The following is a 57,109-nucleotide window of genomic DNA, read 5'->3' on the forward strand; positions in this document are numbered from 1 at the left end:
ACAGCTTGCCGTCGCCATCAATAGCCCATTCGGTGTCCTGGGGTGCTCCGTAGTGCTCCTCGACGCGCTGGCCGAGAACGGCGAGTGCCCTGATTTGGGAGTCGCTGAGGCAAGGTTCTCCGGCCTGCCCGCCGGCGTCCAGCGACGCCGTCGCGCCGTGGGCCCCGGGCGAATCGATCCTTTCCGTACCGCCTCCAGGAAGGGAGTGAATTACGAGCTTCCGATCCCCGATCCTTCGCTCCGTGATCCTGCCCGTGAGCGAGTCCACCACAAAGTGGTCCGGATTCACCGCGCCTGAGACCACGGCCTCGCCAAGTCCGGGGTTGGCGTCGATGACCGCCTCGCGGCGCCGCCCGGTTACCGGATTGGCTGTGAACAGCACCCCGGCAGTCTCAGCGTCCACCATTCGTTGAACGACGACGGCGAGAGTCACCGCAGCCTGGTCAATCCCGTTGCTCGCCCGGTAGCTGACCGCCCGATCAGTCCACAGGGAGGCCCAACACTTACGGACGGCCTGCAGCACGGCGTCGGCCCCTACGACATTCAGGTACGTGTCCTGCTGCCCAGCGAAACTCGCAAAGGGCAGGTCCTCCGCCGTGGCAGAGGACCTGACCGCCACCGCGGATTCCGGGCCCAGCGCGGCGTAGGCCAGGCGGACGGCGTCCTCGACGTCGGCGGGGATCCCGGCGTCGAGCACCGCATCCCTGGCGCGGGCCGCAAGGGATGCGAGCCCCTCAAGGTCGCCAGGATCCGCGGCCACAAGCTTGTGGAGAACATCCGAGAGGGCTGACTCGGCGCTTGCCTCCCGCTGCAATGCACGCCAATAGGCATCCGTGGTCAGGCAAAACCCGGGCGGGACCGGAAGGCCGGCCCAGATCAGCTCCCCGAGGTTGGCGGCCTTGCCGCCGGCCTCTGGAAGCATGGTTGCGCGGATCCGGCGCAGTTCGATGATGAAGCGCGGCGCCTCCCCCGGCCCTGGATTCTCCGCCATCGCGCCTGCCTGCCTCCGCCGGTGTTTGGGTGCTTGCCTCTTGTTTGGCCGATTTACCGTTATGCGGCAAGCATGGGACCGAATTTGACGCGGTCCGCCAGCCTCGGATCCTCGCGGTCAGGAACAACCAGCACGGGACTCTTGGCGTGGTGCAAGACGCCGTCCGACGTTGAACCGAGGAGCATCCCCGCGAAACCTCCCCGCCCGCGCGTGCCGAGCACCACGAGTTCCACACCGCGGCTCACTTCCACGAGAACCTCGACGGGCGAACCATCAAGCAGCTGGGTTTCCACGGGTAGCGTTGGGAAGTGGCTCTTAAGCCATGCCAATCCTGCGTCCAGCTGGACCCTGATGTCCTTGAAGAGGGCCTCCCGGTCCAAGGGCGCCGGAACCCAAGCCAACGAGCCGCTGTACTCAGGTACGGCACAAATGACACGCAGCTTCGCGCCCATGCGTTGGGCCTGCTCAGCGGCTTCCAACACGGCAACTCGGGCCTGTTCCGAGCCGTCCACGCCCACTGCCACCACGTTCTCGATCACGTGGGGGCCAGCCTTGGCACGCTCAGCTTTGATGTGCTTGTCCTCTGTGGTTTCACCCAAGCGGTCCGCGCAAAAAAGCGGGACGGTCACGGTGGGGCACTTGGAGTGCGCGGGAAGGGCACTGCTCACCGATCCCAAAAGCCTGCCCACAAACCCGCCACGTCCCCGGGTGCCGAAGACCAGGAGCTCCGCAGTTTCGGACAGGTCCAGCAGCACGCCGGACGCATCTCCGTTTTCCACCGAGCCATCAACGTCGATGGCGTAGCCGGAAACTTTCTCAAGGGCCTGCTTGACGATCGCCTCGGCGCCGTCCCGGATAACGGAGTCGTCCACGGTTGCATAACCCCCGTCCAAGCCGGAAGCCGCGAAGATGGGCACGGAGTATGCCGTGACTACGTGCAGGGGAAGCTGCCTGCGCTCGGCCTCGCGGGCGGCCCAAATAAGGGCGCATTGGCCGTGTTCGCTGCCGTCAACGCCCACCACGATCCCGCCGGGGGCAATCGATGGTTCCTCTCCGTTGCCTTCGGTCTCTGGGTGATGGCTTTCAGAGTGTTTGCCGTGCTGGTCCATGGGGCCCGCCTCCTCGCACTACTGGCTGATGTTGCGGCTATTCTGCCAGAGGCCGCGCCCACAACGTGTTTCTCGCTTGACTGCCGTGAGTTGCGGTCTCCAATGCTCACTATTCTCGTTTGCAAGGGCCGAATCAAGCGGGATGATGCGTATGTGTAAACCCGCCAGAGCGCCTTGGATTCGGCCGCATCGGATCGTGAAAAATGCGTTGGCGGACATGCCGAAGCCGGGGCTATCCAGCACGCGATTTCTTCTGTAATGTTCGAGGCACTGGTGACCGGGGATCGTGTTTTTCAACACATCAACGGCCATCATTTGCGACCGCTTGGGGACTCGGACGCCATCCAGGTGTTGCCTACGGCAACGCACCTTTGAAGGAGGAGCCAAGCTGTGTCAACCATGCCTGCTGCGAGTACGGAACGCACCACCGCTGTGGTCATCGGTGCCGGCATGTCCGGCCTGGCCGTGGCCAGCGAGCTTAGCCGGTACGGCGTGGATGCAATCGTGGTGGACGGAATGCAAGCCCCCGGAGCCCCGCAGCAGTTCAACACCGGCATCCTGCAGCGATGCGACGCAGCCGACGCCCCAGGTCTCCAGGAACGCAACGAAATCCTGAGGCACCTGCGCAATTACGCGGCCAGCCATGGCCTCGATGTACGAAACACCACCCGGGCCGTCCGCCTGGACCGCGTCGATGATGCTGCCCTGGGCTCCGTGAATTCGGGCGCCATCGTTTCAAGCTCCGCAATTTCCAGTTCACTCGGATTCGACTTGGCCTCGCCCGGCGTGCCGTCGCACCAATGGGCCGTTCACACGGCCAGCGGAGTTCTTCTGGCCGACCATATTGTTGTCACCCGCTGCGGACAGAGTCAGTTGCGGCGGATGCTTGCCGAACTCGGCATCGCCATCGGCCAGAACCTCGTCGCCGCCATGCGTGCGATTGGAATGTACTTGGTGGGCGTCGGCGAACTGGCAACGCCAACACCTAAGGAAGTCCTGCGCCAAGCCAAGGTGGTGGGCCAGGCTATCTCGGCCAAAGTGCACCCCGACAGCGTCCACGCGGCCCTTACCGGCACGTTTGCGGCGGTTCCCGCCCTCGCGTAGCTAGCCCAATCTGAAGAGACGGCTCCCTACGATCCCTCGGGCTCGTTGTCGGAGTCCTCGGAATCACCGGAATCACCCATTGCCAGTCGGCGTTGTGCAGTCACGCCCTGGTACACCAGCAGCGCCACTGCCACGGCCGCGAAGACCACAATGCTCCAAGGGAACGGCTGGGAAGCATCAGGCGCCTTGTCCGGCGGCGTGGTGGAACCCGGCGCGACTGTGCCGGCCGTGGGAACCGGCGCGGAGGGCTGGGTGCTCGAGGAAGCGCCGCCCGACGTCGTACCTCCTGCTTTCGCGGTGAAGGTGAAGGTGCCCTCGATGGGGTGCGAATCCGAGCTGACAACGCGCCAGATGACGGTGAACGCCCCGGCAGGGGCGCCGGGCCGCAGCTTCTGCGACACCACCGCGTCCACAATTTCCACGGAACCGTCTGCCCAGTTCTGGCCGGAAGCGTCGTTGACCCGGATCTGCGAACCGAGCATGAGAGGCCGGTTGTTGAACGTGACCGAAACCGAGTCCGGGACGCCCGCAACTGTTGATCCGTTGGCCGGTGAGGTTGACTCGGCGACGTCGTGCGCGAAGGCCGGTGCCGCTGAGAAGAGGACGGCAGCGAAAAGAACCGCGGTAAGAGCGACGACGACGGCCAGAAGCTGGCGGATGGGGCGCATGAGCGAGTGACTCCCTTGGTGTTGGATTCCTTACAGACTAGGCGAATTTGCGGGAGGGCCGAAGCCGCGGGCATAGGATTTGAGAGCACACTTCCCCGATCCCCGGAGACCTCCATGCTCAAACAGGGCTCAGCCATCGATCGCTACTTCAAGATTTCGGAGCGCGGATCCAACTACTCGCGGGAAATCCGGGGCGGCTTCGCCACGTTCTTTGCCATGAGCTACATCGTGGTCCTCAATCCCTTGATCCTCTCCGGGGCAGACTCCAGCGGCGCGTCCCTCGGTTTCCCCGCGGTCGCCGCTACCACCGCCTTCGTGGCCGGTATCCTGACCATCCTCATGGGGGCGTGGGCCAAACACCCCTTCGCCGTGGCCACCGGGCTGGGCGTCAACGCCTTCGTGGCCGTAACGATTGCCTCTCACCCCGGCCTGACGTGGCCGGACATGATGGGCCTCGTGATGCTGTCGGGCCTGACCATGCTGATCCTGGTTCTGACGGGTTTCCGGACCGCGGTCTTCAAAGCCGTTCCCGAAGCACTGAAGACGGCGATCGTGGTGGGCATCGGGCTTTTCATCGCCTTGATCGGCCTGGTCAATGCCGGCTTCGTGCGCCGTATTCCGGACGCCGCCGGCACCACGGTCCCGCTGGGCCTAGGCGTCGATGGGAAGCTGCTTGGCTGGCCCACTTTGGTGTTCGTCGTGGGCCTGGTGCTGACCATCGCGCTGGTGGTCCGAAAAGTGCGTGGCGCCATCCTGATCGGCATAGTCGCCTCCACGGCCCTCGCGGCCATTCTCGAATTCACCCTGCACATCGGTCCGAGTTTCGACGGGAAGACCTACAATCCCCGCGGCTGGTCCCTCGTTGCGCCCAAGTTCACCGAATGGGCTGCCCCGGACCTGTCGCTCATCGGTAAGGCGAACCCCTTCGGTGCATTCGAGCACCTTGGCTTCATCGCCGCCACGTTGCTGGCGTTCGTGATCCTCCTCAGCATCTTCTTCGACGCCATGGGCACCATGGTGGGCCTTGCCAGGGAAGCAGGAAACATCGACAAGCACGGAAACATCCCCAATGTGGACCGTGTCCTGCAAGTGGACGCCCTTGGCGCGATCATCGGTGGCGGTTCGTCCGTATCCTCCAACCAGATCTTCGTGGAGTCAGGGGCCGGCATCGGCGAGGGTGCCCGGACCGGTTTGGCCTCGATCGTGACTGGCCTGCTGTTCCTGGTGGCCATGTTCTTCACCCCGCTCATCAACCTAGTCCCGTTCGAAGCCGTGGCACCCGCCCTGGTGGTGGTGGGCTTCATGATGGTGTCCCAGGTGGGCAAGATCCATTGGCAGGACTGGGGTGTGGGTATTCCGGCGTTCCTGACCATGGCCCTCATGCCGTTCACCTACTCGATCGCCAACGGCCTGGGCGCCGGATTCATTTCCTTCGCCCTGATCCGCACCTTCCAGGGCCGGGCGCGTGAAGTGCACCCGCTCATGTGGGCTGTGGCCGCGGCATTCCTGCTGTTCTTCGGGATCGGTTCGGTCGAGGAAATCTTGGGCGTCAAGTAGCCTTTCCGGAATACCGGACACCCGCGGCGTGCAAACAGTGTTTCCCGACGCCGCCATGCGGTGAGCTTGAATCATGGAGATTTCCCCTGCTGTTGCCGATGTCCGCCCCACGCCGTGGACCGGCCGCTTCGACGGCGACGGCGATGAGCACCGCCGCTGGTGGCAAGCGGTGACGCCCCACACTCCCGGCGCCGCCACCCCCGGCGCGACAGAAACGGGCTCCCGGCCCGCCGTCGTCGTGGGCTTCCGCAGTGACGAAGGCGTGCGGCGCAACAAGGGTCGCATTGGCGCGGCGGCCGCGCCGGAGGCTATCCGCCAAGCCTTGGGCCCGATGGCTTTCCATCTGGACCGGGACGTGTTCGACGCCGGCGACGTCGTGGTGGAGGACGGCTCCCTTGAGGCGGGCCAGGAGCGCGCAGGACGCGTGATTTCGGAATTGCTCGACGCCGGCAACCTCACTGTGCTGCTTGGCGGCGGGCACGAAACCGCCTTCGCCAGCTACCTGGGCGCGGCTGGCTCGGAGGCCGTAAAAAGCGGCAAACGCCTCGGAGTCCTGAACCTTGATGCGCATTTCGACCTGCGGGACGAGCCGGTGCCGAGCTCGGGCACGCCGTTCCTGCAGATGGCACGCGCGGAAGCCGCCGCCGGCCGCGAACTGAACTACGCCGTCGTCGGAATTTCCGAGCCCAACAACACGCGCACCCTCTTCGACACGGCAGATCGCCTGCGCGTGAAGTACCTCCTGGACGAGGACTGCTCCGCGGAGGCCGTGCAGGAGTTCGTGGCGCGGTTCCTGGACAGCGTGGATGCGCTGTACTTGACGATTGACCTCGACGTGCTGCCGGCGTCGGTGGCCCCTGGTGTGAGCGCTCCCGCGGCGTATGGCGTTCCGCTGCCCATCATCAGCGCGGTGTGCAAGCAGGTGGCCGCCAGCGGCAAGCTCCTGCACCTTGATGTTGCCGAGCTCAACCCCGAGTTCGATATCGACTCGCGGACCGCCAAGGTGGCCGCGCGCCTGGTGAACACCCTGCTGGCGTAGGGGTTTCGTGGTCTTTACCCAACTGGCTGGCAGTAGTTGTCGTTCTGAGCGCTCAAAACGACAACAACTGCGTGGGCCCACGCCGCCCGGGTTCCCTGTCCGTGGGGCCACACCGGCGAGGGCCCCTGCCTGAGCTTGCGAAGGCTGGGAGCCGGTGGGGACTTGCGAGGCGAGGGTGGCGGTGGGGATTGCTTGGGCTTAGCCGACGGCGCGGAGCCTCACGGCGATGAACTGGCGGCCGGGCAGCTCGAGGCGGAACCGTCCCTCCACGGTGTCCGGGAGGGTGTCGATGGTCATGTTCCAGGTGTCGATGATGTCCACCTCGTAGACACGGCCGGCGGGCATCACGAAGTTCCGGTACGCGGGCTGGTTGAAGCCGAAGTAGCTGAGCTCGTACTCGTGCCGGATGCCCGCGGCCGGGACGTCCCAGGCGCCGGGAAGCGGTTCGAGGAATCCTCCCGGGGTTTCCGCCAGGATGCGGCGCAGGAAGGCGATCCGGTCCGGGCTGGACCCGTGCAGTTCCCCGCCCTTGGCCCACCACAGCACGTCCGCCGGGTGCATGTAGGTTTCCCCGTGTCCGACGTAGCCGCCGCGGATGGCCCCCTCCCAGAACCGCCGCGTCATTTCCTCGCCGGTGATGTTGCCCCAGCCCTGATCGATGTTGCCCTCGTAGGCGCACTCGTCGATGACCACCGGCTTCTGCCACCGGTCCCGCCACTCGCGGGTGAACTCGGCCGTCTTGTGCACGTCCTGGCGCTGGATGCTGCTGTGCGTGATCCACGGCCGGGAGTAGTCGTAGAACGCATGGCAATTGTGGATCGACAGCAGGTGCCCGCTGGGATCGTTGGCCTGGACGATGCCGGCGAAACGCTCCCAGTCCCCGGTGGTCTTGCGGAACAGCAGATCGTACTCGTTGGCCAAGGACCACCAGATGTTCCGGTGCGAGGCCAGCCGCGCCACGACGTACTTCAGGTAGCGGTCATCCTGGCCCGGGCTCATGGTGGAGAAGCCCCAACGGTCGTAGGCGTGGAACAGGATCAGGTCCGCTTCGATGCCCAGCCCGTCCAGTTGGCCGATCCTGTGTTCCAGGTGCCGGTAGAACTCCGGGTTGGGCCGCCCGTAATCGAACCCCGCTGACAGGGAACCCTCGAACGGGTACAGCTCCGGTTCGTTCTCGTTGAACAGGTAGGACTTCGGGAAAACGCACATGCGCAGCTTGTTGAACGGCCCGGCCGCCAGGGTGTCCAGGGTCTGCTTCTCCAACGCCTCGCCCTGATGGGTCCAGGCGTAGGACGTGGTGCCGACGGGCAGGTACGGGGTGCCGTCCTCATAGGCGAAGTGGAAGGTCTTCGCCACCCGGACCACGCCCCTGGCCCCGGCAGCGGCCTCGCCGGCCGTGAACGCGCCGGTGACCCCGTCCAGGGACCGGGCGTTGCTCTTGGTGGCGAACAACCACTCCCCCGCCTCCGGCACCAACAACCGCACCCGGTACACGCCATCGCCGTCATAGAACCCGGGGACACTGAGCGTGCCACCGGACGGAGACGTGAACACCGCCCGGAGCTCCACAGCGGTGAACGGGTTCCCATGCGAGGGACCAGCCAGGGTGAGCTCGAAGCGCTCCCCGGCTGCCGCCGTCGTCGGGTATGCCGCACCCGCGCTGCCGCGCTCCACCGAGCCCGGCTCATAGTCTCCGGACGGAGGGGGAACGTCGACGGCGGCTGCCGCGGCGCGCCGGGCAACTAGGTCCTCCGGCTCAAGCGACTCGATCAACCGCAGGATCTCCGCCACTTCCCCGGGCTTTCCACGGAGCCCCGGCTCTGTGCCGAGGATCAAACCCACCTCATGGAAGTAGAGCGCGTGCAGCAGCGGGCTGTTGACAAGCGAGGGGACCCGCTCCTTTACGATGCGGTTCCCTTCGGAATGGCGCATCACGGCAATGAGCGGGGATTTCGCGGTGTAGGTGGTCATCTTTGCCTTCACAGGGTTCTCGTGGAGTAAGGGACGTGGCTGTAGCCGTAGGGCCAGCCTAGGCAGTGACTGCCAAGCGGAGGGCCTGGGGATCTTCGGCGTGGGCGCCGACTCTGAACAGGACGGACGTGGCCGCAGGTGCGTCGATTGACTTCGTGGCCTGGTTCCATGAGCCCAGGGCCGTGAGCGAAACCGGAACGGCGACGTCGATTGTCCCGCCCGACGGGACGAACACGCTCAGGAACCCCGCAAGCAACCATTCGCCGGTATGGATTCCATCGGTGCGCTGCCCATAGACCTGCACCACGTGGTGTCCGTCGCGTTCCCCCATGTTGGCGACCGTGGCACGTACCGTGATTCCGTCGGGGCCCGATATGACGCTTCCCTCCCGGATGCCGAAGGTGGTGTAGGACAGCCCAAATCCATGGGGGAAGGCCGCTTCCACGCCAAGTTTGTTGAGCAGCCGCTGGCCGTGCCACCGGTCATAGGTCATCTCATGTGCATCGCGGTCAAAGGCCGGAAGGTGCTCCTCCGAGGTGGGAATGGAGTACGGAAGACGGCCTGATGGGTTGTGGGCACCGGTGAGGACATCGGCCAAGGCATGGCCGCCTTCCATTCCCGGGTACCACATCATGACGATCGCAGGCACGTTGTGGCGCCAGTTTTCGGAGATGACGGCGCCAGCGGCCACGACATTCACTACAGTGCGCGGATTCGCGGCTCCCACGGCACGGATGATCTCCTCGTCGATGGGACGCAGCCGGAGGGAAGTCCTGTCCCCGCCATAGCCTTCGCCCGCGGTCATCCCCGCGCCCTTCTTGGGCTTCGGCATTTCGACGCCGGCGGGCCGGGGCGGGAAGAGCCCCAGAAGTTCAGGGTCGGTCAGTGTGCCGGCTCCGATGAATTCGCCCTCATCCCGCTCGTCAAAGCCGACGACGACGATCGCGACGTCGGCCTCCCGGGCCGCCCTCCCGGCGGCCTCCGGATCGTCCTGGGCAACAACGATGATTCTTGCTCCGGGGAATGCGGCGTGGATCCCTTCGAGCGGCGTCGTCGAGCTCGGCGGGTGGACGTTGGATGACCCGAGGTCCCCCATGTTCGGCCGGACAGCCAGGCGCCCGATCACTGCGATGCTGCGGACCGAGTCCGCATCCAGGGGCAGGACTGCCGCTCCTCCGACCTTGTCATTTTTCAGCAGCACCATGGCACGGGCCGCTACCTCTCGTGCCAAAGCCCGGTGCTCCCCGTTGGCCATGACGGCAACGGGCGGATCCTGTTCCACGCGAGCGGCGTAGGATCTGAGCTGGACCGTCAGCAGGCGCAATCCGGCACGCTCCACGTACTCCCAGGAGGTGTGCCCCTCCTCCAACGCCTTGCGCAGGTGCATCCCGCGAACTTGGGAGAAGGGTTCTTCGACATCCAGCCCCGCATTGAGGGAGGCAGCCGCGTCGCGCAGGCCGAAGATGAAATCACTCCCCGTGATTCCATCCCAAGCCCACTGATCGCGCAAGACCTCGGTGAGGAGGTAGGTGTTCTGGCCACACCAATCACCGTTCACTGAGTTGTACGCAGTCATGATCGCCGCCGCACCCTCATTGATCGAGCGCTTGAAATGCGGCAAGTACATCTCGTGGAGCGTTGCCTCGTCGAGGGTTACATCCACATGGAACCGCGCGTTCTCCATAGAGTTCACGGCATAGTGCTTCACGCATGCCATGGCATATTTCTGGACTCCCCGCGTCAGGGCCGCCCCGAACTCGCCCAAGTGGTGGGAATCGTCGCCGTAAGTCTCTTGCGCCCGCCCCCACGCGGGATGCCGCGGCAAGTTGATGCACACACCGCCAAAAAGATTCCCGCCCTGTGCGCGGACTTCCCGGCCGATGGCCTCCCCCACCCTTTCCTCCAAGGACGGATCCCAAGTGGCTCCCCGCGCCATGGAAACGGGGAACGCAGTGCCTTGTCCAGGTACGCAACCGCGGGGACCGTCGACGAAGCGAATGCCAGGAACACCCAAGCGGGCTACTTCTCCGTGGACATAGGGCCGCTGGTTGTATCCACGCGCAATCTCGGCCATGCCCTCCCAAAAGGGCGTGTCGCCGTCGAGCAGTCCAAGTCTTTCATCGCCGCTCAACTCTTGGTACAGCGCCTTGGCTTCAGCGTGCGGATGGGATCCTGCCCTGATTCGCGCCACGGCGGCTTCAAAGGCGGTGACTTCCTGGTTCATGATCCTCACTTCGTCGTCGATCATTGCTGGCTACCTACTGGGTTTACGCAGCTTTTGGGTGGAAACAAAATTCGATTTCGGATTTGACTGCCACTATGACTTGAATCTCAGCCTTAGAGCGTCACACCTTGCGCTGAATGCTTAATTCAATTTAGCATGTGACGAGCGGCACATGCTTGTTCGGTGCCGAACCTAACCACAACGGAGTCTTAGGAAGAGGAATGATGGGCATCAAGAGCCGGCTTCTACCGACGGTGGTGACCGCCGTCGTCTCGGCCCTGGCGTTCACCGCCTGCGGCGGCACGTCAACGCAAACACAGCAGGCGCAGGCTGGACCTGCCACCGCGCCCCTGCTTCGAATCGGCTCCCTGCAGGAGCCGACCAGCTACGATCCGGCACAGGCCAACGAAGGCCACTTGGCCCCGGTCTACCAAGCCGCCTACGATCCCCTGATCAAGCTCAACCCGGACGGCACCTTGAGTCCGATGCTTGCCACCTCGTGGGAGGCGAGCGCAGACAAACTCAGCTACACCCTGAAGCTGCGCACAGGCGTCAAGTTCAGCGACGGCGAGGTCTTTGACTCCGCTGCAGTGAAAGCCAACGTGGAGCACTTCAAAAAGGCCAACGGCCCACTGGCCAGCTCTTTGAAGTCCGTCGCGTCCGTGACAACACCCGACGCGACCACCGCGGTACTGAAGCTGTCAGCGGCGGATCCCGGACTTCCGTATTCCCTAACGAATGCCGCTGGCTACATGGGCGCCCCCAACGCACTGGAGACACCGGGAATCAAGACCAACCCTGTGGGCACGGGCCCCTACGTCCTGGATACCGCCAACACTGTGGCGGGATCCAAGATCTCGTACAAGCGGAACGATTCCTACTGGGGTGACAAGCTCCCGTATGACAAAGTCGAGTTCCAGATCTTGACAGACGAGACCGCACGCCTGAACGCCCTGAAGTCAGGCCAGATTGACGCCGCAATACTCGCCCGGGCAGCGTCTGCAACCGACGCCGAAACGGCCGGGCTTTTGCACCAGCCGTATTCGACGAACTGGGAGGGCATCTTCTTCTTCGACCGTAACGGGACCATGACACCCGAGCTCAAGGATCCCCGCGTCCGCGAAGCCCTTACCCTGGCTATCGACCGTGACGCCCTCCTGCAGGCTGTCGCACTGGGCAAGGGCCAGCTGACCAGCCAGACCTTCCGCCCTAATGTCGCGGCTTACGACGCAAGCCTCGACGGCGCCTACAAGTACGATCCCGCACGCGCAAAGCAGCTCCTCAAGGATGCCGGCGCCGAGAACATGACCGTGACACTGCCGATCAGCCCGGTCTTCGACCCCGCCATCTACGACTCCATCGAGCAGAACTGGAAGGCGATCGGCGTCAAGGTGGTCCGGCACCAATGGGGTCCCGGCCAAGCAATCCCGTCAATGCTGCGGGGCGACTTCGCAGTCTCCTACATGAGCCTCGTGCAGCGTGACGACTGGCGGAACATCCAGCTGCTCATTGCGCCCAATGCTCCGTACAACCCGCTGAAGTCCCAGACCCCTGAGCTGAACGCCCTGATCCAAAAGGTTCAGACCGGCGACGAAAAGACCGCAGGCGACGCAGCCAAGCAACTCAACCAGTACCTCGTTGACCAGCACTGGTTCAGCCCCCTGTACCGCCTTGAGCAGTTCTTTTACCACGACGACAAGGTCGCCGTAGAGAACCAGGCGGAGCAAGCGGTTCCGTCCATCTACAACTACAAGCCCACGGGCAAGTAGCAACGAGGGTGCCGGGGCTGAAGCCCCGGCACCCCTTCCCCGCACCAGACCTGACCTGCACCCTGACCAAGGAGTCCAAGGTGACCAACTTCTTACTACGGCGGCTATTGTCCGCAGTGGTCCTTCTCTTGGCTGTGTCCTTCCTGGCCTATGTCCTGCTCTTCCCGGCGGCCGGCGACATCGCCCGCAACATCCTCGGGGAGAACGCATCAGAGGCCCAGGTAGCCCTCAAGAACCACGAACTCGGACTGGATCAGCCCCTGCTCGTCCAGTACTTCACCTGGCTGATGAAGGCCCTCGGCGGCGACCTCGGCGCCTCCTACTTCGGCAGCGCCTCGGTGTGGAGCACCCTCATGGTCAGGCTGCCGGTGACGCTCAGCCTGGTGATCGTCGTGACCTTGTTGACCGGCGTGTTGGCCTTCGCTTCGGGCATCTACGCCGCAGTCCGCAAGGGATGGGTGGACCGCACGCTGCAAATCCTCGCCACGCTCGGGGACGCACTGCCATCCTTCATCGTGGCGCTGTTCCTGGTCACGTACTTCGCCATCCAACTGAAATGGTTCCCGGCCACGGGTTTCATCCCACTGACGGAATCGCCTGGCGGTTGGGTCCGGGCCATCACTTTGCCGGTGATCGCCCTCACCATTGGGGGCGTCGCCGGAGTCGCCACGCAGGTCCGAAGCGCCACGCTGGAGGTTCTTCGCCACGACTACATCCGCACGGTGCGCAGCCGCGGGCTCTCCGAACGGCGGATCATCCTCACCAGCGTCCTACGCAACGCTTCCACCAACGGCCTCACTACCCTCGCGGTACAGGTAGTCGGCATCCTGGGCGGCGCCGTTGTCATCGAGTCCGTCTTCGCCCTCCCGGGGCTGGGCTCCCTGGCCGTCGAATCGACCAGCCGCACGGACCTGCCCCTCATCATCGGAGTGGTCCTCGCCGTGGTGCTCATCATCGTCATCGTCAATCTCCTCGTCGACGTCCTCGTCGCTTGGCTCAACCCGAAAGTGCGCCTGTCATGACCCTCGCGACAGAAGTCCCCACCGGCGTCGAACCCGTGGTTGCCCGCCCGGGGCTGGTCCGACGCTTCCTAGGGAACCCCCTCGGCCTGGCGTCCTGCATCGTCTTGGCGGTGATCATCGTCGTCGCAATCGTTGTGCCCCTGCTCGGCGTCCCCGATCCGAACGCGGTCAACCTCAGGGAAGCCATGCAGCCGCCGAGCGGACGGCACCTCCTGGGCACAGACGGCTCCGGCCGGGACACCATGAGCCGCCTCCTCTGGGGCAGCCGCGTGAACCTGATCGGTGCCGCCATCGCCCTCGTCGTGGCACTGGTCATCGGCGTCTCCGCCGGACTCGTGGCCGGCTACTACGGGGGCTGGTTCGACACCGCCTCGTCGTGGTTCAACAACCTCAACATGGCACTCCCCGGCATCGTCATCCTGCTGGCCGTGCGCGCCGTCGTCGGCCCCTCCGTGTGGATCGCAATGACCATCTTCGGCGTGCACCTAGCCCCCAGCTTCTACCGGGTGGTGCGCGGCGCCGTGCAGGCAGTGAAGAACGAACTCTACGTGGACGCCGCACGCGTCTCAGGGCTGAGCGACGCACGGATTATCGCCAGGCACATCCTCACCGTTGTCCGGGCTCCGGTCATCATCCAAGCCGCGCGGGTGGCCAGCATCGCCGTCGCCATCCAGGCCGGTCTCGAGTTCCTCGGCGTCAGCGACAACTCCGTCCCGTCCTGGGGCAACATGCTCAACGAGGGCTTCCGCAAGATCGTCCTCAACCCATCGCTGATCTTCTGGCCGAGCCTGGCCATCGGCCTCATGTGCATGGCGCTGGTCCTCTTCGGCAACGCCCTCCGCGACGCCCTCGAGGAACGCGGCCACTCCGGCACGAGTGCGCGCGCGGTGAAGGCTTCGAAAGCCGCCGCACCGACCGCCGCACCCGCGGCAGGCACCTCGACGACGGCGGCACCGGCTTCCGTCGCCGCGCACCCGGAAGAGGCACTCCTGTCCGTCCGGGACCTCAAAGTGGCTTACGGCACCGGTGCCACCCGGAAGGAAGTGGTCCATGGCGTCAGCTTCCACGTGGGTCCCGGCGAAGTGCTGGGCCTGGTGGGCGAATCCGGCTCCGGCAAGACCCAGACGGCCTTCGCGGTCCTTGGCCTGCTGCCCGACGGCGGACGCGTGTCCGGCGGCTCGATCACGTTTGAGGGCAAGGAACTCACCGCGCTTGGGAAGGCGGAACGCGGGGCGCTCCGAGGCACCGATATCGCCTACGTCCCGCAGGAGCCCATGAGCAACCTGGATCCGTCCTTCCGGATCGGCTACCAGCTCACGGTCCCCATGCGGACACGGCTCGGCCTGTCCAAGCAAGACGCCGAGAAGCGCGCCCTTGCCCTGCTGGCACGCGTGGGCATCGCCGACCCGGAGAAGACGTTCAAGTCCTACCCGCATGAGATTTCCGGCGGCATGGCGCAGCGCGTCCTCATTGCCGGTGCCGTGTCCTGCAATCCGCGCCTGCTCATCGCCGACGAGCCGACCACGGCACTGGACGTCACCGTCCAGGCAGAAGTCCTTGACTTGCTCCGCGACCTGCAGCGCGAAACCGGCATGGCGGTAGTCCTTGTGACCCACAACTTCGGCGTCGTTGCCGATATCTGCAACAAGGTGGCGGTCATGCAGGCTGGCCGCATTGTGGAGATGGACGACGTCGAGAAGATCCTCACCGAACCGGACCATGAGTACACCCGCAAGCTGCTCAACTCCATGCTGGAGGACGGCGCGGCCCGCCCGTATCCGTTCGATGACGACGTACTCTTCCCCAACGGCGTAATGACGTCCCCGACCCAAGGCAGGGAGTAAGCGATGCCGAACAACACACGGCTCCTCGAGGTGGATGGCCTGGCCGTGGAGTACCCCGGCCAGGGCCGGAAGCCGGCCTTCCGGGCCCTCGAAGACATCTCCTTCTCCCTCCGCCCCGGCGAGACCCTGGGCCTCGTGGGCGAATCCGGCTCGGGCAAGACGACAATCGGGCGGTCCATCCTTGGCCTGGTCAAGCCCACCGCCGGCCGGATCACCTTCGATGGCAAGGACATCACACAGGCCGGCCGTAACGAACGGCGGGCACTCAGCAGGGATATCCAAGTTGTCTTCCAGGATCCGTACACTTCGCTGAACCCGTCCATGACGGTGGAGGACATCCTCGCCGAGCCACTCACCATCCTGGGCAGGAGCGGGAAAGGCACGGCCCGGAAAGACGCCATCCAAAAGATCAGGGGCCTCCTGGACAGCGTCCATTTGCCCTCGGATGCAGGGAGCCGCCTGCCGCGGGAATTCTCCGGCGGCCAACGCCAGCGGATCGCAATCGCCCGCGCCATCGCCGTCGAGCCCCGGCTCATTGTCTGCGACGAGCCCGTGTCCGCGCTGGACCTCACCACGCAGGCACGGGTCCTGGACCTCCTCGTCGAAATCCAGGAGAGCACCGGCGTGTCCTACCTGTTTGTGTCCCACGACCTCAGCGTCATTCGCCACATCAGCCACAATGTGATCGTTCTCTACAAGGGGAGGATCGTTGAACACGGCCGGGCGGAGCAGGTAACGTCCGATCCCGTGCACCCCTACACCCGAAAGCTCTTCATGTCCGCGCCAGTACCCCATCCCACCCAGCAGCGCGAGCGGCGGGAAGCCCGGCGCCAGTTGGTGGCGGCCGCTGCGGAGCCGGCAGCATGAGTGTGGCAGCGCGGGAAGAGTTCAAGCAGAGCCCGGACGGGGTATTGTTCCGCGACCTCAACGGCAACGGCGTCATGGATCCATACGAGGATCCGCGGCGGCCTGTGCAGGAGCGGGTTGAGGACCTCTTAGGCCGGCTGTCGCTCGAGGAGAAGGCCGGCCTCATGTTCCACACAATGGCCAGCGCCACCGAGAGCGGCTCGCTTGACGATGACGCGCCACGCGCGGGCCGTTCCGGCCTCGCCGAGCTGGTTGGGGACAAACTCATCAACCACATCAACGTCCACTTCCTCCCCGAGCCCAGGCTTGCAGCCAAGTGGGTGAACGAGGTGCAGAGGCGTGCAGCGGACACTCCGCACGGTATCCCCGTGACCCTCTCCACTGATCCCCGGCATTCCTTTGCCGAAAACTGGGGAGCGTCGTTCACGGCGATCCACTTCTCCGCGTGGCCCGAGCCGCTCGGCATGGCGGCGATCGGAGACGAAGAGCTGGTCCGCGAATTCGCGGGGATCGCGCGCAAGGAGTACACGGCCGTCGGAATTCGCACTGCGCTGCACCCGACCATCGACCTAGCCACGGAACCCCGCTGGGCCCGCCAATACGGCACCTTTGGCCAAGACGCCGGCCTGGTGTCCCGGCTGGCTTTGGCGTACCTGGACGGTTTTGAGGGTGAAGCGCTCGACGACGGCAGCGTCGCCTGTATGGCCAAGCACTTCCCCGGTGGCGGTCCCCAGCTGGACGGCGAGGACGCCCACTTCCCGTATGGCCGGGAGCAGGTCTACCCGGGCGGCATGTTCGATTACCACTTGGAGCCGTTCCGCCGGGTCATCTCCCGGGGGGTGTCCGCGATCATGCCTTACTACGGCTTGCCCGTGGGCCTGGAGCTCGACGGCGAGCCGGTTGAGGAGGTCGGCTTCGGCTATAACCGGCAGATCATCCAGGGCCTCCTCCGCGACAAACTCGGGTACACCGGCGTCGTGTGCACCGACTGGGGACTGGTGACCGAATCCCGCCTTCACGGACGGCAGTTGCCGCCGCGCGCATGGGGCGTCGAGCACCTTTCCGTTGAGGACCGGGTGCTGAAGATCATCGACGCCGGCTGCGACCAGTTGGGCGGCGAAGAGTGCCCTGAAGTTGTGGTGGACCTTGTCCGCCAGGGGCGGGTCAGCGAAGAACGGATCGACGAGTCCGTGCGGAGGCTGCTCAGCGTGAAGTTCCAGCTCGGCCTGTTCGATGACCCCTACGTGGACGAATCCCTGGCAGCGCAACGGACGGGACTTCCTGAATTTGTCGATGCGGGCACGCGTGCTCAGGCCCGCTCGGTGACGCTGCTGAAGAATTCCGCGGTCCACGACGGCGGTGCTGTTTCCGCCCCGCGGCCGATCCTGCCGCTTCGTCCCGGCACGCGGGTGTTCTCCCAGGAAGTCTCCGCGGAGGCGCTGGCACTGGCCGGCCTGGAACACGCAGTCAACGCCGAGGACGCCGACGTCGCCATCGTACGGGTCAACGCTCCCTTCGATTTCCGTGACCAGTACATGCTTGAGTCAAGCTTCCATGCCGGGAGCCTGGAATTCGACGCCGGGACTATCGAGCGGGTGGGCCGGCTCGCCGAGGCGGTTCCCGTCGTCGTGGTTGCCCATTTGGACAGGCCAGCGGTCCTGACACCGCTGGAGCCACAGTGCGCCGCCATCGCCGCGGTTTATGGCGCTTCGGACGCGGCTGTCCTGCAAGCGCTGACGGGTGCGGTGCCTCCGGAGGGACGCTTGCCGTTCCAGCTTCCTCGCTCGGAAGCGTCGGTGATAGCATCACGACCTGACGTCCCTGGAGACCTGGAGGATGCCCTGTACGAGTGTGGATTTGGGATGGAGCTATGACGGTGAAGAGTCCCGAAGTCCGGCCCCGGAGGGGTTCCTATGCGCGCGGACGGGCCACCAAGGAAAATATCCTCCGCAGTGCCCTGGACGTCATTGGCCGGAACGGCTACACCGCCACGATCTTGCGGGACATTGCTGACGAGGTCGGCATGACGCAGGCTGGCCTCCTCCACCACTTCGACACCAAGGAAAAGCTGCTCGCGGAAGTCCTCCGGAAGCGTGACGAGGTCAACCGAGAGGAGCTGGCTCCTTCCTCGGACCTCAATGAGCTCCCGCTCATCATCCGGCTGGCGCACCACAACGTGGAAGTGCCCGGCTTGGTACAGCTCTACGTCAGCCTCCAGGCCCAGGCCGTGGATCCGGAGCACCCCTGCCATGAGTATTTCCTGGACCGCGACGTTGTGACCCACAGCAGGGTGACCCGGGACATTGAACGCCGCCAGAAGGCGGGGCTGTTCGATCCGGATGCGGACGCCGCAGTGGTGGCCCGCATGCTTCTGGCCCTCTCCGACGGCCTCCAGTCCCAATGGGCGATCGATCCAGCCATCGACCTGCCCGGGACCGTGGACGCCCTGTGGAACAAGTACGCGCGTCACAGCGCCGTCAGTCCGCCGTCCACAGTGAACAGCCCGCCAGTGGCGTAAGCGGAATCGTCGCTGGCGAGGAACACCATGATGCCCTCGACGTCGGCCGCCATTCCGGGGCGGCCGAGCATAGTGGAGTTGACCAGCCCGGCGCGGCTCACTGGATCGTCGGCGATGGTCTGCACAAGCGGGGTCTCGGTGTAGCCCGGGACCACGGTGTTGACGCGGATTCCTGCGGCAGCGTAGTCGGCGGCGACTACCCGCGCAAGGCCATGCACCCCTGCTTTTGAGCTTGTGTAGGCGGTGAACGTCTGCCCGCAGGCCACTACGGCGGTAGGGCTGCCGGTGCAGATGATGGACCCGCCATGACCTTCCATGGCACGGACTGCGTGCTTGAGGGTCAGGAATGCGCCGCGCTGGTTGATGGACACGGTCTTCTCCCAGACGGCCAGATCCAGGTCTCCCACGCGGGCGTCCTGGCCGAACAGCTGCACGCCAGCGTTGGCCACAACCACGTCCAGCGGGCCACCCTCGGCAACGGCGGCGTAGCCCGCAACCACGCTGGCTTCGTCGGAGATATCCATGTGTATAGCCCGCGCCAGGGCCGATCCCGTGCCGGCAGCCGCCTTCTCGGCAGCTTCCAGGTTGACGTCGGCGAAGTACACGCGAGCGCCTTCGGCGACGAAGCGCTGGGCAACGGCAAGTCCAATACCCGAGCCGGCGCCTGTGACCAGCGCGGTCTTGCCATCTAGCCGATTACTCATAGTCATTCCTCTTTCGGTTCAGTCGAAGCGGCGAACAACGGCGGTCCACGGCTCAAGTTCAATATTGGTACTGTCTCCGCCCGGCAGCCGGACGACGGCGGTCAGCGGTTTGGCTGTGAGGTTGGAGGCGAACAGGACCGTCTTGCCGCCGTCGCGCACGGGATACAGCACGACGCCGGGCACCTCGCCAGCCACGTCAAGAACCTCGCAGCCGCGCAAGGCGGCGAGGGCGGCCAGCAGCTCGCCCGCAGGCGTTAGGCCGCCGGGTCCGCGGATCCCGCGCGGTCCTGTTGCTTCGAAGTAGCTGACGGATTCGACGCCGGGAACGCTAAGGGCCGCGATGCTGCCCAGCATCCAGGCGGCCGTGAACGGCTCGGGCTGCAGCGGATCTGTGGCCATGGCTTCGGCGTCCGAATCGTCGCCGACCGTCGCTACAGCGTTGAACCTAGCCTTCAGGGTGACTGGCCCGAGGTGCAGCGGCCGTCCTAAGCCGATCCGAAGGGCATTGAGCGCCGTGAGCCGCTGCATCGGCAGGGTTTCGACGACGTGCGGCACCTCGGTGGCGTGCATCTGCGGAGTGATGCTGAACGTGACGGCGTCCGCGTCCGAGGGGAGGCGTTCCGCATTGCGGTTCAGCTCCGTGAAGTGGGACCGTGCTCCGGCAAGCAGAGTGCCGGTATAGCCGCGCCGGCCAGCGTCGAGACTGAGCCCATCCCACAGATCAGGCTCCGTGACGTGGCTGAAAGCGTCGAACACCGCGAGCCGCACCACGTTGTCGAGCGGCAGGAGGTCGAGGAGTTCTCCGATGCGATCCGGCGAATCCACTGACAGGCGTACATCCAGCGGAACGTCCAGCGCTGCGGCTTCTTCCTTGGCGCGCCGGATTGAGCGCTCCGTGTCCGGGCCGGGCGTCAGTTCGAGAAGCAGCGCATCCAAGCCGGAGATGGGTTCGGAATGCGGCCGGGACGCCGCCGCCGAAGCCGATGAAGCCGAAACCGAAAGCGCCGGCACGCGGGCCGTCACGCCGCCGAGCACTGTGAGGACAGCTTCCGGGACCGGCAGCGGTCCCGGCTCCGTCGCAGGCCCAGGCAGTGCCGTCAGGAGCACCGACTGGTGGACGCGGTCGCCGGCGGAAACTTCTACGGGGAAGGGCTTGGAAAGAGGCGTGCCGTAGGTCTTGAAGGAGGCGTCCGTCCAGTTCCGCTGGTCCTCGGTCTCGAAGACGTCGCCGTGGAAGTCGAGCCTGAAGCCGGTCCCGTCGCGCTCCCATTCCATCGACGAGATGTCCAGGAAAGGCTGGTGCGGACTGATATCCGTGGGGAAGAACGACGGCGTGCTAGCGCCGCCTGGACTGCCGATGGTCACCGCACTGCCGGCGTCGTCGGGGCGATGCAGGACCACCAGCCCGATCCGGTTGCTGCGGAAGGCATCGGGAGCGACGCCGTCGAACGTTACCTTGACGCTGTCCTTCAGGAGGTGAATGGCGAGCTCGCCTGTGTAGCTGGAGCCGAAACCGGCGAAGCCGATGTCTAGCAAGAGCGTGACACCGCCGTCGCGGGTGTGTTGCGCCACCCGGCTGACGGTGGGCAGGAGGGTGCGCCAGTCGTGGTCGCGGACCACTGCTCGGATGGCGCGGAGTACCGGAATGCCGTTGAACGTGATGTCCGAGAGTTCATCGTTGCGTAGCTCGGCACACCATCCTGCCGCCTCCACCGCTTCCGATGGAGCAAACAGCCTGGCGTGGTTTTCGTCATTGATCACAGCAGGCCTTTGCAGCGAGGACGGAAGTAGGCGTAACCAGAGTCAATTGTGATGGGCACCACGCCACAAGTCAACCGGTTGACCAATATTTGATCCACGCGGCGCGACCAGCGTCGCCAACAGCCAGGCCCGAACGGCCGCAGGAGCGGAGCTATTGGGCTGCGTCGTAGCCCGCCAGCAGGCGACGCGACGCCGTATCCATATGCGAGACCATGGCGTCCGTCACCAGGGTGATGTCGCGGGATTCGAGGGCCTTGAAGATCGCGCGATGCTCGGCGAGCGCCGCGGCGGCGTGACCCTCATCGGTCAGCGCCCTGTCCACCCAGATCCGCAGGAGAGATCGAATGCTCTGCAGGAGTTCCTGCAGGACCTGGTTCCCGGAAGCAGACGCGATTTCCTTGTGGAATGCGGCGTCGGCTTCGACGAAGACCACGAGATTATCCAGGCCGGCCTCCATCGAGTCGAGGTTGGCGCGCATGCGATCCAGCGCCTCATCGCTAATGCGGGCTGCGGCCAGCTGAACCGCTTGGACCTCCAAGCCGCTGCGCAGCTCGACAAGTTCGCGCGTGCGCGGCTCGCCCAGCATGAGCCCCCAACTCAAGGTACGGGGCAAGAGCTCGGAGGCGCCGTCGCGCAGGTACGTTCCGGATCCGGGCCGCACGATCACAATGCCGAGGATTTCCAAAGCAGCTAACGCTTCGCGCACCGCTGAACGCCCGACGCCGAGTGATGCCGCCAGTTGCCGCTCCGCAGGGAGGCGCGTCCCCGCCGCAATGTCGCCGCTGGTGAAGTACGCGAGCAGCCTCTCCGCGACCTCGGAGACGACGGAGCCGTGCTCCATGGGGGCAAGAGCTGCCGTCATATGGGCCGCTGCTGCGGCGGGATTCGCTGACATCTTCACAGCGTAGCAACCGGATGACCAATTTCTGACGCTCCCTGACGCCCCTCGATCGCTTGCCAGCGGAGAGCGATCAATAAAATAAGATCAGTCAACCGGTTGACCAATTTGCCTTCGGAGGCTTATGGTTTTTATCACACGCTTAGCTCGGTCCTGAGGCATGGAAGTCCACGGATCGGCACTAAGAAAACCCGAGAGCCGTCCAGTCCACCGAAGGACAACGCGCTCCGGCAACCTCTAGGAGTCAATGTGGACACCACACAACCGGTGGTCGAACGATCAGCCATCAGGAAGGTCGCGATCCGGCTGGTGCCGTTCGTTGCCTTGATGTTCTTCATCAATTACCTGGACCGGACGGCCATTTCGTTCGCCGGCCCGAACGGCATGAATAAGGATCTGGCGCTCTCCGCAGCGCAGTTCGGCTTCGCGTCGGGCGTCTTCTTCATCGGTTACATCCTGCTGGAGATCCCCAGCAACCTGGCCCTGCACAAGTTCGGTGCGCGCCGTTGGCTGGCCCGCATCATGGTCAGCTGGGGCATTGTGTCCCTCCTGTTCACCTGGGTGGGCAACGTGGACCAGCTCTACATCCTGCGCTTCATCCTGGGTGTGGCCGAGGCCGGGTTCTTCCCCGGCGCCATCCTCTTCCTGAGCCTCTGGGTTCCAGCAAAGCACCGCAGTAAGATCCTTGCCCTCTTCTACTTGGCACAGCCGCTGACCACGGTGATCGGCGCTCCGCTGGCCGGCGCGTTGATCCAGCAGCACGGCGTGTTCTTCGGGCTTGAAGGCTGGCGCTTCATGTTCTTCGGCGTCGCCATCCCGGCAATCGCGATCGGGATCATTTCCTGGTTCTTCCTGGCCGATTCCCCAGCCAAGGCCAAGTGGCTGACGTCTGAGGAAAAGACCTGGCTGACCGGCGCTCTCGCAAAGGAAAAGGAAACAACCGCTGCCAGCAACAAGCACGTCAGCGTCCGTACCGTGTTCGGCAACGGCCGCGTTTGGATGCTCTCCCTCATCTACTTCGGCTTTATCTACGGCCTGTACGCACTCGGCTTCTTCCTGCCGACCATCATCAAGGGTTTCGAGACCCAGTTCGGCACGAAGTTCGACGTCTTCCAGCAAGGGCTCATCACCGCGATCCCGTACTTGCCGGCCGCCATTGCCTTGTATTTCTGGTCCAGGGACGCCACCAAGCGCGGCGTCAAGACGTGGCACATCGCCCTCCCGGCACTGACCGGCGCCGTCAGTATTCCGTTGGCGCTGTTCGCTGGCTCCCCGGCCGCCACGATCGCCGTCATCACCATCACCGCCATGTCCATCTTCGCGGCCCTTCCGAACTTCTGGACCGTGCCCACGCAGTTCCTTACCGGCGCGGCAGCGGCAGCGGGCATCGCCCTGATCAACACGGTCGGCAACCTGGCAGGCTTCAGCGCCGGCTACGTCACGGGCTGGCTCAAGGACTGGACAGGCAGCTACACGGTGCCCATGTTCGTGGTGGGTGGCTTCATGCTCCTGTCCTCGATCCTGATGGTTACCCTCAGCCGCCAGGGCAAAGCCAGCGAAGGCGTCCCCGCTGAAGCACTGGACCCCGCAGGCGCCGGCCACCACGCCGAGCCTTAACTGCGGGCTCACCCTCCCAACTGACTCGCAGTTGTTGTCGTTTTGAGCGTCATAACGACAACAACTGCCAGTCAGTTGGGGCGCTCCACCCACGAAGCCCGCCCGCCGTCCGGCACCACCCAATCCTCGCTATTAGGTCCAGGAGTTCCGTATGACCCGCTTGTTCAATGAGCCTTCAGCCTTCGCTGACGAAATGATCGAAGGTTTCGTCGCATCGCACGGCCGCTGGGTACGGCGCGTCTCCGGCGGCGTCGCCCGCAGCACTCGCAGCACTCCCGGATCGGTCGCGCTGGTGATCGGCGGCGGTTCGGGCCACTACCCGGCCTTCGGGGGGCTCGTCGGCCAAGGGCTGGCCCACGGCGCCGCGATGGGCAACCTGTTTGCCTCACCTTCCGCGCAGCAGGTCTACAACGTGGCCAAGGCTGCGGACAACGGCGGCGGCGTGCTTCTGGGCTACGGCAACTACGCCGGCGATGTCCTGCATTTCACGCAGGCCCAGGAGAAGCTCCGCAAGGAGGGAATCGACTGCCGCAGCATCGCCGTCACGGACGATATCTCCAGCGCCCCGCCGTCCGAGCGTGCCAAGCGCCGCGGCATCGCCGGGGACCTGACCGTCTTCAAGGTCGCCGCCGCCGCGTCCGAAGCCGGCTATACGATGGACCAGACTGTGCAGATCGCGGAACGCGCCAACCACCGCACCCGTTCCTTCGGGGTCGCTTTCAGCGGGTGCACGCTTCCCGGCTCGGAGCAGCCGCTCTTCACCGTCCCCGAAGGCCGCATGGCAGTCGGAATGGGAATCCACGGCGAACCCGGCATCGGCGAAACCGACATCCCGACGGCGGATGAGCTCGCTGAGCTGATGGTCGCCAAGCTCCTCGCCGAGATCCCTGAAGGCATCGAGGCCAATCGTGCGCGCGTTGTCCCCATCCTCAACGGCTTGGGCAGCGTGAAGTACGAGGAACTTTTCGTGGTGTACCGCCGCGTGGCGCGGCTGCTCGCCGAGACGGGGCTCGACGTCGTCGATCCCCAGGTGGGCGAGCTCGTCACGAGCTTCGACATGGCAGGCACGTCCCTGACCCTCTTCTGGCTGGACGAGGAACTCGAACAACTCTGGCTCGCACCGGCCGACGCACCGGCCTTCCGCCGCGGGGCGGTCACCTCGCAAGCGCTGGCGTCCGACGACGCCGAGCTGGCCGACGTCGAACTTTCCATCCCTGACGCTACGGCTGAGTCCCGCGAGGCTGCCGTCCGCGTCCTCGCAGCCCTTGGAGCCGCCAAAGACGTCGTAGATGCAAACGCTGGCGAACTCGGCCGCATCGATGCGATCGCCGGAGACGGCGACCACGGCATCGGCATGGAACGCGGAGTCCGCGCCGCAGTGGAAGCCGCGGCAGACGCCGTCGTACGTGGTGCCGGCGCGGCCACCACCTTGCACCTCGCCGGGGACGCCTGGGCTGATAAGGCCGGCGGAACCTCGGGCGCCCTATGGGGCATGGCGCTGCGGGCCGTCGGCGACGCCTTGGGAGACGCCAACGCGCCCGACGGCGGTGCTGTCGCCGCCGGTGTGAGCGACGCCGCCGCGGCGATCATGAACTTCGGCAAGGCCAAGGTGGGCGACAAGACCATGGTGGATGTCCTGGTCCCGTTCCGCGACACCCTCGAAGCCGGCGTGCAGGACGGCCAGTCCCTGACCGAAGCGTGGGGCGCCGCCGTCGCCGTAGCCGAGTCCGCGGCCGAAGCCACCGCCCAACTGCTGCCTCTCATGGGCCGCGCCCGCCCGCATGCCGAGAAGAGCCTGGGCACCCCGGACGCCGGAGCCGTTTCGATGGCCCTGATTGTCAAGGCAATCCACGAGTCCCTCCTCAAGGAGAACACCGTCGAAAACAGCATTAAGGAGACAGCATGAGCACCAAACTGCGCCTGGTCATAGGATCGGACGACGCCGGATTCGAGTACAAGGAAGCCCTGAAGGCCGACCTCGAGGCCAGCGAACTGGTCGAATCCGTCCACGACGTCGGAGTGGACGCCATCAGCCACACCCCTTACCCGTCCGTGGCCATCGCTGCTGCCGAGCTCATCGCCGCAGGCAAGGCCGACCGAGCCCTGCTGGTATGCGGCACGGGACTGGGGGTGGCTATCGCCGCCAACAAGGTCCCCGGCATCCGCGCCGTCACCGCTCATGACTCCTTCTCCGTGGAACGGGCCATCCTGAGCAACAATGCCCAGGTCCTCACCTTCGGCCAGCGCGTCGTCGGCCTGGAATTGGCCCGCCGCCTCGCCAAGGAGTGGCTCACATACACCTTCGACGAGTCCTCGGCGTCCGCCGAGAAGGTCACACTCATTAAGGACTACGAGAGTGTCACGTCCTGCTAAACCCGCTGTGAGCGCCGGCGCGGTCATAGGCGTCAGCCTGAAGATGTACTTCGGCTACGAACGCACACTCGAATACTGCCGGGAAGTGGCCACCATCGCGGCGGCGCATCCGGCGGTCCTGAGCGGCGAGATCGAGTTGTTCGTCCTACCTGGGTTCCCGACGATGCCGGAAGCAGCGCGGATCCTCGGTGCTGCCGGCGTTGGCACCGGAGCCCAGGACATCTTCTGGGAAGACGAAGGGGCTTTCACTGGTGAAGTCAGCGGAAAGATGGTGGCAGAACTTGGCGGACGCTATGCCGAAGTCGGCCACGCAGAACGCCGCCGGATCTTCGGCGAGGACGGAGCAATCATCGGGCTCAAGGCTGCAGCGGCCTACCGCAATGGCCTCACCCCGGTTCTCTGCGTCGGCGAGTTGAACTCCGGCTCACCCGAAGAGGCCGTCGCCCACTGCACCGCCGAGATCGACGCCGCCCTCAATCGGGCCGAATCTCTCGGACCAGCCAGCCGCACCATCGTGGCCTACGAACCACAGTGGGCCATCGGCGCCCCGGAACCGGCCACCCCGGAATACATCAGCGCCGTGGTCCGCGGCCTGGACGAGCACCTCCGGAACCTGCGGGGCCAGGCCCAGAGCAGGGTCATCTACGGCGGCAGCGCAGGACCCGGACTGATCAGCCAGTTGGACATGTCCGTCGCTGGCTTGTTCCTAGGCCGCTTCGCACACGATCCGAAAGCGCTCAAGACCATCCTCGATGAGGCTGCAGCCCGCCTCGCGGCAACCGCTGCAGTATCGGCGAACGGGGTGCGGGCATGAGCACGATCGGCCTCAGCAGCTACGCGTTCTTCTGGCAACTCTCGGACAAGGTCACCGAGCCCCTCAGCATCCACGACGCGCTGCGGCGCACTGCGGAACTGGGCGTGAAGCTGTTCCAGATCTGCGACTACGCTCCCCTGGAGCATATGACCGACGACGAACTGGCAGCCGTCCGCGCCACCGCGGATTCCCTCGGCATCACGCTGGAACTGGGCACGAAGGGCATCCGCCCGGACCACTTGCGGAAGTTCCTGCAGATCGCCGGGATCCTCGGCTCGGAGCTGTTGCGCACCATGTTCAACGCCCCGGGCCACACCCCCGACGCCGACGAAGCCACCGCAATCTTCACCGAGATCCTGCCCGAGTTTGAGGCAGCAGGCGTGCGGATCGCCGTCGAGACCTATGAACAGGTTCCCACCGCACGGATCCTGGACGTGATCCGCCGGGTGGACAGCCCATACCTGGGAATCTGCAGCGACCCCGCCAACACCGTCGCGGCGCTGGAGATGCCCCGCGAGGTGATTGACGCCGTCGCGCCCTATGTCTTGAACATGCACATCAAAGACTTTGCGTTCAGCCGCAAAGAGGGGTGGGTCGGGTTCACGTACTCGGGCGCACCGCTCGGCGAGGGTCTTCTGGACTATGACTACATGGCCGGAAAGATTCAGCCCGCGCAAAGAAACATCAACCAGATCGTCGAACACTGGCTGCCCTGGCAGGACTCAGAGGCGGAAACCATCCGTCTCGAAAATCAGTGGACCCAACAAAGCCTCGAATTCCTAAGGAGCAAGTGAAATGTCAGCAGAACAATTGACCGTCGCCGTTGTCGGAGCCGGTGGCAAGATGGGGATGCGCGTTTCCGCCAACCTCCAGAAGAGCAACCACACCGTCACGTACAGCGAGAACTCCCCCGCCGGCCAGGACCGCGTCCGCGCCGAGGGCCGCGAGATCACCGCAACCGACGACGCCGTCAAGGGCGCCGACGTCGTGATCCTCGCCGTGCCGGACACCGTCCTGGGCATCGTCTCCGAAGGCGTCGTCCCGCAGATGAAGCCCGGCTCGATCCTGCTCACCTTGGACCCCGCCGCCGCCTACGCCGGACTGCTGGCCAAGCGCGACGACGTCGTCCAGGCCGTCGCCCACCCGTGCCACCCGTCCGTGTTCCTTGAGCGCACTACCAAGGAAGAATGGGCCGACACCTTCGGCGGCCAGGGCGCCCCGCAGAACGTCGTCGCTGCCATCGACGAAGACGCTCCCGCAGCCACCCGCGATGCCGCCGAAGCGACCATCCGCACTATCTACGCGCCGGTTATCGACGTTCACTGGGTCACCGTGAAGCAGCTCGCCATCCTGGAACCCACCCTTGTGGAGACCGTGGCCTGCATGATCGGCACGCTCCTCAACGAAGCGCTCCACGAAACTGTGCACACCGCCGGCGTCCCGGAGGAAGCGGCCAAGGCCATGCTGTTCGGCCACGTGCAGATCGCCCTGACCAACGCCCTGCGTGGCTCCAACCCGTTCTCCGAGGCCTGCGAAATCGCCATCCAGTACGGCAAGGACACCATCATCAAGGACGACTGGAAGAAAATCTTCGACGACTCCGAGCTGGACGGCGTCATCGCCAAGATGCTCAAGCTGGACGCCGTCAAGCGCTAGGCGGCACGGACACGTCCGGAGAAAGAGAAGCTGTGGCTGTCTCTCCTCACGAACACACCGTTCATCGAAGACTGGCTGCCGCGTGGCAGCCAGTCGATGATTGATCCTGGACCAAAGAATCGCAGGGTTGATGCGCTGTTCTAGAGCCCTGTTACGGAGTATCGACGCTCTATCCCGGCGCTGGCGCGGCCCCATTCACTTCTAGTGACGCGGTCCTGGTGGGCCCTGAAGGCCGCCTCATCGCTGAACCTCTCGTCAACCTGCCACACCACCGGGTCGTCCGTGGCGGTCACGTGAAATGAGATACAGCCGGCCTCGGCGCGCGTCAGGGCGACGTGGCGAGCAAGGTGGAGGACGACGACGGCGACCTCGTCAGCGTTGCGGCACACGAGTTGTCCGCTGAGATGAACCAGTGTCATGGAATAATCCTCGCGCATCCCGCGCCTAGACGTAGACCGCGTTATCGGCCGCGTGGATCCCCAAGCCTTTACTGCCCGCCCCGCGCCAGCCATCATGAAATGAGGCGCAGGGACTTCGCCGACCGCCACAGCACGGCCGCTCCTTGCCCGGCGGAGGCACAGCGACATGTCACCCAGGATCGAGCCTGCGGACCACGCCCCGGCAGGCACTCCCCCTGCGGCCCCGGACCGATTCCTTGCCGACTACTACGAACACGTGGCCGATGACGATGTTGGAAACTACACCGCGGACACGCTCCTGGAGCGTGCACGGTACCACCGCTCGTTGGCCGAAAGGCGGGCCCCCGGCCAAGCTGTGATCGGCGTCCTGAACGAAGCCGATGCCAGCCTCGTGGCGATTGTCACCGACGACATGCCCTGCCTGGTCCCCTCGGTCACCGCCGAAATCGCCAGGGACAGCGCCCCCATCCGGCTCCTGGTCCACGCCACTTTTACGGTCACCCGGGACGCAGCCACCCATCGCCTGACCGACGTCCGTCGCGGACCCGTGCGGACGGGCCTTCGGTCCGGCGTCGAACCTTCCGCGTCGGTCACCGCCATTAACCACGACGACGGCGGGCCCCTCACCGAGGCGTGGATCGCCGTTGAGATTTCCCGGCTTCCGGATGACGCGAGTGCCGAGCGCCTCGTTGAGCGGCTGCAGAACGTCCTTGGCGACGTCCGGGCAGCCGCAGAAGATACCGCCGCGATCCATCAGGAGCTTGCCGACGAAGTCCGCCGTTTGGACGGATTGTCCCAGACCGTTCCCGCAGCGCGGGAGGTCCAAGAGTTGCTGCGCTGGCTGGAGGACGGGAATTTCGTGTTCCTCGGCTACCGGGGCCGCCGGGGCCTGGGGCTGCTTAGGAATGCGGAAGTGGCCGTCTCGGGAGGTGCGCCGTCCGCAAAACCCGGCGCAGCTCCCGTCCTCAGCCTTACGAAGTCCACCCGCCGTTCAACGGTCCTCCGGCGCGCCTACCTCGACGAAATCAGCCTGACCGCGGATGACACAAGCGACGAACGCACTTTCGTTGGCCTTTTCGCTCCCAGCTCGGCTTCCCGCTCGCCGCTCCAGATTCCCGTCATCCGGGACACTGTGGACGAGGTGCTGCGCACGTTCGGCTACTCGCCCACATCACGTCGCGGCAAGGAGCTCCTGGCAGTGGTGGAGGCCTATCCCCGCGACGAGCTCTTCCACATCGATGCCCAACGGCTGGCCGAGCACGCGCGCGAAATCCTGCGCCTCCAAGAACGGCACAGCACACGGTTGTTCCTCCGCCCGGACTCGCGCAACCGGTTCATGACGGCACTCGTCTTCCTGCCGCGCCAGCGCTTCAGCACGGCCGTCCGGCTCAACATCGAACGCGAGCTTCGCGAGGCCTTCGGCTCCGAAGAAATCGAGTTCGAGCTCCGGCTGGGTGAATCCGCCATGGCCCGCGTGTTCTTCCGGGTCCTGTTGCCACACGAGGGGGCGCCCGGCGTCGTAGATCCTGCGGTACTGGAGCAACGGATCATCGCTGCCACCCGGTCCTGGGCCGAAGGCCTGGACGAGGCCCTGCACGCAAGGTTCCCCGCGGCCGAGGCCGCCCGGCTGTCCAGGCAATGGGCCACCGCCTTTCCAGCCAGCTACAAGGCCGACTACGAAGTGGAAGACGCGATTCAGGACATCGTACGGTTCGAGAGTTTCGCGCCCCGGGACGGGGACATACCAGATGCCGACGCCGCAGACCCTCTGCTGACCGTGTACAAGCGCCCGGGGACTGCCGTCCTTGCGGAGGATGCGCGGATTCGGCTCTATTTGACCCGCCCGCAGAGCCTCACGCAGATTCTGCCCATCTTCCACAACCTAGGCTTGCGCGTCCTGGACCAGCGGCCGTTCGACGTGCAACGTGCCGACGGACGGTCCTTCTTCCTATACGACCTAGGGCTTGTGTACCCGCGCGGAGTTGATCCGGTGGGAACGGGCGAACTGCTGGCCGGTTCGTTCTGCGCCGCGATGCGGGGAGATGCGGAGTCCGATGCTTTCGATGCCCTGGTCATCCGGGAGGGGATTGACTGGCGGCGGACAGCCATCCTGCGTGCGTATGCGAAATACCTTCGGCAGTTGGGGAGCACCAATTCCTACGGGTTCATCGCGGACACGCTCCGCGAGAATGCCCGCGCAACCCGCGCTTTGCTTTCACTTTTCGAGGCGAAGTTCGATCCGGACCGGTTCGAACCTGACCTGTTCGATCCTGAACTGCTCCAGCCGAAACCCGCTGACCCGGTGCCGGCTGGAAGTGACGTGTTCGAAGTGGACGGCAGCAAGTACACCTCCAGGACACGGGCCACCTACGCCGCCCGCAAGGAACTGGCGGAAGCCATCGACGCCGTACCGGTCCTCGACGCCGACCGCCTGCTGCGTTCGCTGGCGAGCCTGGTGGAGGCCACACTGCGTACCAACTTCTACTTGGACAAGCCGTACATGAGTTTCAAGCTCAACCCCTCCAACATCCCGGCTGCGCCGGCGCCCCGGCCCCTGTACGAAATTTGGGTCTACTCGCCGCGGGTAGAAGGCGTCCACTTGCGTTTCGGCGCCATTGCCCGCGGTGGCTTGCGCTGGTCCGACCGCCGTGAAGACTTCCGCACGGAAGTCCTGGGACTCGTGAAGGCCCAGACGGTCAAGAACGCCGTGATCGTTCCCACCGGGGCCAAGGGCGGTTTCTACCCCAAACAGCTTCCCGATCCCGCCGAAAACCGGGCGGCCTGGCTGGCCGAGGGCCAGGAAAGCTACCGGATCTTCATTCGTGGACTGCTGGACATCACGGACAACCTGGTTGCCGGACCCGACGGCGGGACGAACGGTCGCGTCGTCCCGCCCCAGCGCGTCGTCCGGCACGACGGCGACGACTACTACCTCGTAGTGGCTGCGGACAAAGGCACGGCCACGTTCTCCGACATCGCCAACGCCCTGGCCGAAGAGTACGGATTCTGGCTTGGCGATGCGTTCGCGTCCGGCGGTTCGGTGGGCTATGACCACAAGCAGATGGGCATCACCGCGCGCGGCGCCTGGGAGTCCGTGCGGCAACATTTCAGCGAGCTGCTGATCGACTCCAGCACTGAGGATTTCACGGTGGTGGGCATCGGCGACATGAGCGGCGATGTGTTCGGAAACGGCATGCTGCTTTCAAAACACATCAAACTGGTGGCGGCCTTCGATCACCGGCACATTTTCCTGGATCCCATGCCTGACCCGGCCGTTTCCTTCGCCGAGCGGAAGCGGCTCTTCAAGCTCCCCCGCTCGTCCTGGGCCGACTACAACCCTGCCAAGCTCAGCCCCGGAGGAGGAGTGTTCTCCCGGCTCGAGAAATCAATCAACCTCGCCGAACCGGTCCGCCTCGCCTTGGGATTGGATGAAAGTGCGACGGCGATGACCCCGCCTGAGCTGCTCAAGGCAATCCTCAGGGCCCCGGTCGACCTGCTGTACAACGGCGGAATCGGCACCTACGTCAAGGCCTCCACGGAGACGCATGCCGACGTCGGAGACAAATCGAACGATGCCATCCGGGTCAACGCCGCCCAACTGCGGACCCACATCATTGCCGAGGGTGGAAATCTGGGCATCACCCAACGGGGCAGGATCGAAGCCGCGCTGGCCGGGATCCTCGTGAACACCGATGCCATCGACAATTCCGCAGGCGTTGACTGCTCGGACCACGAGGTCAACATCAAGATCTTCCTTGACCAGATGATCGCGGCAGGCAAGATGTCGCCAAACGAAAGGACGGTCTTCCTGCACTCCCTCCAGGACGAAGTAGGACGGCTTGTCCTGAAAACCAACGTTGACCAGAACGTCCTCCTACTCAATGACAAGCAGTTGGTCCTCCAATGGAGCCCCAGCTTCGAACGGACCATGGACTGGCTCGACTTGGCTACGGACCTGGACCGGAAGCTTGAATGCCTGCCGAGCACCGAGGAGCTTCGCGAACGCGTAGAGACCGGGGCGGGACTGACTGCGCCTGAACTCGCTGTACTGGCTGCCTATGCCAAGATCGAGCTGGCCAGGGAACTGACCGAAGGTGGGCTCGCGGACGATCCATGGTTCTCGCAAACGCTGCGGGAATATTTCCCCCGCCAACTCTCGGAACGGTTCGGTGATGACCTTTCTATGCATCCCTTGCGCCGCCAAATCGTGGCCACGGTGGTCGCCAACGACATGATCAACCTCGGCGGCATAGCCTTCGCGTTCCGTGCCATGGAAGAAACGACCGTTTCGGCGGCCGCGGTGGCACGCGGATTCGTAGTGATGCGCCATATCTGGGACTTGGATTCCGTCGCTGAAGCCCTGGCCCGAGTGCCGGCAAGCATTCCCAAGGAGCACGTATGCGCTGTGGCCTTGGACATGCGGCGCCTCCTCGACCGATCCACCCGCTGGTACGTCACACACGATTTCCGGGACAAACCCATTGCGGATGCCTTTGCGCGGCTCGGACGGCCCATGTCCCTGATGCGGGCCAATTTCACGAGCTTCCTGCACGGCATCAACCTGGACCACTCGTTGAACCGCCTTGCCCACACTGATTCGGTGGGCCTGCCACACGACTTGGGCCTCCGGGCCTCCGAACTCCTGGTCAGCTACGGCCTCTTGGACATTTCCGCGATCGCTGAAGAACTGCAGGAGCCGGTCGCGGGTGTGGCGGAGGTCTACTTTGCCGTGTTCGAAAGGATCTCGGCCATTCCCCTGCTGGAACACATCACGCTGTTGCCGCGGGACACTCACTGGGAAGCGTTGGCGCGCGCAGCCCTCCGTGACGACATGTACCTGGTTCTTGCCGACATGACCAAGGCGGTAGTCCGGCACACTCCACGCTCCTCGGAGGCAACTTCCGACCCCGTAGAGCGGATCATGGATTGGGAACGCGGAAACACCGAACAACTCGCGCGCGTCCAAGACACTATCAAGGCGGCCATCAAGCCGGGTCCGGTGGACATCGCGGCACTCTCGGTGGCCGTGAAGCTCCTCCGGGCGATGGTCCGCCGGTGACCCAAATCCCAGAATGACAGACATCCCATGACACTTTGCTATCTTTTATGCAGGAATTGCCGCTCCCCCTCCCCCCGCGGCATCCCGCAGAAGGAGGCCCCCAATGAGCACAGCCACAATAGAACACAACGAGATCCATTTGTCCTTTTCATCCGTCGATGAGGTCCACGCAGGACTTGACCGTGCTGTCGGCACGCTCATCGAAGCCGCAGCCGAAAACGGCCGTTGCGGGATCCTTGTGACCCGCCGCGAGCCCGGAAGCTACACGGTTGCCCTGGACGAGTCGGTCCCGTTCGGCCAGACGCGCGAGGTCCTCGCCGCCTAGGAACAGGTACAGACAACAAAACCGGGGCTTGTTTTCCAGACCACGCTAAGAAGGCGCGGAATGGAAACAAGCCCCGGTTTCTCTGGTCTAAAGTGCTTCTCTATGGTTAGTCGGCGACTCTGCCGGCTACACCCGACGCAACTCCACGCCGTCGGACTTCATGAAAAGCTGCTTGGCGGCTTCGTCGGCGCCGGGTCCTGCAGGTTCAAGCCACACAACGTTGCCGCTGCCCGAGACTTCCTGCACCTCCCCCGCCGCGACCACATGTGCGTGCCTTACGACTTCGATCCGCTCCCCCACCTTCAACGTTCCCCAATTGGAAACGACGGCGGACTGTGCGATTCGCCTGGACAGGACTGTCCCGCGTGCCTTCATTGAACTTCTACCCCTTTGTGGATGTTCGTTGTTTTCAGTTGTAAACGGAATTTCCCCGGCAGGCCCACGACATCGTCGGCGTGGACATGCCGTACCCCATAAGTTCTACTACACAGAAAAGCGCCCCGGGGCACGTATTGCCAAACATTTCCGGGGCGCTTCCTAATATTCACTCGAACGGTATTTTGTTCGGCGTCAGGCGAGAATTCCGATGGCGGATTCGGCGGCCGCACGGACCTCTCCGGCGCCTACAAGACGGTCCGCTGCTTCCAGCTCAGGTGAGAGGAAACGGTCAGTTCCAGGGCCGTCGACGACGCCGCGCAGCACCTCGATCACGGCGGCGCCAGCAGGCCCCGGAGTGAGTTCCCCACCGGACAGTTGGGTGCGGATGTCGAGGGCACGGGTGCTCGCCACGAGTTCCACGGCCAGGACGCGGCGCAGGTTCTCGATGGCCTTGCGGAGCTTGCGTGCCGCGTGCCAGCCCATGGAGACGTGGTCCTCCTGCATGGCGGAGCTCGGGATGGAGTCCACCGACGCCGGAACGGCCAGGCGCTTGTTGTCCGAGACGAGGCCGGCTTGGGTGTACTGGGCGATCATGAGGCCCGAGTCCACGCCGGGATCGTCGGCAAGGAACGCCGGGAGTCCGTGCGAGCGGGCCGGGTCCAGCATGCGGTCCGTGCGGCGCTCGGCGATGGAGGACAAGTCCGCGACAGCGATCGCAAGGAAGTCCAGCACATAGGCCACCGGGGCGCCATGGAAGTTTCCGTTGGAAGACACTCGGCCGTCCGGGAGGACCACGGGGTTGTCGATGGCAGCTGCCAACTCGCGGGAAGCAACCAGCTCAGCGTGCGTCACGGTGTCACGGACCGCGCCGGCCACCTGGGGTGCGCAGCGGAGCGAGTATGCGTCCTGGACCTTGGTGTCATTGACGCGGTGCGAAGCAACGATCGGCGAGTTGGAAAGCACCCGCAGCATGTTGTCTGCGCTGGCAGCCTGGCCCGGGTGGGGACGCAGGGCAGCGTGCAGCTCCGGCAGGAACACCTGGTCCGTGCCGAGCAGTGCCTCGACGCTGAGCGCGGCGGTGATGTCCGCCGTCGTGAGCAGCAAGTGCAGGTCAGCGATGGCCATCAGGAGCATGCCGAGCATGCCCTCGGTGCCGTTGACCAGCGCGAGGCCTTCCTTTTCCGCCAGGACTACCGGCTCGATACCGTGCGCGGCGAGGAGCTCGGCAACCGGCTTCTTTCCGGCGGCGCCATAGAGCTCGCCGTCGGGGCCAGTGGCTTCGCCTTCGCCCATCAGGACCAGGGCGCAGTGGGACAGCGGAGCAAGGTCGCCGGAGCAACCGAGGGATCCGAATTCACGGACCACGGGGGTGATGCCCGCATTGAGGACGTCCACCATGGTCTGCAGAACCACGGGACGGACGCCCGTACGGCCCGATGCCAGGGTCTTGGCGCGCAGGAACATGATCCCGCGGACCACTTCGCGCTCCACGGCGGGGCCCATGCCGGCGGCGTGGCTGCGGATCAGCGACTTCTGCAGCTGGGTACGGAGCTCGTTGGGGATGTGGCGGTTGGCCAGGGCACCGAAGCCCGTGGAGACGCCGTACGCCGGAACCTCGCTGTGGGCGAGGCCGTCGATGTGGGCGCGGACTTTGGCGACCGTGTCTAGGGCTTCCTGGGAGATGGTCACCTTGGCGTCGTGGCGTGCGACGGCGACGACGTCCTCCGGCGTGACTCCGCTGGAGCCGAGGATGACCGTCTGGCGGCCAAGGGATGTTGCTGTGATGGTCATGTTTCCTACTTGCTTTCTGTCATGGGGATGCGGACGCCGCGTTCTTTGGCGACCTCGACGGCGCGTTCGTAGCCGGCGTCGACGTGGCGGATGACGCCCATGCCGGGGTCGTTGGTGAGGAGGCGTTCGAGCTTCTCGGCGGCGAGGTCGGTGCCGTCGGCGACCGAAACCTGGCCGGCGTGCAGGGACCGGCCGATGCCGACGCCGCCGCCGTGGTGGATGGAGACCCAGGTGGCGCCGGAGGAGGTGTTGATCAGGGCGTTCAGCAAGGGCCAGTCGGCAATCGCGTCGGAGCCGTCGGCCATGGACTCGGTTTCCCGGTACGGGGAGGCGACCGAGCCGGAGTCCAGGTGGTCGCGGCCGATCACGATGGGGGCCTTGACCTTGCCTTCCTTCACGAGCTGGTTGAAGAGCAGGCCGGCCTTGGCGCGTTCGCCGTAGCCGAGCCAGCAGATGCGGGCCGGGAGGCCTTCGAACTCAACGCGTTCCTGGGCGGCGTCGATCCACTTGTGCAGGTGCTTGTTCTCGGGGAAGAGCTCCTTGATGGCTTCATCGGTGACGCGGATATCCTCCGGGTCACCGGACAGTGCCACCCAGCGGAACGGGCCCAGGCCCTCGCAGAAAAGCGGGCGGATGTAGGCCGGGACGAAGCCGGGGAATTCGAAGGCGCGGTCGTAGCCGCCCTTGCGGGCCTCGTCACGGATGGAGTTGCCGTAGTCGAAGACTTCGGCGCCGGCGTCCTGGAACTCGACCATGGCCTGTACGTGCCGGGCCATGGAAGCCTGGGCCTTCTTGGTGAACCCTTCCGGGTCCGCCTCGGCCTCGGCGTGCCACTCGGCCACGGTGATGCCCTCGGGCAGGTAGGAGAGCGGGTCGTGGGCGGAGGTCTGGTCGGTCACGACATCGATGCTCAGCTCGCCGGCCTGGTGGCGGCGGAGCAGTTCGGGGAAGACTTCGGCGGCGTTGCCGACGTAGCCCACGGACCAGCCGCGGCGCTCTTCCTTGGCCTTGAGGACCTTGGCGATCGCGGCGTCCAGGTCGGTTTCGACCTCGTCCAGGTAGCGCTTGCCGGCGCGGCGGCGCAGCCGGGTCTCGTCCACGTCCACGATCAGGCAGGCCCCGTCGTTCAGGGTCACGGCCAGCGGCTGGGCCCCGCCCATGCCACCACAGCCGCCGGTCAGGGTCAGGGTGCCTGCCAGCGGGCCTTCGGTGGAGCCCTCGGCGGCCGGCGCCGGGTGGCGTCCCTCGGCGGCAAGCTTATTCCCGACAGCGGCGAAGGTTTCGTAGGTGCCCTGCAGGATGCCCTGGGTGCCGATGTAGATCCAGGACCCGGCGGTCATCTGCCCGTACATCATCAGGCCCTCGGCCTCCAGCCGGCGGAACTCGGGCCACGTCGCCCAGTCCCCCACCAGGTTCGAGTTGGCCAAAAGCACCCGTGGCGCCCATTCATGGGTGCGGAACACGCCCACGGGCTTGCCGGACTGGACCAGCAGGGTCTCGTCCTTCTCCATGGTCTCCAAGGTCCGGGTGATCGCGTCGAACGCGGCCCACGACCGCACCGCACGGCCCGTGCCGCCGTACACCACCAGGTCATCCGGGCGCTCGGCGACCTCCGGGTCCAGGTTGTTCATCAACATGCGCAGCGGCGCCTCGGTCTGCCAGCTCTTCGCGGTCAGCTCGGTACCGCGGGCGGCCCGGACAGGACGGGCTCCGGTAGTGAAATCGGCGGGTGCCATGGTGACTCCTTCGTCTCTGGAGGTTGCTAGGTGTTAGTCCTTCTGTATCCAGTAGAGCCCTTCGGCAACCGTCTTGGAACGGCTTTAGGAAGGGTACTGTCCGGGATTACAGACTCAACTGGCGCGGGTGGGGTAGGAAGCTATTGCCCCGGGCGGCCGTGGATGCGCACGGACAGCTCGTCCGCTGTTTTCTGGATGCGGGCGGCCAGCGCCGGCCATTCCTCAGCCGGCACCCGGTCCTCGAGGAACGTCACGGCGACTGCCGCCGTCGGCCATCCCAAATGGTCGGTGACGGCGGCGGCCACCGAGCCGAAGCCTGGCGTGACTTCGCCGTGTTCAGTGGCGTAGCCGCGCTGCCGGACCTGGTCCAAGTGCGAGGACAAGGCTGAGTACTTCATGATGGGCGATTCCATCTCATGCCGGGCCGTGAAGGCGGCGGCATTCGGATACAGGGCCCTGACCTGCGATTTCGGCAGGGCGGCCAGGATGGCACGCCCGCTGGCCGTGAGGTGGCTGGGAAGCCGGACCCCGACGTCGGTCACCAGGGACGGACGGTTCTTGGCCCGCTCTTCGACGATGTAAAGCACATCGCGGCCATGCAGCACGGCCAAATGCGCGCTCTCGCCGATCGCATCCACGAGGGCAGCCAGCATCGGGCGGCCGAGGCGAGACAAAGGCTCTTGCCGCGAGTAGGCCGAACTGAGTTCAAAGGCGCTAATGCCCAGTCCGTAGCGCTGTTCCTCGTGAAGGTGCAGGACGAAGCCGTTGGCCTCCATGACCCCGAGCAAGTGATAGACGCTGGACCGGGGCAGGCCCAGCGCGGTAGCGATGCTGGACGCTGCCATCGGGCCTCGCCGGGAAGCAAGCAACTTCAGGATGCGCAGGGTGTTCTCGGCGGCAGGGACCTTGGAAGCGGCCCGGCCTTGGGTGGACGGCTGTATGGTCATGGCTCCTCTTCGAGTGCACTGTCATCCCCGGCACACCCTTCTGCCGCAACGGCGAAAGGCGGAGTGTCCGGGATCCCGTACTTAAGCGTGCGCCCCATGGCGCGGTTCGGAAACCAATCAGACCATTAACCTGTCTGGAATACCAGACATCTGCAAACCTATTGTGCTAGCCACCGGCCGGTGCGACGGCGACTACTACTTTGCCTCGTGCGCCGCGGCCGTGCGCATACCGGATTGCGTCGGGAGCTTCGGCGAGGGGAAAGGCCTTGTCGATGAAAGGCGTGACCTTGCCTGCCTCAATCAACCCCGTCAGGAAGCGCAGGTCTTCCTGGCGTTCCACGGCGATCAGGCCACTCAGCTTTTGGCCCAGGAACAGCGACAGAATGGGCGCCCGAAGAGCGCGGTCGAAGCCACCCAGCCAACGGCCGCCGCCTTCCCCGCCGACAATGACGAGCCGCCCCCGGGGGGCGAGCGCCCGCCGAAGCTGCTTGAGCGGACGGTTGCCCGCGGTGTCCAGGATGAGGTCGTATTGCCTGGTTCCACCGGTGACATTTTCGCTGGCGTAATCGATGACGTCGTCTGCGCCCGCCGATCGGACCACCTCCATTTTCGGCACGCTACACACGCCAGTAACCACCGCGCCGAACGCCTTCGCCAACTGGACGGCGAACAATCCCACCCCGCCCGCAGCACCGATGATCAGGACCTTCTCCCCCGCTTGCAACTTCCCACCGTCCCGGAGGCCCTGCAGGGCGGTAGTGGCCGAAATCGGGACGGCCGCGGCCTGCTCGAACGTGAGTGTGGAGGGCTTCGGGGCAATCTTCTCCTCCTTGGCGCACGCGTATTCGGCAAAGGAACCTTCGCACGTTCCGAAGACCTCATCACCCGGCCGGAACTGGGTCACTTTCGCGCCGACGGATTCCACCGTGCCCGCCACGTCCCTGCCACGGATGCGGTTCTTGGGCTTCCTTACCCCGAAGCCGAACGCCCGGGTGAGGTACGGGAGGCCCGTCATCAGATGCCAGACGCCGGGGTCGACGCCGGCAGCGCGGACCCGTACGAGGACCTCGCTTTCGCCGGGGACCGGTATGTCGACGTCAGCGAACTCGAGCACATCTTCGGAGCCGTAACTGTCTTGAACGATCGCTTTCATGATCTTTCTCCTTCGCTGTCCGGGTACTGGAACACGTCGTCGAGCGGCACGTTCAATACACGGGCGATTTGGAATGCCATTTCAAGGGAAGGCGAATAGCGGCCCTGCTCGATGGCAATGATGGTCTGCCGGGTTACCCCGACACTGTCCGCCAGTTGCGCTTGGGTCATTTCATCGCGGGCAAAGCGGAGGGCCCGGATGGAATTGGTGACTTTGGTCGGTTTCACCACGGCTGGAAACCCCGGCGGTAGGCGATGATCTTCGCAACGGATCCGAGCACTGCGGAGAGAACGAATGCCAAGTAGATGACGTTGGCGATCCAAAAATAGTCCAACCTGGTCATGGCCATGATGAGCGCCGCCACTGCGCCAATAATCACGAACGACTGGCCGACGTACTCGCCAAAGCGATAGATCTCCTTGTCCCGCTGGTCCTTCCCCGCGTTCTTGGGAGAAGCAATCCGGATCAGGATGTGAAGCACGATGGATACCCCAATCGACGCTCCGATTGTCCAGAGCATGGGCGCCACATAGGGAACCTGGGTCAGCGGAGTGCTTGCCGCGCCGCCCAAGACGATGATGAGGTACGCCGCGTAGGAGCCCACCGCGAGCACGCCCATGATCCAGGCACTCTTTTCTTCGAATGACATTTCGACTCCCATGTAAAACAAAGCTGACATTGCAAATGTAAAGCTTGATTGACATTGAGTCAAGAGTTTTTGACCATCAGCCCGAGGCCCCATTGTCGAAGAATCCCAAAGGAGCGGCCATTCCTCGACCACACGCCACCAGGGTCTGAGAACCGAGACAGCGATGCGTCGTGAGTCCCATCACAGGCCGTTCCGAAATGGTCTGCTGGTTAACAGTCCCCCTCCCAATGACGAGAAGGTATTCGCATGCAGCAAGCACCAATAGCGGGCAGGACAACAGCCGCCAACGCCGTCGAAGGCGCGGTAACCACCGTTCTCAGCCGCGGCCTCAACGTCCGCCACATCCGCTTCATGGCCCTCGGTTCGGCCATCGGAACAGGCCTCTTCTACGGCTCCGCGTCTGCCATCCAAAAGGCGGGCCCGGCGGTTCTCTTCGCATACATCATCGGTGGCGCGGCCGTCTTCATGGTGATGCGCGCGCTCGGCGAAATGGCTGTCCGCCACCCCGTTTCCGGCTCATTCGGCCAGTACGCCAGCCGTTACCTCGGACCGCTGGCAGGGTTCATCACCGGATGGACCTACGTTTTCGAAATGGCCATCGTGGCGATCGCGGACGTGACAGCATTCAGTATCTACATGGGCTTCTGGTTCCCGCAGGTGGACCGCTGGATCTGGGTCCTGGCGATCATCCTGCTCCTCGGGGCCATGAACCTCCTGAGCGTCAAGGTTTTCGGAGAACTCGAGTTTTGGTTCTCGCTCATCAAAGTAGTGGCGATCATCGCCATGATTGCGGGCGGTGCGGCGATCATCGTGTTCGGCTTCCACACGGGCGACGGCGGTGCGGCACCGGGGCTGGGGAACCTCGTTGACCATGGCGGCCTGTTCCCGAACGGCTTCGAGGGACTCCTGGCCTCGTTCGCCGTCGTCATGTTTGCCTTTGGCGGGATCGAAACGATCGGCATCACCGCAGGCGAGGCCGCGGATCCCAAGAAGGTCATCCCGCAGGCCGTGAACACGGTGCCCGTGCGCGTGCTGCTGTTCTACGTCCTGACTCTCGGAGTGCTCATGAGCCTCTTCCCCTGGAATGAAATCGGCAACAACGGCAGCCCGTTTGTGCAGATCTTCAGCGGCCTCGGCATTCCTGCAGCGCCTCACATCCTCAATGCCGTGGTGATCACCGCCGCCCTGTCCGCGATCAACAGCGATATCTTCGGCGCAGGACGCATCCTCTTCGGTCTCTCCCAGCAGGGTCACGCACCCAGGAGCTTCGGCAAGATCTCCCGTCACGGGGTTCCCTGGATGACCGTTGTCCTGATGGGCGGGATCCTGCTGGTGGGCGTGGTGCTCAACGCGGTGATCCCTGAGAGCGTGTTCGTCATCATCGCCTCCATCGCCACTTTCGCGACCGTCTGGGTGTGGGCTTTGATCCTCGCCTCGCACGTGGCCATGAAGCGGGAGATCAAGCGCATGGGACTGCCGCCGTCGGAATTCGCGTCGCCGTGGTGGCCCACCGCTTCCGTGTTGACCATTGCGTTCATGGCCATGGTGATCGTCATCCTTGGCGTCTTCGAGGACACCCGCGTGGCGTTGTACGTGGGTGCGGTATGGCTCGGGCTGCTGGTGTTGGCCTACAAGCTGTGGGTCCGCGGCGGCGGCCGCGTTCGGGCCGACCTCGTTGACGAGACAGGCTCCATGCCGGTGGTCACCCAGCGCTCCTCCTAGCCCTACCGCTTTCGCCGAATGTGCAGATCACGGCAGTGTTTTCGAAAAACACTGCCGTGATCTGCCGTCTCGCGGCAATCACGAATGAAGGCCTATCATCAGGCATGGTTCCGTTCACCAATCTGCTGGGCGTTTGCCCTGGCCTCGCTGGTCCTCATCGCAGTCCCTGGTCCCAGCGTGCTTTTCGTGATTGGACGCTCCCTTGCCCTCGGCCGCAAAGGCGGGCTCCTGAGCGTCCTCGGAAACGCGTTGGGCATGGTTCCGCAGATCACGGCGGTGGCGTTGGGGCTCGGAGCGGTGCTGGCGCAGTCGATTCTGCTGTTCAGTATCGTCAAGTTCGCGGGCGCGGCCTATCTGATCTACCTCGGCGTGCAGGCAATCCGCCACCGCGGCGGGCGTTCGACGGCGGCCGGCCCGGCGCCGTCGCGGTCGATGTGGCGGCTGATCCGCGAGGGTTTCATCGTGGGCGCGAGCAACCCGAAGTCGATCGTGTTCTTCGTGGCGGTGCTACCCCAGTTCGTGGAATACGCCAGCGGCGGCATTTCGCTCCAACTCGCCGAACTGGGGGCTGTCTTCCTGGTGATCGCACTGGTCTCCGACAGTATGTGGGCCCTTGCCGCGGGTACCGCTCGCCATTGGTTTGCGCGCTCCCCTCGCCGGATTTCGACCCTGGGTGCGACGGGCGGGGTCATGATGATCGGGCTCGGCGGAACCCTGGCGCTCACGGGCACCAAGTCCTAGCGTCCACGCCCACGGAAACCCCAGCGACAATCGCCGAATCAGCCGGCCGGGAGCCAATCTACTACGTGCGCGTCTGCGTCATAGACCCTGCATACGCGCTGTCCGTCCTGGGCAGGACCATCAGCCAGCTTGATGGTGGTCTTCATCAGAACGTCGTAGGCCGGCAGGCCGGATGCCCCCGTTGACCGCACCGGTGTCCCGGAGAAGGCGATGGAGACGACGATGAATGGCCGGGGCACCACCGTTCCGGTAACTGTTCCGGAACGGGCGGCGTCGCTTTGCAGCCGGGAAGTGCAAGTGTCCTCGATACGTTGTATCCCCGCTCCGTCGAGGCCCTGCGCCCCGGGAGCCGGTGCCGCGGGAGCCGGCACCGGTGCCGCTGGTGCTTCCGGCTTGGAGCTGGCAGTCGGGGCGGGGGCTGGCGCCTGACTTGAAGGCGCAGCGCTAGGGGACGCATTCGCGGCGGGCGTTGAGGCGGCGGCACTCGGTGTCGCGGATGGCGCGTTGTTGGCAGCCGAAGCAGAGGGAGTCGCACTGGCGGTGACCGGCGTCGTGCCGCCCTGAATTGAGCGTGATCCTGTCTGCGTGACATTGAGGGTAATCGCTCCCGCCAATCCGACCGCGACCACCCCCGCAACTACGATTCCTGCTTTTGCCGCTCGTTTCATTGTTCCCCGCTCCCGCTCCGAGCGTAGGGGCCGTTCGCCCGGCCTGGCTTGCGTAGCGCGTACCCGTCTTTTGCCTGGACTACTCGGGTGACCACTTGCTTGAATTGGGCTTCCTGTCCGAGTAGTTGACTAAGTGGCGTGAGTGGCCCGTGTGGCATAACGGGTGAAAGTCACTCATGTGCCTTGTGTGGTAGTCGCCTACCCTAGGCACATCGCAACTGCAAGGAAGTGGTTCTGATGTTTGATCCCACATCGAGGTACATCGTTCAGATGCGGGTGGGGCGTTGCTTCGCGCTGGCCTCACGGCTACGCCGGGTATTTTCCCGGGCAGCCAAGCAGGCCAAAGCGACGGCTTCCAGTTGAGGAGGCCGTGGTGAACATGTCCGCCGGCATTCCAGCAAACCGATTCATGACAATCGCCGAGGTTGCCGAGGCCCTGCGGGTGTCCAGAATGACCGTCTACCGCCTAGTGAACTCGCACGCTATCCACGCGGTGCGATTCGGGCGGTCATACCGCGTTCCGGAATCGGCGGTGGAGTCCTACATTGAACACTCTGCAGTGGACGAGGCCGAGCAGCACCAGGAAGGTGCCGGCGGTTAGGTAGTTGAACTCCAACGTGACCGCGGCCTGTCAGAGCGTTGGCCCTGTCAGAGCGTTGGCCCCGTGAGAATGTTCGTTCCGACGGAGTCGCGTTCCACCGGCGGGCACTCAATCTTGACCACGGTGCTGCCGGCAGGTTCATCGACGCCGAGGAGCAGTCGGACGCCAGCAGCGCCTAGTTCATAGTGCGGCAGCGCGACAGTGGAGAGCGGTGGCCGCATGTGGGCGGCGATGACTTCCTGGTTGTCGAACCCGACAACGGCCATGTCATCGGGAATGGACAGCCCCTGTTGCTTCAGCCCGTCGTAGAGGCCCATGGCCATACGGTCGTTGTAGCAGAAGACTGCCGTGACGTCCCGTTTGAGGAGCTCTTCGACGGCTTCGTATCCGCCTTCCTGGTCAGGATACGCGTCGAACACGAGGTGCGGGTCAAATGCGATCCCTGCAGATTCGAGCGCTTCCCGGTAGCCCTGGAGGCGTCCATCCTTGGCCGGGGCTGGAATCGTTGCGTTGATAAAGGCGATTCGTCGGTGCCCCTTGCGCAAGAGAATGTCGGTTGCTTCCCGTCCACCATGGACTTCATCCGGGACCACAGCGAGGGCGTCGGAGTCCGGAGAGAAGCAGTTGACCAGCACGAAGTCCGTCTCGTGCAACGCCGTGGGGATCTCGGCCGGGCGATGGAACCAGGTGGAATACAGGATGCCGCGAACCTTGTGCTCGAGCATCATCGAGATAGCGTCCTTTTCCGCGGGCTCGTTGCCCTCGGTGTTGGCGACCAAGAGGACGAATCCGTGTTTCCAAGCTTCGTCCTGGGCACCGTGGATGATCTGCCCTGCGAAGGGGGTCGTCGCGATCGCGTCAGCGACGAGGCCAATGAACCGTGAACTGCCACTCACCAGGTTCTTGGCGAGGGCATTCGGGCGATAGCCCAGTTCGCGGATGGTGTCCAGCACGCGCTTGCGGGTCCCTGCCCCGATCCTGGCGTCTTTCTTGTTGTTGACCACCAGGGAAACCGTGGCAACGGAAACTCCAGCCCCTTCCGCTACCTCCCGCATGGTGACCGGATGACTCGTCCTAGGAGTCATCGGTGGATGCAAGGGGTTAACCTCGGGTTCTGTCAAGCTTTCTTCAGACGTCATTGGCCCTCCCCTCACAGTCTATCCAGTGGCCGCTTCCTCATCCCTTCGTGGCCCCGCTCTCGAGGCCTTGGATCATCGCCTTGTTGAGGACGAGGAACACCAGCAGCAAAGGAGTGATGGTGATGCAGACAGCGGCGAACGTTGCAGTCCAATCGACCTTGCCCATTGCTCCGATGTAGTTCTGCAGCCCCAGCGGGATGGTCTTGAGTCCTTCGGAGAGAACGAACGTGTTCGCGAAGATGAAGTCGTTCCAGATGAAGATGCTGTTTACCAGCACCACCGTCACTACGGTGTTGGTTGACAGCGGCAGGGTGATCAGTCCGAAGATGCGGTACGGGCCCGCGCCGTCCAGCGAGGCTGCCTCATAGGTTTCCCTGGGAATGTATTCAAAGAATGACGAGAAAAGGTAGATCGACATGGGAAGGGCGAACCCGGCCAAGGGGATGATCATCGACTGGTAGGTGTCCAGCAGGTTCACGGACGAGTAGTCGATGAACAGCGGTACAAGTGCGATCTGCACCGGCACGATGATGCCGATCAGGAAGAGGCCCCGGACGAATTTGCTGAACCGGAATCCAAGGACCTGCAGCGCATACGCGGCCATCATCCCCAGCAGGACGATCAAGAGGTTGGCACCCATCGTGACGATGAAACTGTTCAGGATGTTCTGACCGAGGTTGCCGGTCTGGAAAGCGCGGGCGTAGTTGTCGAAGCTGATGGAGCTAGGCAGCGCAAAGGGATCACCGGTGGCGAAGTCGTGCTCGTTCCGCAGGCTCGTGAGGAACAGCCAGGCGAGGGGGTAGACCTGCACCACCACGATGAGGACGATCAGCGTCCTCGACAAGCTTCGGAAGACGTTTGGCTTGCGCCGTCGACGTAGCGGAGCCGGGCTGCTTGGTGGGGCAGGGATCGGCCTGGTAACCGGGGCTGTTTGCGCGGTCATGCGTCGGCCTTTCGTTTGAGCATGAGCAAGATGAGTCCGACGGCGACGAGGCATTCGATGACGATGAACACGGAGATGGTGCTGGCGTAGCCGAAGTCGGTGCTGGTGAACGCGGTTTTGTACATGTAGGTCGTCAGGAGTTCCGAGGACTGGCCGGGGCCGCCGTTCGTCATGAGGTAGGGGATGTCGAATCCCCGGAGGCCATAGGTTGTGGCCATGATGGTCGTGGTAATCCACACGGGCCGGATGTAAGGGAACCGGATTTTGGTGAACATTTGCCACTGGTTGGCGCCGTCGAGGCGCGCAGCTTCTTCAAGTTCCTGCGGGACGGCCAGCAGCGCGGCGTAAATGATGAGCATGTAGAGTCCCGTGAACCGCCAGCCTTCAGGTGCTGAAACTGCCGCGAGGACGGTATTGACGTCGGAAAGCCAGGGCCGTTCCAGGCCGCCGAGACCGATCCAGCCGAGGACTTGGTTGAGCAGGCCCACCGGATCAATCGAGTAGATGCGCGCAAAGAGGAAGGCGATGGCTACCGTCGAGATCACGGCCGGCAGCAGGTAGAGGGTTTTGATGATTCCGGCACCGCGGCGCAGCGAGGTGAGGAGACTGGCGACAAACAATGCACCGCCCAACTGCAAGACCAAGCAGATGGCGAGGTAGCCGAGGGCATTGATGAAGGAGTGCCAGAAGACACTGTCGCCCGTGAGCATGCGCACGTAGTTCGCGAAGCCCACGAACTCCATGTCACTGATGCCGTTCCAGGAGAAGAAGCTGAGGAACAACGATTGCAGTATCGGGAACAGCACCGCGACGCCGTAGAGAAGCAGCGGCGGGAGCAGGAAGACCAGGACGGAGAGTCGTGATCGGTTGGGAAGCATGGGAGTGCCTTTCGGGTGGGGGGCCTGAGCCCCCCACCGCTGCGTGTTATTTGAAGAACTTAGGAGCGTTCTGTGCGATGGTGCTATCCATCGTGCTGGTGAACTCGGCAGGCTTGACATTGCCCTGGGCCAAAAGCACGAGCTCTTGCTGCAGCCTGCTGTTGGTAGTCGGGTCAAGCTGCGTGTCCCACGGCATCGCGAGCTTCGATCCGAGATCCTTCGCCTGGTCAATTGCCTTCTTGTACAGTGGCGTGGCGTTGGCTGGAATCGTCGTCTGAACGTTCGTCGTCGGCGAGAGGGCACCCGTGGCCGCGTACTCTGAAGGGTACTTGGCGAGGGCGAACTTCAGGAAGTCGCTCACCAGCGGGTCAAAGGTCTTTGAGTTGACCGCCATGCCGATCCCTGAAGTTGCCACGTACTCGTTGGCGGCCGTGGCGGAACTTGGCGTGGCCGGAAGCGTGAAGTAGTCGACGTCGTTACGCACCGCCGGATTCAGCTTGTCGGTCGCGAGGCTGGACAGTTCCCAGGTGCCGATGTTGTACATGGCGGCCTTGCCGGAGGTGAACAGGTTCTGGGCGTCAGAGTAACCCTGCGACGAGAACCCGTCCTGGAAGCAACCGGCCCCTCCGAGCTGGCTTATCCAGTTGACTGTCTTCTGGCCGGCGGCGTCGCTGAACTTCGCGTCACCCTTCTTGAGCTTTTGCACGAAGTCGGGTCCGGCGTCGCGGAAGGGCTGGTAGGAGACGTAGCGCTCAAGCGGCCACTGGTCCTGGCCGTCAAGAGCGAGTGGCGTAATGCCGGCCTTGCGCAGGCCCGTGCACATTGCGGGAATGTCATCGAGTGACTTCGGCACTGATACTCCAGCCTGCTGGAAAAGGGCCTTGTTGTACCAAAAGTACTCGAGCTCGAACTGGAACGGGATCATGTAGAGGGATCCGTCGTCGAAGCGTTGGTAATTCAGTGCGTTCGTCCGGTAGGAGTCGTAGACGCCAAGGTCTTTCAGCAGCTTCTCGGCATCGACCATCGTGCCTTTCTTGGCGAGCTGCTGGGCGAAGGGGGTCGCGTCCGTGTCGAACAGCTCCGGAAGCTTGTTTGCCGCGGCGAGGGTCTCGTACTTCTGGATGTACGAGGGCCGGTCGGGGGTCGTGATCAGGTTGAGGGCAAAGCCGGGATGGGTCTGCGCGTACTCATCGGCGATCTTTTTCATGATGTTGATGACTGCACCGTCTGCCGGCCGGGACAGAAGCCACGAGATTTGCCGCGGCTTGATTTCGCCGGTGGGGCTGACGTTGGCTGCGGGATTGCCGCCGCCGCTGCCACATGCTGCGAGGGCGAGGGTGACGGCCGCTGCTACGGCGGCCGTTCGCAAGAGCTTCTTCATGGGGGACAATCTCCTTTGATTTTGAACGGAAGTTTGGCGCTGGGTATTTAGTTGTCTGTGCGCTTACGTATCTCAAGTTCAGTGACGGTGACAGTGCCTTCACCGGCGAAAACGCCGATCCGGCCGTCGGGTAGCTCGTAGATCCGGGCGCTCAAGGCGACCTGCCCGTCGACGACGGCGACGCAGAGGTCCCCGTCCACGACAAGTTCGAGGGTGTGTTCTCCCGGTGCGAGTTCGCAGGGGCGTTCCAACTCGATCTCGAAGGGGACATCCCCCGAGACGTGCCATTGCGCGTCGCCGTTGATTTCCCGGGGCCATCGGTCGAATACCATCCGGCTGCGTTTCGGTTCCAGGCGGATGATGTAGGACTCGTCCCCGTCCGCGCTTGAGCGGAGCAGCAGTCCGCACTCGGTTGTATCGGGTTCTATCTGCAGCACCGCCCGGGCGTAGAACTGCCGAGGGAGGACTTCATCGGACACGGTGACTGCGTACCCGTCGGGAGCATGTAGCGCCGTCGGAAGGGCGTTACCGAAGGCTACCGGGATTTCGTCCCAGAAGCTCTCGACAAGTTCGTCGGCGAAGGAAAACGCGAGGGTACCGTCGCCGTTCTGGCGCGCCTCGAGGACGGACATCGTGCCCGCCCACTGCCAGGCGCCGTCGTCGCGGTTGTCCTCTTTGCTGGCGATCCAGCCGAAGAAGAACCTGCGACCATCCCGCTCGGCCGTCTTCGAGGCGTAAAAGGCGCGGCCGTCAACGCTGTCCCGTGCAGGCACGATCCATGGCCCATCGGGACTTTTCGCCATGCGGTAGCGGGTGGTGAAGGACTCTGAGAATTCCGAGTAGACGAGGTACCACCAGTCGCCCCAAGCGAAAATCTCCGGGCATTCGTGCGTGATGTACCGGCGCGGATCCCAAAACGGCTCAGTGTGCTCCCAGTCCATCAGGTCCGGGGAGACACACTGGGCGATCACTCCGCGGCGGCGCTCCGGACCCTCCGTGTGCCGTGCAGCCAGCAGCATCCGCCACAAACCGCTGGCCTCGTCCTTGAAGACGAAAGGATCGCGCCAGTCGCCGGATTCGTAGCCGGCCACGGGGCCGAAGGTCAGTTCCGGATGCTTCACCCACGTCAGCATTCCGTCCGTGCTGGTGGCGTGCATGACGAGTTGCAACGGAGCTCCGTCAGAGCCGAGGTGCCGGGGATTCTGTCCCGTATAGAACAGGTGGTGAATTCCGGACTCGTCGCACACAACGCTGCCCGTGTACGCATTGAAGTCCGCATCCCCCTCCCCGCCATGGTGCAGCGATACCCCATGGTCCTCGAACTGCGTGAGGTCCTTGGTGGTCACAAGATTCCAAGACGTCCCCGGCTTCGGTTCGGTCCGTACCTCGTGAAGATAGAAGAGCCAGAACTCCCCGTCCTTCTGGAAAGGGATCAAGTCCCCGACCCATCCATCGGCGGGCTGGAAGAAGACTGAGCAAGTCATCGGCGTTGATGTCCATTTCTGCTAAAGCGTTTGATCATGGCAAGCGTAACCGAGGTCACAATATTGATCAAGCGTTTTAGCAGATTGTTTTAGCGCATGCTTAGACGCGGCTGGATCGACCGAGCGTTGCGGCGGCATAAGCGCACGACGGCGGTTAGATGGAAGGCGGTTAGGACGGCGCGCAGACAGCGCGGTTCCGCCCGAGGGACTTGGCTTGGTAGAGGGCTTTGTCGGCGGCCGCAATCATGTGGACCACCTCGGCGTCGACGAAGGTGCTTGGCGCGATGCCGTAGCTCACAGTGGGGAAAGTGATTCCGTCCGGCGTTTTTGCCGATCGGCGAGGATCAAAGTGGAGATCGATCCCGCCGAGTGCAGCCTTTTGATTTCCTGGGTGGCCAACTCCATGAAGGCTATGCGGTTAAGAAGCCCCGTCAGGCCGTCGCGGGTGGCACGTTCGTTGAGGCCGTTAATAAGCTGCTCGTTGCTCAACGCCGTCATGCTGAAGGACACGGTGACCAGCAGCACCATGGTGACCAGGCTGGTGGTTGCTGAGCTGAGATAGGTGGCGAAGTCCGGCCCGTCGGGCCCTTCCACGACGTAGGCGATCCCGCGGCCGAAAAAGAATGCGGCCAGGACTCCCGCGGCCGGCGCTAGGGACCGGCGGGTGTGTGAAACGGTGGGCTTCAATCGCCAAAGTTCAACTGTTGCCAAGGCCATGCCCATGGACATCATGGCCAAATACACCAGGCCGCCTGACCATTCGTTAGTGGCCGGATTCTCCAGCGTCGCGGCCACAGCGGTGGCGACCGGTCCGGCGAGGAGTTGCCACCGCGGCGTCGGAAGCAGCCTCAAAGAACGCGAGCCCGCCCACACACTGAATGCTCCGGCAACCAGCAAGGCATTTCCGAGGGGACACGCCCAAATTTGCTGGGAGGTCCCGGTGAGCAGGTACGCCATGTTTCCGTTGATCAAGAAGACGAGGGCAAGGCACCACCAGCCGCTGTATGCGGAGCGGGTCCGGCGGAATGATCCGAAAAACAGCAGGCACAAAGTGAGCGCGACAACGCCCAGAGCTACCTTGAGACTGACCGGATCGAGACCCATATTTAGTTCCCCTCGTACGCGACACCAGCCTACGACATCCGGGGGTGGTTCGGCCCGGCAACCGCGCGTAACAAGGTTGCCGGGCCGAACGGACCGAACGGGCGAGCGGGTTCGCGTCAGCGGGCGTTAGCGGGCGGACCATCCCCCGTCCATCGTGTAACTGGCCCCGGTGACCATGGCGGCGTCGTCGGACGCTATCCATGCGGCCAGCGACGCGACTTCCTCCGGCTCCACCAGGCGCTTCACCGCGGACTCTGTCAGCATGACCTTGGCCAGGACCTCGGATTCTGGGATCCCGTGCAGCAAGGCCTGGTCCGCGATCTGCCTTTCGACCAGTGGCGTGCGCACGTACCCCGGATTGATGCAGTTGGACGTGACCCCGTGCTGGCCGCCTTCGAGGGCTGTCACTTTGCTGAGCCCCTCGAGCCCGTGCTTGGCCGAGACGTAGGCGCTCTTGAATTCGGACGCCCGGAGCCCGTGGACCGAGGAAATGTTGATGATCCGGCCGAATCCGTTGGCGTACATGTGCGGCAATGCGGCCCGGATGAGCAGGAACGGCGCTTCAAGCATGAGGGTCAGGATCCGGCGGAAGTCTGCCGGCTCGAACTCCTCAATGGGAGCGATTTTCTGGATGCCGGCGTTGTTGACCAGGATGTCGCAATCCAGGCTGAGTCCGGCCAGCGCCTCCGTGTCGAGCAAGTCGACAGCCCAGGCGGTGCCGCCGAGCCTATCGGCGAGCGCTGCGGCCCCGGGGGCGTCGACGTCGGCCACCACAACTTTCGCGCCCCGCGCGGCGAGGGCCGTGGCGCATGCTGCCCCGATTCCGCCCGCCCCGCCGGTGACCAGGGCCTTGCGGCCTTCCAGGGTCATGCGCGGGCACCTGTTGACAGGCCGTGGCGAACGGCGTCGGCGTTGTCAACGTCCTCGAGCGCCACCCCGCGGGTCTCCTTGAGCGTCAAGACGACGACGGCGGTGATGGCGCAAGCGATCACCAGGTAGATGGCGGTGGGCATCCAGGATCCGGTGTCCTTGAGCCACTGGGTCGCCAGCAGCGGGGCCAGCGAACCGGCGAAGATCGAGGTGACCTGCGAGCCAAGCGAGACGCCCGAGTAGCGCATCCGGGTGGGGAAGAGCTCGGTCATGATGGCTGGCTGCCCTGCGTACATGAAGGCGTGCAGGCACAGGCCGATGGTCACGGCCGCAACGATCACCACGGGGTTCTTGGTGTCGAACATGGGGAAGGCGAAGAACGGCCACGTGGCACCGGTTATGGCGCCGATCAGGTAGACGGGCTTGCGTCCCCAACTGTCCGCCAGCCTGCCGATTTGCGGTATGACAATGAAGTGGATGACGTGGGCAATCAGCAAGGCGAGCAGCAGGGACGAGGTGTCGTATTTGTGCACGCTCTTGAGGTAGACGATCGAGAAGCTCACCACGAGGTAGTACATGATGTTCTCGGCGAACCGCAGTCCCATGGCCTGCAGGATGCCCTTGGGGTACTTGCGGATGACTTCGCCGACGCCATAGCTGACAGCCTGCTCCTTCTCCACCAGGGCCTTCGCCTCAAGGAAGATCGGCGCCTCGGTCACGTGGGTGCGGATGTAGTAGCCAACGAAGACGATCACGGCGGAGAGCCAGAAGGCCACGCGCCAGCCCCAGCCAAGGAAGGCCGCGTTGCTGAGCGTGGTGGACATGATGAACAGAACCAGCGTGGCGAGGAGGTTGCCGACTGGAACGGCGGCCTGCGGCCAGCTTGACCAGAAGCCACGCGACTTGCTGGGGCTGTGTTCTGCCACCAGCAGCACCGCGCCGCCCCATTCTCCACCCAGCGCGAAGCCTTGGATGAAGCGGAGTGCCACGAGCATGGCCGGCGCCCAGTAACCGAGGTCGGCGAAGCCGGGGAGGCAACCCATGAGGAAGGTGGAGACACCAACAATCACGATGGTGAGCTGCAGCGTGGGTTTACGGCCGAGCCTGTCGCCGATCTGGCCGAAGACGATGCCGCCCAGGGGCCGGGCCACGAAGCCCACTGCGTACGTCAGGAATGCCTGGATGATGCCGTCAAGCTCGTTGCCGGTGGGCGGGAAGAAGTACTTGCCGAAAACCAGGGTGGCGGCGGTGGCGTAGAGGAAGAATTCGTACCATTCCACAACGGTGCCCACCATCGAGGCGGCGACGATCTTCTTAAGTCCTGAGCCTTTGCCTGCTGGGCTGTTGCCAGTTGCGCCTGTTGCCTTGCCTGTGGGCCGACCAGCGCCTGCTGCGGAGCGTTGTCCTACGCTCATGTCCATCTCCTTAGTGTCCACGCTGACATGTGCTGTGATCCACAACACGAAATGCTCCAATGAGTATTGCCGCACATCATCGGTGCTTCAATGGCCAAAATGGCACTAAGTGTGTGCAGAATTGCAGATATGAATCCGAATCCGGACGACCTGCTGGTCCTCCTCGCCGTATCGCGCTCAGGTAAGTTCACGACGGCGGCCCAAGCCCTGGGATGGAACCACACCACCGTTTCCCGCAGGATCGCCGCGCTGGAAAAGGCGCTGGGCGGCCGGGTCCTCGCGCGGGCCGCAGGGGGCTGGGAAGTCACGGAACTCGGCGCCGAAGCCGTGGGCGTGGCGGAGCGGATCGAAGCTGCGGTGGGCACGCTGGGAGCGGAAGACCGCGCACCGGACCCCATTGCCGGCGTCGTACGCATGACCGCAACTGACGGTTTCAGCGCATACATCGCGGCACCGGCCGTGGCGCGCTTGCGGCGATCGCATCCCGGGCTCACTGTCGAGATCATCACGGTGACCCGCAGGGCACTCCAGCAGCGCTCCGGCCTTGACGTGGAGGTGGTGGTGGGCGAGCCGCAGGTGCACCGGGCGGAGGCGCTGCTGCTGGGCGAGTACATGCTCGGGATGTATGCCTCGAGGGAGTACCTGGCTTTCCACGGCGTACCCTCCACCGTGGAGGAGCTGACGCAGCACCAGCTGGTTTATTTCGTGGATTCCATGCTTCAAGTGGACGATCTCGATGCCCCTCGCAGGCTGGTCCCGTCCATGCGCGACGGCTTGAGTTCCACCAACGTCTTCGTCCATGTGGAGGCGACGCGCGCGGGGGCCGGCATCGGGTTCCTGCCGTGTTTCATGGCGGACCGGCACCCGGACCTGGTCCGGCTTCTGCCCTCGGACTTCGCGGAGCTACTCCCCTATTGGATGGTCCTGCGGCCGGACTCGATGCGCCGCCCGGCTGTCGCCGCCGTCGTACACGCCCTCCAGGAGGAGACGGCCGCGCACCGGGAACTGCTGCTGGCGCGCCGCTGACCCTCGCTCACATATCAGCCCCCACCGACGGACCCTCACTCACATATGAGCCCAAATGAAGGAACCCTCCTTCAGATCAACTGCAGGAGGATTCGTCGTTTGGCCCCAAGATCTGCAGGAGGATTCGTCGTTTGGCCCCAAGATCTGCAGGAGGATCGGCCGAAAGGGCCCCAAAGGTGAGCGGGCGTCAGGCGGCCGGCAAGGGGTCGTGGCGGATCTGGGCGCCGACGGCGAAGGCCCGGACCCGGGCATCGTCCCAGATGTGGGCGGGAACTGCGCCGCCCAATAGTTTGCGGGCCAGCTGGGGATCGTCACCGAAGCGCTGGTGGCTGCCGGCCATGATCATGTTGCCGTACCGGCGTCCCTTGAGCATCGCTGGGTCGGCGATGATCATGGTGTGCTCGAAGGTGTCCGCGATAGTGGCGGCATCCTCTCGGGCGTTCTTGAGGTCCGGAGCGTCTCCGGAATTCACGATATACAGCCCGCCAGGAGCAAGCACCCCCTGTGCGTGATGGTTGAATTCCCGGGTTGTGAGCGCCCGCGGGGTGAAGGCGCCGGCAAAAACATCCCGAATGATGAGGTCACGCGTATCCGGGGTGAGGCTCTCGGTGACCTCCCTCGCTTCACCCACGCGGATTCGAAGCAACGGGGCCTTGGGGAGATCGAACCAGCCGCGCACGTATTCAGCCAGCTTGCCGTCGAGCTCCACCACCACTTGGCGCGCGTCCGGATAGGCGGCGTGGAAGTACCGCGCCAAGGAACAGGCTCCGCCGCCGAGGTGCAAGGCGCGCAGCTTCGGTTTCGACTCGGGGGGCCACTTGGATTCGACCAAAGCCGCGATCCAGCGCATGTACTCGAAGTCCAGGAACAACGGCTCTGCAACATCAATGTGCGAGCTCATCACACCGTTGATCTTAAGGAGCCAGCCGTTGGAGTTGTCAGGGTCGGCAACGAGTTCGCAGTCGCCGGTATCGATGTAGTAGACGCCTTCCACGGGACCGTCCGGCTTTGTGCCGGCAGGCACCTCGATGACTCCGGCAACCTGCCCGGCACCCCTGCTTTTGCCCCGCTTTGCCACTACAGCCGCCCTCTTCCGGTCATGCTTCAACCCTAGTTGACGCGGCTGACTTTGCGGTCAGCCGCCGACGGCGGGACGCACCATCCGGATCTCCGGCAGTTCGTGCCAATCAGGCGGCAGCAGTTGGCGCTTGCCGTCGGCTTGGAACCCGTTCTTGCGGTAGAAGGCCTGGGCGCGGGGGTTGTCTTCAAGCACCCAAAGGTAGGCGGGAGCGTTGCCGATCACGGCGTCCACCAGCGCCTGCCCTACACCCAAACCGTAAACGCGACGCAAGGTGTAGATCATCTGCAGTTCCAGCTCGCAGGGCCGGTCCTCATCCCGGGCCTGACCAGCAGAGGCTATGCCCACCAAAGCGCCTTCGGCGTCGAGGGCGAGCACCGGTTTGAAGGAGCCCGCCAAAGCTTCCCGCTGCCTCCCGATCCGGGCGTTGATGGTGGCTTCCCGGAAGGCGAAGAACTCCTCAGGCAGGAGACGGCGGTAGCTTTCGCGCCAAGCAGCCAAATGCATGCGTGTCAGGGACTCAGCATCGTCCACCGTGGCGGGACGAAGGGTAAATTCCATGGGCACAGCCTAGCGTCACAACACCCGGGCTATCGCGAACCCGTCCCAGCCCTTGGTGCCGACCGTTTGGATGGCAGTCGCGTCGAGGCGTGGATCGCTGCCCATCATCTCCAAGGCGTCAACGATGCCCGGAGCGTTCACCTCGTCCATTGAGGGATCGAGGATGGCGCCTTCCCAGATGACGTTGTCCATCACGATCACCGTGCCCGGCCGCCCGAGCCGAATGGCCCAGTCCAGGTAGTTGGAATCGTTCTCCTTGTCCGCATCAATGAAGACAAAGTCGAACGGCTCATGGCGTGCAGGATCCTCGGCGAGCGCGGCAAGCGTCTCCAACGCAGGTCCGATCCGGATATCTACTTTGTGGCCGATACCAGCCATGTCCAGGTTGGCACGGGCCACCTTGGCGTGTTCCGGCAAGTATTCGCACGTGACCAGGCGGCCGTCGTCGGGCAGTCCCTGGGCCATCCAAATCGCGCTGAACCCGGCCAGAGTACCGATTTCCAGCACGCGCCGGGCCCCGGACATCTGCACAAGC

The 57,109-nt window shown here is 64.3% G+C and carries 50 protein-coding genes (2 of these 50 cut by a window edge); 21 read left to right on the forward strand and 29 right to left on the reverse strand.

The genetic code is table 11. From position 1 onward, the window contains the following. Both AC3ANQ_RS21870 and AC3ANQ_RS21875 read right to left on the reverse strand, forming a co-directional pair. A protein-coding gene (locus AC3ANQ_RS21870; protein WP_488302978.1) for a PEP/pyruvate-binding domain-containing protein crosses the window boundary here: on the reverse strand, positions 1-991 show its start. Its footprint begins 1,784 nt before the window's first position; the window shows 991 of its 2,775 coding nt (coding positions 1-991); it begins with the start codon at positions 989-991; the stop codon falls past the left edge of the window. A 59-nt stretch (positions 992-1,050) separates the two neighbouring features. Continuing rightward, a complete protein-coding gene (locus AC3ANQ_RS21875) occupies positions 1,051-2,100 on the reverse strand; it encodes a universal stress protein (RefSeq protein ID WP_488302979.1) in 1,050 nt (349 codons plus the stop codon). A gap of 399 nt (positions 2,101-2,499) precedes the next feature. Here AC3ANQ_RS21875 and AC3ANQ_RS21880 point away from each other — a divergent pair, with 399 nt between their 5' ends. Next, entirely contained in the window at positions 2,500-3,204 is a 705-nt protein-coding gene (locus AC3ANQ_RS21880) for an FAD-dependent monooxygenase (RefSeq protein WP_488305392.1), read from the forward strand. Between the two features lie 26 nt (positions 3,205-3,230). Here AC3ANQ_RS21880 and AC3ANQ_RS21885 read toward each other — a convergent pair whose 3' ends face one another. Continuing rightward, the gene (locus AC3ANQ_RS21885) at positions 3,231-3,872 is read right to left on the reverse strand and encodes a copper resistance CopC family protein (protein WP_488302980.1); all 642 of its coding nucleotides are present in this window, start codon (positions 3,870-3,872) and stop codon (positions 3,231-3,233) included. Between the two features lie 114 nt (positions 3,873-3,986). Between AC3ANQ_RS21885 and AC3ANQ_RS21890 the strand changes: the two genes are divergently transcribed. Both AC3ANQ_RS21890 and hutG read left to right on the forward strand, forming a co-directional pair. Then, positions 3,987-5,429 carry an NCS2 family permease gene (locus AC3ANQ_RS21890; RefSeq protein WP_488302981.1) on the forward strand — a complete coding sequence of 481 codons (1,443 nt, stop codon included), beginning with the start codon at positions 3,987-3,989 and terminating at the stop codon, positions 5,427-5,429. Positions 5,430-5,502: 73 nt separating this feature from the next. After that, positions 5,503-6,468 carry a formimidoylglutamase gene (hutG, locus tag AC3ANQ_RS21895; RefSeq protein WP_488302982.1) on the forward strand — a complete coding sequence of 322 codons (966 nt, stop codon included), beginning with the start codon at positions 5,503-5,505 and terminating at the stop codon, positions 6,466-6,468. 198 nt (positions 6,469-6,666) lie between these two features. On the opposite strand, the gene AC3ANQ_RS21900 is transcribed toward hutG, so the two are convergent. Together AC3ANQ_RS21900 and AC3ANQ_RS21905 are read right to left on the reverse strand one after the other, a co-directional pair. After that, entirely contained in the window at positions 6,667-8,439 is a 1,773-nt protein-coding gene (locus AC3ANQ_RS21900; RefSeq protein ID WP_488302983.1) for a DUF5605 domain-containing protein, read from the reverse strand. A gap of 58 nt (positions 8,440-8,497) precedes the next feature. Further along, on the reverse strand, positions 8,498-10,687 hold the full coding sequence (locus tag AC3ANQ_RS21905) for a glycoside hydrolase family 3 protein (RefSeq protein WP_488302984.1): 2,190 nt from the start codon (positions 10,685-10,687) through the stop codon (positions 8,498-8,500). Positions 10,688-10,884: 197 nt separating this feature from the next. Here AC3ANQ_RS21905 and AC3ANQ_RS21910 point away from each other — a divergent pair, with 197 nt between their 5' ends. From AC3ANQ_RS21910 to AC3ANQ_RS21935, 6 genes are all read left to right on the forward strand, one after another. Beyond that, positions 10,885-12,432: an ABC transporter substrate-binding protein gene (locus AC3ANQ_RS21910; protein WP_488302985.1), complete on the forward strand. Its 1,548-nt coding sequence runs from the start codon at positions 10,885-10,887 to the stop codon at positions 12,430-12,432. A gap of 80 nt (positions 12,433-12,512) precedes the next feature. Next, a complete protein-coding gene (locus AC3ANQ_RS21915; protein WP_488302986.1) occupies positions 12,513-13,454 on the forward strand; it encodes an ABC transporter permease in 942 nt (313 codons plus the stop codon). Then, positions 13,451-15,298, forward strand: coding sequence for a dipeptide/oligopeptide/nickel ABC transporter permease/ATP-binding protein (locus AC3ANQ_RS21920; RefSeq protein WP_488302987.1), 1,848 nt, complete (start codon positions 13,451-13,453; stop codon positions 15,296-15,298). Before AC3ANQ_RS21915 ends, AC3ANQ_RS21920 begins: the two co-directional genes overlap by 4 nt. A gap of 3 nt (positions 15,299-15,301) precedes the next feature. Next, positions 15,302-16,165: an ATP-binding cassette domain-containing protein gene (locus tag AC3ANQ_RS21925; RefSeq protein ID WP_488302988.1), complete on the forward strand. Its 864-nt coding sequence runs from the start codon at positions 15,302-15,304 to the stop codon at positions 16,163-16,165. Further along, the gene (locus AC3ANQ_RS21930; protein WP_488302989.1) at positions 16,162-18,039 is read left to right on the forward strand and encodes a glycoside hydrolase family 3 protein; all 1,878 of its coding nucleotides are present in this window, start codon (positions 16,162-16,164) and stop codon (positions 18,037-18,039) included. Before AC3ANQ_RS21925 ends, AC3ANQ_RS21930 begins: the two co-directional genes overlap by 4 nt. 2 nt (positions 18,040-18,041) lie before the next feature. Continuing rightward, positions 18,042-18,683 (forward strand): TetR/AcrR family transcriptional regulator, encoded by a 642-nt coding sequence (locus tag AC3ANQ_RS21935; RefSeq protein ID WP_488302990.1) that lies wholly within the window; start codon positions 18,042-18,044, stop codon positions 18,681-18,683. Here AC3ANQ_RS21935 and AC3ANQ_RS21940 read toward each other — a convergent pair. From AC3ANQ_RS21940 to AC3ANQ_RS21950, 3 genes are all read right to left on the reverse strand, one after another. After that, the gene (locus AC3ANQ_RS21940; RefSeq protein WP_488302991.1) at positions 18,632-19,387 is read right to left on the reverse strand and encodes an SDR family NAD(P)-dependent oxidoreductase; all 756 of its coding nucleotides are present in this window, start codon (positions 19,385-19,387) and stop codon (positions 18,632-18,634) included. The genes AC3ANQ_RS21935 and AC3ANQ_RS21940 overlap by 52 nt on opposite strands. 18 nt (positions 19,388-19,405) lie before the next feature. After that, on the reverse strand, positions 19,406-21,148 hold the full coding sequence (locus tag AC3ANQ_RS21945; RefSeq protein WP_488302992.1) for a D-apionate lactonase family protein: 1,743 nt from the start codon (positions 21,146-21,148) through the stop codon (positions 19,406-19,408). 151 nt (positions 21,149-21,299) lie between these two features. Further along, positions 21,300-22,043 (reverse strand): FadR/GntR family transcriptional regulator, encoded by a 744-nt coding sequence (locus AC3ANQ_RS21950; protein WP_488302993.1) that lies wholly within the window; start codon positions 22,041-22,043, stop codon positions 21,300-21,302. Positions 22,044-22,295: 252 nt separating this feature from the next. Here AC3ANQ_RS21950 and AC3ANQ_RS21955 point away from each other — a divergent pair, with 252 nt between their 5' ends. The 6 genes from AC3ANQ_RS21955 (at position 22,296) to AC3ANQ_RS21980 (ending at position 28,506) form a co-directional block, all read left to right on the forward strand. Further along, on the forward strand, positions 22,296-23,663 hold the full coding sequence (locus tag AC3ANQ_RS21955) for an MFS transporter (protein WP_488302994.1): 1,368 nt from the start codon (positions 22,296-22,298) through the stop codon (positions 23,661-23,663). Between the two features lie 151 nt (positions 23,664-23,814). Beyond that, positions 23,815-25,569, forward strand: a complete 1,755-nt coding sequence (locus AC3ANQ_RS21960) for a dihydroxyacetone kinase family protein (RefSeq protein WP_488302995.1) — start codon at positions 23,815-23,817, stop codon at positions 25,567-25,569. Beyond that, positions 25,566-26,036, forward strand: a complete 471-nt coding sequence (locus AC3ANQ_RS21965; protein WP_488302996.1) for a ribose-5-phosphate isomerase — start codon at positions 25,566-25,568, stop codon at positions 26,034-26,036. Before AC3ANQ_RS21960 ends, AC3ANQ_RS21965 begins: the two co-directional genes overlap by 4 nt. Continuing rightward, positions 26,020-26,850: a triose-phosphate isomerase family protein gene (locus AC3ANQ_RS21970; RefSeq protein ID WP_488302997.1), complete on the forward strand. Its 831-nt coding sequence runs from the start codon at positions 26,020-26,022 to the stop codon at positions 26,848-26,850. Before AC3ANQ_RS21965 ends, AC3ANQ_RS21970 begins: the two co-directional genes overlap by 17 nt. Beyond that, the gene (locus AC3ANQ_RS21975) at positions 26,847-27,644 is read left to right on the forward strand and encodes a sugar phosphate isomerase/epimerase family protein (RefSeq protein ID WP_488302998.1); all 798 of its coding nucleotides are present in this window, start codon (positions 26,847-26,849) and stop codon (positions 27,642-27,644) included. Before AC3ANQ_RS21970 ends, AC3ANQ_RS21975 begins: the two co-directional genes overlap by 4 nt. 1 nt (position 27,645) lies before the next feature. Beyond that, on the forward strand, positions 27,646-28,506 hold the full coding sequence (locus AC3ANQ_RS21980) for a phosphogluconate dehydrogenase C-terminal domain-containing protein (RefSeq protein ID WP_284754727.1): 861 nt from the start codon (positions 27,646-27,648) through the stop codon (positions 28,504-28,506). A 140-nt stretch (positions 28,507-28,646) separates the two neighbouring features. Here AC3ANQ_RS21980 and AC3ANQ_RS21985 read toward each other — a convergent pair whose 3' ends face one another. After that, the gene (locus tag AC3ANQ_RS21985) at positions 28,647-28,925 is read right to left on the reverse strand and encodes a putative quinol monooxygenase (protein ID WP_488302999.1); all 279 of its coding nucleotides are present in this window, start codon (positions 28,923-28,925) and stop codon (positions 28,647-28,649) included. A 166-nt stretch (positions 28,926-29,091) separates the two neighbouring features. On the opposite strand from AC3ANQ_RS21985, the gene AC3ANQ_RS21990 reads away from it, so the two are divergent. After that, positions 29,092-33,984 carry an NAD-glutamate dehydrogenase gene (locus AC3ANQ_RS21990; protein WP_488303000.1) on the forward strand — a complete coding sequence of 1,631 codons (4,893 nt, stop codon included), beginning with the start codon at positions 29,092-29,094 and terminating at the stop codon, positions 33,982-33,984. A gap of 103 nt (positions 33,985-34,087) precedes the next feature. After that, entirely contained in the window at positions 34,088-34,309 is a 222-nt protein-coding gene (locus AC3ANQ_RS21995) for a hypothetical protein (protein ID WP_488303001.1), read from the forward strand. Between the two features lie 126 nt (positions 34,310-34,435). Here AC3ANQ_RS21995 and AC3ANQ_RS22000 read toward each other — a convergent pair whose 3' ends face one another. The 7 genes from AC3ANQ_RS22000 to AC3ANQ_RS22030 form a co-directional block, all read right to left on the reverse strand. Beyond that, on the reverse strand, positions 34,436-34,684 hold the full coding sequence (locus AC3ANQ_RS22000) for a hypothetical protein (RefSeq protein ID WP_059388455.1): 249 nt from the start codon (positions 34,682-34,684) through the stop codon (positions 34,436-34,438). Positions 34,685-34,879: 195 nt separating this feature from the next. After that, on the reverse strand, positions 34,880-36,478 hold the full coding sequence (gene hutH, locus AC3ANQ_RS22005) for a histidine ammonia-lyase (RefSeq protein ID WP_488303002.1): 1,599 nt from the start codon (positions 36,476-36,478) through the stop codon (positions 34,880-34,882). 5 nt (positions 36,479-36,483) lie between these two features. After that, entirely contained in the window at positions 36,484-38,214 is a 1,731-nt protein-coding gene (gene hutU / locus AC3ANQ_RS22010) for a urocanate hydratase (RefSeq protein ID WP_488303003.1), read from the reverse strand. Positions 38,215-38,354: 140 nt separating this feature from the next. Continuing rightward, positions 38,355-39,161 carry an IclR family transcriptional regulator gene (locus AC3ANQ_RS22015; RefSeq protein WP_488303004.1) on the reverse strand — a complete coding sequence of 269 codons (807 nt, stop codon included), beginning with the start codon at positions 39,159-39,161 and terminating at the stop codon, positions 38,355-38,357. Positions 39,162-39,327: 166 nt separating this feature from the next. After that, positions 39,328-40,314 carry an NAD(P)-dependent alcohol dehydrogenase gene (locus AC3ANQ_RS22020; RefSeq protein WP_488303005.1) on the reverse strand — a complete coding sequence of 329 codons (987 nt, stop codon included), beginning with the start codon at positions 40,312-40,314 and terminating at the stop codon, positions 39,328-39,330. Further along, the gene (locus AC3ANQ_RS22025; RefSeq protein ID WP_488303006.1) at positions 40,311-40,544 is read right to left on the reverse strand and encodes a helix-turn-helix transcriptional regulator; all 234 of its coding nucleotides are present in this window, start codon (positions 40,542-40,544) and stop codon (positions 40,311-40,313) included. The genes AC3ANQ_RS22020 and AC3ANQ_RS22025 overlap by 4 nt, the downstream gene beginning before the upstream one ends. Next, positions 40,538-40,963, reverse strand: coding sequence for a hypothetical protein (locus AC3ANQ_RS22030; protein ID WP_488303007.1), 426 nt, complete (start codon positions 40,961-40,963; stop codon positions 40,538-40,540). Before AC3ANQ_RS22030 ends, AC3ANQ_RS22025 begins: the two co-directional genes overlap by 7 nt. 246 nt (positions 40,964-41,209) lie before the next feature. Between AC3ANQ_RS22030 and AC3ANQ_RS22035 the strand changes: the two genes are divergently transcribed. Both AC3ANQ_RS22035 and AC3ANQ_RS22040 read left to right on the forward strand, forming a co-directional pair. Next, a complete protein-coding gene (locus AC3ANQ_RS22035) occupies positions 41,210-42,685 on the forward strand; it encodes an amino acid permease (RefSeq protein ID WP_488303008.1) in 1,476 nt (491 codons plus the stop codon). 84 nt (positions 42,686-42,769) lie between these two features. Further along, the gene (locus AC3ANQ_RS22040) at positions 42,770-43,426 is read left to right on the forward strand and encodes a LysE family translocator (RefSeq protein WP_488303009.1); all 657 of its coding nucleotides are present in this window, start codon (positions 42,770-42,772) and stop codon (positions 43,424-43,426) included. 38 nt (positions 43,427-43,464) lie between these two features. Here the strand turns inward: AC3ANQ_RS22040 and AC3ANQ_RS22045 are convergent, their stop codons facing one another. After that, positions 43,465-44,094 carry a hypothetical protein gene (locus AC3ANQ_RS22045; RefSeq protein ID WP_488303010.1) on the reverse strand — a complete coding sequence of 210 codons (630 nt, stop codon included), beginning with the start codon at positions 44,092-44,094 and terminating at the stop codon, positions 43,465-43,467. Positions 44,095-44,473: 379 nt separating this feature from the next. Between AC3ANQ_RS22045 and AC3ANQ_RS22050 the strand changes: the two genes are divergently transcribed. After that, a complete protein-coding gene (locus AC3ANQ_RS22050) occupies positions 44,474-44,695 on the forward strand; it encodes a helix-turn-helix domain-containing protein (protein ID WP_268025722.1) in 222 nt (73 codons plus the stop codon). A gap of 47 nt (positions 44,696-44,742) precedes the next feature. Here the strand turns inward: AC3ANQ_RS22050 and AC3ANQ_RS22055 are convergent, their stop codons facing one another. The 9 genes from AC3ANQ_RS22055 to AC3ANQ_RS22095 all read right to left on the reverse strand — a co-directional run bounded on the left by AC3ANQ_RS22055 (position 44,743) and on the right by AC3ANQ_RS22095 (position 53,909). After that, positions 44,743-45,780, reverse strand: a complete 1,038-nt coding sequence (locus AC3ANQ_RS22055) for a LacI family DNA-binding transcriptional regulator (protein ID WP_488303011.1) — start codon at positions 45,778-45,780, stop codon at positions 44,743-44,745. Between the two features lie 91 nt (positions 45,781-45,871). Then, on the reverse strand, positions 45,872-46,777 hold the full coding sequence (locus AC3ANQ_RS22060; protein WP_488303012.1) for a carbohydrate ABC transporter permease: 906 nt from the start codon (positions 46,775-46,777) through the stop codon (positions 45,872-45,874). Next, positions 46,774-47,655: a carbohydrate ABC transporter permease gene (locus AC3ANQ_RS22065; RefSeq protein ID WP_488303013.1), complete on the reverse strand. Its 882-nt coding sequence runs from the start codon at positions 47,653-47,655 to the stop codon at positions 46,774-46,776. Before AC3ANQ_RS22065 ends, AC3ANQ_RS22060 begins: the two co-directional genes overlap by 4 nt. 46 nt (positions 47,656-47,701) lie before the next feature. Further along, positions 47,702-49,036: an ABC transporter substrate-binding protein gene (locus AC3ANQ_RS22070; RefSeq protein ID WP_488303014.1), complete on the reverse strand. Its 1,335-nt coding sequence runs from the start codon at positions 49,034-49,036 to the stop codon at positions 47,702-47,704. A gap of 47 nt (positions 49,037-49,083) precedes the next feature. Next, positions 49,084-50,520: a GH32 C-terminal domain-containing protein gene (locus AC3ANQ_RS22075; RefSeq protein ID WP_488303015.1), complete on the reverse strand. Its 1,437-nt coding sequence runs from the start codon at positions 50,518-50,520 to the stop codon at positions 49,084-49,086. A gap of 169 nt (positions 50,521-50,689) precedes the next feature. Continuing rightward, a complete protein-coding gene (locus tag AC3ANQ_RS22080; protein WP_488303016.1) occupies positions 50,690-50,818 on the reverse strand; it encodes a hypothetical protein in 129 nt (42 codons plus the stop codon). Further along, positions 50,815-51,624: a GGDEF domain-containing protein gene (locus AC3ANQ_RS22085; RefSeq protein WP_488303017.1), complete on the reverse strand. Its 810-nt coding sequence runs from the start codon at positions 51,622-51,624 to the stop codon at positions 50,815-50,817. The genes AC3ANQ_RS22080 and AC3ANQ_RS22085 overlap by 4 nt, the downstream gene beginning before the upstream one ends. 126 nt (positions 51,625-51,750) lie before the next feature. Continuing rightward, entirely contained in the window at positions 51,751-52,494 is a 744-nt protein-coding gene (locus tag AC3ANQ_RS22090) for a 3-hydroxybutyrate dehydrogenase (RefSeq protein ID WP_488303018.1), read from the reverse strand. After that, positions 52,491-53,909 (reverse strand): MFS transporter, encoded by a 1,419-nt coding sequence (locus AC3ANQ_RS22095; RefSeq protein WP_488303019.1) that lies wholly within the window; start codon positions 53,907-53,909, stop codon positions 52,491-52,493. Before AC3ANQ_RS22095 ends, AC3ANQ_RS22090 begins: the two co-directional genes overlap by 4 nt. A 129-nt stretch (positions 53,910-54,038) precedes the next feature. On the opposite strand from AC3ANQ_RS22095, the gene AC3ANQ_RS22100 reads away from it, so the two are divergent. Beyond that, positions 54,039-54,935, forward strand: a complete 897-nt coding sequence (locus tag AC3ANQ_RS22100; RefSeq protein ID WP_488303020.1) for a LysR family transcriptional regulator — start codon at positions 54,039-54,041, stop codon at positions 54,933-54,935. 187 nt (positions 54,936-55,122) lie between these two features. Here AC3ANQ_RS22100 and AC3ANQ_RS22105 read toward each other — a convergent pair whose 3' ends face one another. The 3 genes in view from AC3ANQ_RS22105 to AC3ANQ_RS22115 are tightly spaced (at most 57 nt apart) and all read right to left on the reverse strand, a layout consistent with a single transcriptional unit that may run on beyond the window. Further along, positions 55,123-56,013, reverse strand: coding sequence for a spermidine synthase (locus AC3ANQ_RS22105; RefSeq protein ID WP_488303021.1), 891 nt, complete (start codon positions 56,011-56,013; stop codon positions 55,123-55,125). 57 nt (positions 56,014-56,070) lie between these two features. Beyond that, on the reverse strand, positions 56,071-56,574 hold the full coding sequence (locus AC3ANQ_RS22110; RefSeq protein ID WP_488303022.1) for a GNAT family N-acetyltransferase: 504 nt from the start codon (positions 56,572-56,574) through the stop codon (positions 56,071-56,073). A gap of 15 nt (positions 56,575-56,589) precedes the next feature. Beyond that, positions 56,590-57,109 carry the 3' portion of an O-methyltransferase gene (locus AC3ANQ_RS22115; RefSeq protein ID WP_488303023.1) on the reverse strand. 164 nt of this gene lie beyond the right edge of the window, so the window shows 520 of its 684 coding nt (coding positions 165-684); its start codon lies off the right edge, out of view; it ends in the stop codon at positions 56,590-56,592.

Source organism: Arthrobacter sp. DMZ02-1R (assembly GCF_057747935.1).

Coding starts and splice junctions, on each gene's coding strand:
- AC3ANQ_RS22035 (WP_488303008.1), top strand. CDS start 41,210: ATGCAGCAAGCACCAATAGCGGGCAGGACAACAGCCGCCAACGCCGTC.
- AC3ANQ_RS22085 (WP_488303017.1), bottom strand. CDS start 51,624: ATGGGTCTCGATCCGGTCAGTCTCAAGGTAGCTCTGGGCGTTGTCGCG.
- AC3ANQ_RS21940 (WP_488302991.1), bottom strand. CDS start 19,387: ATGAGTAATCGGCTAGATGGCAAGACCGCGCTGGTCACAGGCGCCGGC.
- AC3ANQ_RS22060 (WP_488303012.1), bottom strand. CDS start 46,777: ATGACCGCGCAAACAGCCCCGGTTACCAGGCCGATCCCTGCCCCACCA.
- AC3ANQ_RS22110 (WP_488303022.1), bottom strand. CDS start 56,574: ATGGAATTTACCCTTCGTCCCGCCACGGTGGACGATGCTGAGTCCCTG.
- AC3ANQ_RS21925 (WP_488302988.1), top strand. CDS start 15,302: ATGCCGAACAACACACGGCTCCTCGAGGTGGATGGCCTGGCCGTGGAG.
- AC3ANQ_RS22020 (WP_488303005.1), bottom strand. CDS start 40,314: ATGAAAGCGATCGTTCAAGACAGTTACGGCTCCGAAGATGTGCTCGAG.
- AC3ANQ_RS21975 (WP_488302998.1), top strand. CDS start 26,847: ATGAGCACGATCGGCCTCAGCAGCTACGCGTTCTTCTGGCAACTCTCG.
- AC3ANQ_RS22030 (WP_488303007.1), bottom strand. CDS start 40,963: ATGTCATTCGAAGAAAAGAGTGCCTGGATCATGGGCGTGCTCGCGGTG.
- AC3ANQ_RS21920 (WP_488302987.1), top strand. CDS start 13,451: ATGACCCTCGCGACAGAAGTCCCCACCGGCGTCGAACCCGTGGTTGCC.
- hutG (WP_488302982.1), top strand. CDS start 5,503: ATGGAGATTTCCCCTGCTGTTGCCGATGTCCGCCCCACGCCGTGGACC.
- AC3ANQ_RS21900 (WP_488302983.1), bottom strand. CDS start 8,439: ATGACCACCTACACCGCGAAATCCCCGCTCATTGCCGTGATGCGCCAT.
- AC3ANQ_RS22015 (WP_488303004.1), bottom strand. CDS start 39,161: ATGACCATACAGCCGTCCACCCAAGGCCGGGCCGCTTCCAAGGTCCCT.
- AC3ANQ_RS21980 (WP_284754727.1), top strand. CDS start 27,646: ATGTCAGCAGAACAATTGACCGTCGCCGTTGTCGGAGCCGGTGGCAAG.
- AC3ANQ_RS21890 (WP_488302981.1), top strand. CDS start 3,987: ATGCTCAAACAGGGCTCAGCCATCGATCGCTACTTCAAGATTTCGGAG.
- AC3ANQ_RS22070 (WP_488303014.1), bottom strand. CDS start 49,036: ATGAAGAAGCTCTTGCGAACGGCCGCCGTAGCAGCGGCCGTCACCCTC.
- AC3ANQ_RS22055 (WP_488303011.1), bottom strand. CDS start 45,780: ATGACTCCTAGGACGAGTCATCCGGTCACCATGCGGGAGGTAGCGGAA.
- AC3ANQ_RS22095 (WP_488303019.1), bottom strand. CDS start 53,909: ATGAGCGTAGGACAACGCTCCGCAGCAGGCGCTGGTCGGCCCACAGGC.
- AC3ANQ_RS22045 (WP_488303010.1), bottom strand. CDS start 44,094: ATGAAACGAGCGGCAAAAGCAGGAATCGTAGTTGCGGGGGTGGTCGCG.
- hutU (WP_488303003.1), bottom strand. CDS start 38,214: ATGGCACCCGCCGATTTCACTACCGGAGCCCGTCCTGTCCGGGCCGCC.
- AC3ANQ_RS22075 (WP_488303015.1), bottom strand. CDS start 50,520: ATGACTTGCTCAGTCTTCTTCCAGCCCGCCGATGGATGGGTCGGGGAC.
- AC3ANQ_RS21965 (WP_488302996.1), top strand. CDS start 25,566: ATGAGCACCAAACTGCGCCTGGTCATAGGATCGGACGACGCCGGATTC.
- AC3ANQ_RS22100 (WP_488303020.1), top strand. CDS start 54,039: ATGAATCCGAATCCGGACGACCTGCTGGTCCTCCTCGCCGTATCGCGC.
- AC3ANQ_RS22065 (WP_488303013.1), bottom strand. CDS start 47,655: ATGCTTCCCAACCGATCACGACTCTCCGTCCTGGTCTTCCTGCTCCCG.
- AC3ANQ_RS21930 (WP_488302989.1), top strand. CDS start 16,162: ATGAGTGTGGCAGCGCGGGAAGAGTTCAAGCAGAGCCCGGACGGGGTA.
- AC3ANQ_RS21875 (WP_488302979.1), bottom strand. CDS start 2,100: ATGGACCAGCACGGCAAACACTCTGAAAGCCATCACCCAGAGACCGAA.
- AC3ANQ_RS21950 (WP_488302993.1), bottom strand. CDS start 22,043: ATGTCAGCGAATCCCGCCGCAGCAGCGGCCCATATGACGGCAGCTCTT.
- hutH (WP_488303002.1), bottom strand. CDS start 36,478: ATGACCATCACAGCAACATCCCTTGGCCGCCAGACGGTCATCCTCGGC.
- AC3ANQ_RS21910 (WP_488302985.1), top strand. CDS start 10,885: ATGATGGGCATCAAGAGCCGGCTTCTACCGACGGTGGTGACCGCCGTC.
- AC3ANQ_RS22050 (WP_268025722.1), top strand. CDS start 44,474: ATGTCCGCCGGCATTCCAGCAAACCGATTCATGACAATCGCCGAGGTT.
- AC3ANQ_RS21990 (WP_488303000.1), top strand. CDS start 29,092: ATGTCACCCAGGATCGAGCCTGCGGACCACGCCCCGGCAGGCACTCCC.
- AC3ANQ_RS22000 (WP_059388455.1), bottom strand. CDS start 34,684: ATGAAGGCACGCGGGACAGTCCTGTCCAGGCGAATCGCACAGTCCGCC.
- AC3ANQ_RS22040 (WP_488303009.1), top strand. CDS start 42,770: ATGAAGGCCTATCATCAGGCATGGTTCCGTTCACCAATCTGCTGGGCG.
- AC3ANQ_RS21905 (WP_488302984.1), bottom strand. CDS start 10,687: ATGATCGACGACGAAGTGAGGATCATGAACCAGGAAGTCACCGCCTTT.
- AC3ANQ_RS21885 (WP_488302980.1), bottom strand. CDS start 3,872: ATGCGCCCCATCCGCCAGCTTCTGGCCGTCGTCGTCGCTCTTACCGCG.
- AC3ANQ_RS22090 (WP_488303018.1), bottom strand. CDS start 52,494: ATGACCCTGGAAGGCCGCAAGGCCCTGGTCACCGGCGGGGCGGGCGGA.
- AC3ANQ_RS21880 (WP_488305392.1), top strand. CDS start 2,500: ATGCCTGCTGCGAGTACGGAACGCACCACCGCTGTGGTCATCGGTGCC.
- AC3ANQ_RS21985 (WP_488302999.1), bottom strand. CDS start 28,925: ATGACACTGGTTCATCTCAGCGGACAACTCGTGTGCCGCAACGCTGAC.
- AC3ANQ_RS21995 (WP_488303001.1), top strand. CDS start 34,088: ATGAGCACAGCCACAATAGAACACAACGAGATCCATTTGTCCTTTTCA.
- AC3ANQ_RS21960 (WP_488302995.1), top strand. CDS start 23,815: ATGACCCGCTTGTTCAATGAGCCTTCAGCCTTCGCTGACGAAATGATC.